The organism is Acidithrix ferrooxidans, from assembly GCF_000949295.1.
Classification (GTDB): Bacteria; Actinomycetota; Acidimicrobiia; order Acidimicrobiales; family Acidimicrobiaceae; genus Acidithrix; species Acidithrix ferrooxidans.
Genome location: NZ_JXYS01000018.1, coordinates 1 through 57,671, shown reverse-complemented (window position 1 = coordinate 57,671; position 57,671 = coordinate 1). Strand labels below are relative to the sequence as shown.

Annotated in this window: 53 protein-coding genes and 1 pseudogene (1 of these 54 running past the window's edge); 24 read left to right on the top strand and 30 right to left on the bottom strand. The window is 47.8% G+C overall.

What is annotated here, in order from left to right; genetic code table 11:
- Window positions 1-521, top strand: the final stretch of a protein-coding gene (locus AXFE_RS03550; protein WP_052604512.1) for a dihydrolipoyl dehydrogenase family protein. 835 nt of this gene lie to the left of the window's left edge; 521 of the gene's 1,356 nt are visible here — the last part of the coding sequence; its start codon lies beyond the left edge, outside the window; its stop codon occupies window positions 519-521.
- Between the two features lie 1,012 nt (window positions 522-1,533).
- Here AXFE_RS03550 and AXFE_RS03545 read toward each other — a convergent pair.
- The gene (locus tag AXFE_RS03545; RefSeq protein WP_082058452.1) at window positions 1,534-2,724 is read right to left on the bottom strand and encodes an amidohydrolase; all 1,191 of its coding nucleotides are present in this window, start codon (window positions 2,722-2,724) and stop codon (window positions 1,534-1,536) included.
- A gap of 225 nt (window positions 2,725-2,949) precedes the next feature.
- Window positions 2,950-4,719, bottom strand: coding sequence for an acetyl/propionyl/methylcrotonyl-CoA carboxylase subunit alpha (locus tag AXFE_RS03540; RefSeq protein WP_052604511.1), 1,770 nt, complete (start codon window positions 4,717-4,719; stop codon window positions 2,950-2,952).
- Between the two features lie 52 nt (window positions 4,720-4,771).
- Here AXFE_RS03540 and AXFE_RS03535 point away from each other — a divergent pair, with 52 nt between their 5' ends.
- The 9 genes from AXFE_RS03535 to AXFE_RS03495 all read left to right on the top strand — a co-directional run bounded on the left by AXFE_RS03535 (window position 4,772) and on the right by AXFE_RS03495 (window position 14,105).
- Entirely contained in the window at window positions 4,772-5,563 is a 792-nt protein-coding gene (locus AXFE_RS03535; RefSeq protein WP_052604510.1) for a biotin--[acetyl-CoA-carboxylase] ligase, read from the top strand.
- 170 nt (window positions 5,564-5,733) lie between these two features.
- Window positions 5,734-6,879 carry an acyl-CoA dehydrogenase family protein gene (locus AXFE_RS03530; protein ID WP_052604572.1) on the top strand — a complete coding sequence of 382 codons (1,146 nt, stop codon included), beginning with the start codon at window positions 5,734-5,736 and terminating at the stop codon, window positions 6,877-6,879.
- Between the two features lie 17 nt (window positions 6,880-6,896).
- On the top strand, window positions 6,897-7,976 hold the full coding sequence (locus AXFE_RS03525; protein ID WP_052604509.1) for a glucose-1-phosphate thymidylyltransferase: 1,080 nt from the start codon (window positions 6,897-6,899) through the stop codon (window positions 7,974-7,976).
- Window positions 7,977-8,077: 101 nt separating this feature from the next.
- Window positions 8,078-9,091, top strand: coding sequence for a dTDP-glucose 4,6-dehydratase (rfbB, locus tag AXFE_RS03520; RefSeq protein ID WP_052604508.1), 1,014 nt, complete (start codon window positions 8,078-8,080; stop codon window positions 9,089-9,091).
- 86 nt (window positions 9,092-9,177) lie between these two features.
- The gene (gene rfbD, locus AXFE_RS03515; protein WP_052604507.1) at window positions 9,178-10,062 is read left to right on the top strand and encodes a dTDP-4-dehydrorhamnose reductase; all 885 of its coding nucleotides are present in this window, start codon (window positions 9,178-9,180) and stop codon (window positions 10,060-10,062) included.
- Between the two features lie 48 nt (window positions 10,063-10,110).
- On the top strand, window positions 10,111-10,992 hold the full coding sequence (locus AXFE_RS03510; RefSeq protein ID WP_052604506.1) for a glycosyltransferase: 882 nt from the start codon (window positions 10,111-10,113) through the stop codon (window positions 10,990-10,992).
- A 134-nt stretch (window positions 10,993-11,126) separates the two neighbouring features.
- Window positions 11,127-11,888 carry a hypothetical protein gene (locus tag AXFE_RS03505; protein ID WP_052604505.1) on the top strand — a complete coding sequence of 254 codons (762 nt, stop codon included), beginning with the start codon at window positions 11,127-11,129 and terminating at the stop codon, window positions 11,886-11,888.
- A gap of 153 nt (window positions 11,889-12,041) precedes the next feature.
- Entirely contained in the window at window positions 12,042-13,112 is a 1,071-nt protein-coding gene (locus AXFE_RS03500) for a nucleotidyltransferase family protein (RefSeq protein ID WP_052604504.1), read from the top strand.
- Window positions 13,113-13,124: 12 nt separating this feature from the next.
- Window positions 13,125-14,105 (top strand): NAD-dependent epimerase/dehydratase family protein, encoded by a 981-nt coding sequence (locus AXFE_RS03495; protein WP_160291720.1) that lies wholly within the window; start codon window positions 13,125-13,127, stop codon window positions 14,103-14,105.
- Between the two features lie 77 nt (window positions 14,106-14,182).
- On the opposite strand, the gene cofE is transcribed toward AXFE_RS03495, so the two are convergent.
- From cofE to AXFE_RS03480, 3 genes are all read right to left on the bottom strand, one after another.
- The gene (cofE, locus tag AXFE_RS03490; protein ID WP_160291719.1) at window positions 14,183-14,902 is read right to left on the bottom strand and encodes a coenzyme F420-0:L-glutamate ligase; all 720 of its coding nucleotides are present in this window, start codon (window positions 14,900-14,902) and stop codon (window positions 14,183-14,185) included.
- A 4-nt stretch (window positions 14,903-14,906) separates the two neighbouring features.
- Complete coding sequence (cofD, locus tag AXFE_RS03485) at window positions 14,907-15,848, bottom strand: 2-phospho-L-lactate transferase (RefSeq protein WP_052604501.1); 942 nt, start codon at window positions 15,846-15,848, stop codon at window positions 14,907-14,909.
- Window positions 15,849-15,977: 129 nt separating this feature from the next.
- Entirely contained in the window at window positions 15,978-16,952 is a 975-nt protein-coding gene (locus AXFE_RS03480) for an NAD(P)H-dependent flavin oxidoreductase (protein WP_052604500.1), read from the bottom strand.
- 584 nt (window positions 16,953-17,536) lie between these two features.
- Here AXFE_RS03480 and AXFE_RS03475 point away from each other — a divergent pair.
- From AXFE_RS03475 to AXFE_RS03445, 7 genes are all read left to right on the top strand, one after another.
- A complete protein-coding gene (locus tag AXFE_RS03475) occupies window positions 17,537-18,691 on the top strand; it encodes a glycosyltransferase family 4 protein (protein ID WP_052604499.1) in 1,155 nt (384 codons plus the stop codon).
- Between the two features lie 4 nt (window positions 18,692-18,695).
- Window positions 18,696-19,826 (top strand): glycosyltransferase family 4 protein, encoded by a 1,131-nt coding sequence (locus tag AXFE_RS03470; protein WP_052604498.1) that lies wholly within the window; start codon window positions 18,696-18,698, stop codon window positions 19,824-19,826.
- A 54-nt stretch (window positions 19,827-19,880) separates the two neighbouring features.
- Window positions 19,881-21,017, top strand: coding sequence for a glycosyltransferase family 4 protein (locus AXFE_RS03465; RefSeq protein WP_052604497.1), 1,137 nt, complete (start codon window positions 19,881-19,883; stop codon window positions 21,015-21,017).
- Between the two features lies 1 nt (window position 21,018).
- The gene (locus AXFE_RS03460) at window positions 21,019-21,936 is read left to right on the top strand and encodes a GDP-mannose 4,6-dehydratase (protein WP_052604496.1); all 918 of its coding nucleotides are present in this window, start codon (window positions 21,019-21,021) and stop codon (window positions 21,934-21,936) included.
- Window positions 21,937-22,209: 273 nt separating this feature from the next.
- Window positions 22,210-25,203, top strand: a complete 2,994-nt coding sequence (locus tag AXFE_RS03455) for a glycosyltransferase family 2 protein (protein ID WP_052604495.1) — start codon at window positions 22,210-22,212, stop codon at window positions 25,201-25,203.
- Window positions 25,204-25,261: 58 nt separating this feature from the next.
- Window positions 25,262-26,773, top strand: coding sequence for a hypothetical protein (locus tag AXFE_RS03450; protein WP_152625839.1), 1,512 nt, complete (start codon window positions 25,262-25,264; stop codon window positions 26,771-26,773).
- Between the two features lie 362 nt (window positions 26,774-27,135).
- The gene (locus AXFE_RS03445; RefSeq protein ID WP_052604493.1) at window positions 27,136-28,095 is read left to right on the top strand and encodes an LLM class F420-dependent oxidoreductase; all 960 of its coding nucleotides are present in this window, start codon (window positions 27,136-27,138) and stop codon (window positions 28,093-28,095) included.
- A gap of 164 nt (window positions 28,096-28,259) precedes the next feature.
- Here the strand turns inward: AXFE_RS03445 and AXFE_RS03440 are convergent, their stop codons facing one another.
- The 4 genes from AXFE_RS03440 to AXFE_RS03420 form a co-directional block, all read right to left on the bottom strand.
- Window positions 28,260-28,856, bottom strand: a complete 597-nt coding sequence (locus AXFE_RS03440; RefSeq protein ID WP_052604492.1) for a hypothetical protein — start codon at window positions 28,854-28,856, stop codon at window positions 28,260-28,262.
- 28 nt (window positions 28,857-28,884) lie between these two features.
- The gene (locus tag AXFE_RS03435; RefSeq protein WP_052604491.1) at window positions 28,885-29,646 is read right to left on the bottom strand and encodes a dihydrofolate reductase family protein; all 762 of its coding nucleotides are present in this window, start codon (window positions 29,644-29,646) and stop codon (window positions 28,885-28,887) included.
- 162 nt (window positions 29,647-29,808) lie between these two features.
- On the bottom strand, window positions 29,809-30,843 hold the full coding sequence (gene zapE / locus AXFE_RS03430; protein ID WP_052604490.1) for a cell division protein ZapE: 1,035 nt from the start codon (window positions 30,841-30,843) through the stop codon (window positions 29,809-29,811).
- An 820-nt stretch (window positions 30,844-31,663) separates the two neighbouring features.
- Window positions 31,664-32,824: a GAF domain-containing sensor histidine kinase gene (locus AXFE_RS03420; protein ID WP_052604488.1), complete on the bottom strand. Its 1,161-nt coding sequence runs from the start codon at window positions 32,822-32,824 to the stop codon at window positions 31,664-31,666.
- Window positions 32,825-33,177: 353 nt separating this feature from the next.
- On the opposite strand from AXFE_RS03420, the gene AXFE_RS03410 reads away from it, so the two are divergent.
- On the top strand, window positions 33,178-34,230 hold the full coding sequence (locus AXFE_RS03410) for a hypothetical protein (protein ID WP_052604486.1): 1,053 nt from the start codon (window positions 33,178-33,180) through the stop codon (window positions 34,228-34,230).
- Window positions 34,231-34,372: 142 nt separating this feature from the next.
- Here the strand turns inward: AXFE_RS03410 and AXFE_RS03405 are convergent, their stop codons facing one another.
- The 4 genes from AXFE_RS03405 to AXFE_RS03390 form a co-directional block, all read right to left on the bottom strand.
- Complete coding sequence (locus AXFE_RS03405; protein ID WP_052604485.1) at window positions 34,373-35,080, bottom strand: hypothetical protein; 708 nt, start codon at window positions 35,078-35,080, stop codon at window positions 34,373-34,375.
- Window positions 35,081-35,166: 86 nt separating this feature from the next.
- Window positions 35,167-36,225: an FAD:protein FMN transferase gene (locus AXFE_RS03400; protein WP_052604484.1), complete on the bottom strand. Its 1,059-nt coding sequence runs from the start codon at window positions 36,223-36,225 to the stop codon at window positions 35,167-35,169.
- On the bottom strand, window positions 36,222-36,740 hold the full coding sequence (locus tag AXFE_RS03395; protein WP_052604483.1) for a hypothetical protein: 519 nt from the start codon (window positions 36,738-36,740) through the stop codon (window positions 36,222-36,224). Before AXFE_RS03395 ends, AXFE_RS03400 begins: the two co-directional genes overlap by 4 nt.
- A gap of 3 nt (window positions 36,741-36,743) precedes the next feature.
- A complete protein-coding gene (locus AXFE_RS03390; protein WP_052604482.1) occupies window positions 36,744-37,223 on the bottom strand; it encodes a hypothetical protein in 480 nt (159 codons plus the stop codon).
- Window positions 37,224-37,734: 511 nt separating this feature from the next.
- Here AXFE_RS03390 and AXFE_RS19860 point away from each other — a divergent pair.
- From AXFE_RS19860 to AXFE_RS19040, 3 genes are all read left to right on the top strand, one after another.
- Entirely contained in the window at window positions 37,735-37,884 is a 150-nt protein-coding gene (locus tag AXFE_RS19860; RefSeq protein ID WP_160291718.1) for a hypothetical protein, read from the top strand.
- A gap of 196 nt (window positions 37,885-38,080) precedes the next feature.
- On the top strand, window positions 38,081-38,425 hold the full coding sequence (locus tag AXFE_RS03385) for a HAMP domain-containing protein (protein ID WP_160291717.1): 345 nt from the start codon (window positions 38,081-38,083) through the stop codon (window positions 38,423-38,425).
- A 151-nt stretch (window positions 38,426-38,576) separates the two neighbouring features.
- On the top strand, window positions 38,577-38,789 hold the full coding sequence (locus AXFE_RS19040) for a hypothetical protein (protein ID WP_152625838.1): 213 nt from the start codon (window positions 38,577-38,579) through the stop codon (window positions 38,787-38,789).
- Between the two features lie 139 nt (window positions 38,790-38,928).
- Here the strand turns inward: AXFE_RS19040 and AXFE_RS03380 are convergent, their stop codons facing one another.
- The 9 genes from AXFE_RS03380 to AXFE_RS03340 all read right to left on the bottom strand — a co-directional run bounded on the left by AXFE_RS03380 (window position 38,929) and on the right by AXFE_RS03340 (window position 44,890).
- Entirely contained in the window at window positions 38,929-39,747 is an 819-nt protein-coding gene (locus AXFE_RS03380; RefSeq protein ID WP_052604480.1) for an SDR family oxidoreductase, read from the bottom strand.
- 107 nt (window positions 39,748-39,854) lie between these two features.
- Window positions 39,855-40,463: a DsbA family protein gene (locus AXFE_RS03375; RefSeq protein ID WP_052604479.1), complete on the bottom strand. Its 609-nt coding sequence runs from the start codon at window positions 40,461-40,463 to the stop codon at window positions 39,855-39,857.
- 25 nt (window positions 40,464-40,488) lie between these two features.
- Entirely contained in the window at window positions 40,489-40,893 is a 405-nt protein-coding gene (locus tag AXFE_RS03370) for an NUDIX hydrolase (protein ID WP_052604478.1), read from the bottom strand.
- A gap of 87 nt (window positions 40,894-40,980) precedes the next feature.
- Window positions 40,981-41,526, bottom strand: a complete 546-nt coding sequence (locus AXFE_RS03365) for a phosphatase PAP2 family protein (protein WP_052604477.1) — start codon at window positions 41,524-41,526, stop codon at window positions 40,981-40,983.
- Between the two features lie 27 nt (window positions 41,527-41,553).
- Window positions 41,554-42,399 carry a RecB family exonuclease gene (locus tag AXFE_RS03360; protein WP_052604476.1) on the bottom strand — a complete coding sequence of 282 codons (846 nt, stop codon included), beginning with the start codon at window positions 42,397-42,399 and terminating at the stop codon, window positions 41,554-41,556.
- A gap of 424 nt (window positions 42,400-42,823) precedes the next feature.
- A complete protein-coding gene (locus tag AXFE_RS03355; protein ID WP_052604475.1) occupies window positions 42,824-43,009 on the bottom strand; it encodes a hypothetical protein in 186 nt (61 codons plus the stop codon).
- Between the two features lie 354 nt (window positions 43,010-43,363).
- Window positions 43,364-44,233 (bottom strand): IS3 family transposase, encoded by an 870-nt coding sequence (locus AXFE_RS03350; RefSeq protein ID WP_052604474.1) that lies wholly within the window; start codon window positions 44,231-44,233, stop codon window positions 43,364-43,366.
- The gene (locus AXFE_RS03345) at window positions 44,233-44,553 is read right to left on the bottom strand and encodes a transposase (RefSeq protein WP_052604224.1); all 321 of its coding nucleotides are present in this window, start codon (window positions 44,551-44,553) and stop codon (window positions 44,233-44,235) included. The genes AXFE_RS03350 and AXFE_RS03345 overlap by 1 nt, the downstream gene beginning before the upstream one ends.
- A 103-nt stretch (window positions 44,554-44,656) precedes the next feature.
- The gene (locus AXFE_RS03340; RefSeq protein ID WP_160291716.1) at window positions 44,657-44,890 is read right to left on the bottom strand and encodes a hypothetical protein; all 234 of its coding nucleotides are present in this window, start codon (window positions 44,888-44,890) and stop codon (window positions 44,657-44,659) included.
- 196 nt (window positions 44,891-45,086) lie between these two features.
- Here AXFE_RS03340 and AXFE_RS03335 point away from each other — a divergent pair, with 196 nt between their 5' ends.
- Window positions 45,087-46,862 carry a class I adenylate-forming enzyme family protein gene (locus AXFE_RS03335; RefSeq protein ID WP_052604472.1) on the top strand — a complete coding sequence of 592 codons (1,776 nt, stop codon included), beginning with the start codon at window positions 45,087-45,089 and terminating at the stop codon, window positions 46,860-46,862.
- A gap of 235 nt (window positions 46,863-47,097) precedes the next feature.
- On the opposite strand, the gene AXFE_RS03330 is transcribed toward AXFE_RS03335, so the two are convergent.
- The 7 genes from AXFE_RS03330 to AXFE_RS03300 form a co-directional block, all read right to left on the bottom strand.
- A complete protein-coding gene (locus AXFE_RS03330; protein WP_052604471.1) occupies window positions 47,098-47,400 on the bottom strand; it encodes a hypothetical protein in 303 nt (100 codons plus the stop codon).
- Window positions 47,401-48,301: 901 nt separating this feature from the next.
- A complete protein-coding gene (locus AXFE_RS03325) occupies window positions 48,302-49,693 on the bottom strand; it encodes a HAMP domain-containing sensor histidine kinase (RefSeq protein WP_052604470.1) in 1,392 nt (463 codons plus the stop codon).
- The gene (locus AXFE_RS03320; protein ID WP_160291715.1) at window positions 49,674-50,429 is read right to left on the bottom strand and encodes a response regulator transcription factor; all 756 of its coding nucleotides are present in this window, start codon (window positions 50,427-50,429) and stop codon (window positions 49,674-49,676) included. Before AXFE_RS03320 ends, AXFE_RS03325 begins: the two co-directional genes overlap by 20 nt.
- A 20-nt stretch (window positions 50,430-50,449) precedes the next feature.
- The gene (locus AXFE_RS03315; RefSeq protein ID WP_052604468.1) at window positions 50,450-51,832 is read right to left on the bottom strand and encodes an extracellular solute-binding protein; all 1,383 of its coding nucleotides are present in this window, start codon (window positions 51,830-51,832) and stop codon (window positions 50,450-50,452) included.
- A gap of 173 nt (window positions 51,833-52,005) precedes the next feature.
- Window positions 52,006-52,839, bottom strand: coding sequence for a carbohydrate ABC transporter permease (locus tag AXFE_RS03310; protein WP_052604467.1), 834 nt, complete (start codon window positions 52,837-52,839; stop codon window positions 52,006-52,008).
- On the bottom strand, window positions 52,836-53,834 hold the full coding sequence (locus AXFE_RS03305; RefSeq protein WP_052604466.1) for a carbohydrate ABC transporter permease: 999 nt from the start codon (window positions 53,832-53,834) through the stop codon (window positions 52,836-52,838). The genes AXFE_RS03310 and AXFE_RS03305 overlap by 4 nt, the downstream gene beginning before the upstream one ends.
- Before the next feature lie 69 nt (window positions 53,835-53,903).
- Window positions 53,904-55,046, bottom strand: coding sequence for an ABC transporter ATP-binding protein (locus AXFE_RS03300; RefSeq protein WP_082058450.1), 1,143 nt, complete (start codon window positions 55,044-55,046; stop codon window positions 53,904-53,906).
- A 644-nt stretch (window positions 55,047-55,690) separates the two neighbouring features.
- Here AXFE_RS03300 and AXFE_RS03295 point away from each other — a divergent pair.
- On the top strand, window positions 55,691-56,818 hold the full coding sequence (locus tag AXFE_RS03295; RefSeq protein ID WP_160291714.1) for a glycosyltransferase: 1,128 nt from the start codon (window positions 55,691-55,693) through the stop codon (window positions 56,816-56,818).
- Window positions 56,819-57,010: 192 nt separating this feature from the next.
- On the opposite strand, the pseudogene tnpA reads toward AXFE_RS03295, so the two are convergent.
- A pseudogene (gene tnpA, locus AXFE_RS20675) lies at window positions 57,011-57,448 on the bottom strand (IS200/IS605 family transposase).
- Between tnpA and AXFE_RS20670 the strand changes: the two are divergent.
- The coding region (locus tag AXFE_RS20670; protein WP_235347551.1) for a hypothetical protein at window positions 57,449-57,671 on the top strand (223 nt) is incomplete at its 3' end. It abuts the pseudogene before it with no gap.

Sequence of the window (57,671 nt, the reverse complement as noted above, 5' to 3'; positions counted from 1 at the left end):
TTGATCGTTCAGGCCACATTCCTGTCGATCACCACTGTGTTACTAACCTGAGAAATATCTATGCAGCCGGTGATATCTCAGGAAAGCTTCCGCTTGCCTCTGTGGCATCGATGCAAGGGCGCAAGGTGGCAGAACATGCTCTTGGACTCGACTCGAGGACGCACCGTCATCTTGATTACGAGAAGGCTGCATCTGCAATCTTTACCGAACCAGAGATCGCCGACGTAGGCTTAGCCGAGGCGGAAGCTTTTGCGCTTGGACGAAAGATTCGAGTGACTAAAGTTCCATTTGCCGCCAATGCTCGCGCCCTTATTGACGGTGATTCTCGCGGGTTTGTAAAGATTGTCTCCGATCCAGCTACTGGTGTCGTCCTTGGGGGGTCAATAGTGGGCCATAATGCCGCCGAACTTATCTCGGTTATCGCTCTGGCGGTGACTGCACATTTGAAGGTAAATGATATCGTAGAGTCTGTTATGGTGCATCCAGCTCTGGCTGAGGCCCTAGCAGACGCTGCGGAGTAGTAGTGCCTTGGTCGGCCGGTTTACATCGCTAAAGCGATCGGCCGAGGGGCCAGTTGCGCTTGAATTCAATCTTTATTGTATATTTACAAGGGCTAATTTATCACGGGCATATTTTTAAGAGTTGTCCTGGTTTGATTACGATATGGTTTATATTATTCAATTAAATATTCGTAAAATTGGTCTGGTTTTAAACGGCATAGTAAGGCATTTTGCTAAATATGATGTGGCTCAAAGCTGAAATATATTTAAATTAGAATATTCAGGTAACTATCATTCGAGCCGAATAATGAACTGTGTTTTGTTTGATATGGTTTCGCAAGTGATCCTTATAATGGATTTTATTGAAAAGATGTTATTGGGCCAGACCACATCTATAATTTAGCAAGATGTCGAGCATGTGTCACTGGACTCGTGTCATAGTCATTAAAATTTTTCTGGACCGACTAAATTATGCACTATTAGAGGAGCCTTTGGAGCAAGTTCGTAAAGGCATTTCTGCTTGGCAAATCCCAAGGATATCGATTCTATAATGAAGCAATATTGGATCGAGATGTCGCTTTGGCCTATTTTTATTTGGACTGCATCTAACTACAAATCATATCAAGACTGACACTTATTGGTGGTTTGGTTATGTGATTATGGCTGTTGGTATTGCCAATATATTTTAAATTAAAGATTTATAAATATCATTAGATGGGGAATCAATAATATTGATAGGCTAAATCTGACCTAGCGGTTGGCAGAGAGTTTTAGAAGATATTGAGATCATTCAGATGATCAAAAGAGGAGTTTTTAATAGCTTCCAACGCCAAGTTGCAAATGATCAATGTGACGGTAGCCATGGGGATGATTTATACCGATTCGGCTGAGATATTTCTAATTCGAAAGTTGCACCATAGCTCTATCAGCTCTCCTTGGTCGAGGCCACCGATAACGACGAAGCACCATCGGTGGCTGTCTTTTTAAGTTGGAAGATGAAAGCTGATGAAACTTGATTTATGGCTAGCTTCGGTTAGCTGGCCATCTGCTGGCGGAGGGCAATTCGTTTTTTACCGTTTATAAATTCGGCTCTCAATGTTTGATCCGATGCGACTGCGGCGATCGTCCTTGCCATGGCTAGAGCACCTTGCACTACTGCTTTATCGGCACTTTGGGTAATGCAGGCGGCTGTGAATTCGGGTTGATGGTTGACAGCAGGAAGAGAGTCAATGCCAAGAATGGGATGAATTGACGGGATGGCCATTGAAACGTTAGCCATGTCGGTAGATGCCCTCATGGCTGGCGTTGGGGAGGTTGAAATCGTCCTTCCAGAGGCAACTGCCTCTCTTCGGTAGATTGCAGCTAATGTTTCATCAGTTATGAACTCGGAGTATGCCTCAAATTTATGAATGAATTTGAGCTCTGATCCTGTTCCGATTGCGCCAGCTTCAAAACATCTCCTTATGCGTGGAACTAAGGTTTTAAGTTGATTTAGGGTCTCTGCGCGAGCGATGTAGTCAGCTGCTGTCCTCGCTGGAATGATATTGGGAGCCTCTCCTCCATGGGTAATGAAACCGTGGATCATCTCACCCGGATAGAGCGACTGGCGCAGCAGGCCGATGGCAACTTGTGAGATCGTCATTGCATCTAAAGCATTGATGCCAAGTTGAGGAAATGCTGCTGCATGAGATTCTTTTCCCAAGAATTCAACTTCTAGGTGCTGAGCTGCTACGCATGGCATTCTATCAAATTCGCTTGGGGCTGGGTGAACCATCATTGATAGATCTATTGATTCAAAGAGGCCAGCATTTAGCATAAGAATTTTTCCGCCGCCACCTTCTTCGGCAGGCGTTCCCATTACGGATAGTTTGAGGCCAAGTTCTTCTACTAAAGGTGCGAGGATCAGTCCAGCCCCAATTGCGGCAGCTGCAATTATGTTGTGACCACAGGCGTGGCCGACGTCAGGAAGCGCGTCATATTCTGCACAGATAGCTACTTCCAAGTCTCCATTGCCGATCGTAGCAACGTAAGCGGTCTCCATCTCTGCGACTCCGAAAGCCACGTCATAGTTGGCGTTCGAAAGGATGTCAGCTGTCCAGCGAGATGCTTTAAATTCTTCGAATGCCACTTCGGGGTTGGCATGGATTTTGTGGGAGAGTTCTACTAAGAGATCACCGATCTGGGCAGCAGTGGAGTCAAGTGCTCCATTGATTTGAGTTGACACTTTTCCTCCGAGTTGTCTGTGACACTTAGAGATTATACAAGACTTAATTTGTGGTCATTCGCGCCAATTTTAGATCCTGACGTTAGTCTCTGGCTCTTTTGGGAGATCAATTCAGGTATATGAGAAGATGGCCCTGAATCTCCTTTGATGCTCTCAAAGGCCTTTGGGACCATCTTCTCTATTTATTTTTAGTTTGAATCGTAGCGATCTGCGAAGGGGTTTCAGCTAGGAGATTACAACGACAATATCTCCGGTGCCAACCGTATCTCCTGGTTTAACCTTAACCTCGGTTACCTCTCCAGCCTTATCGGCCAAGATTGCATTTTCCATCTTCATCGCCTCTAAGATGCAAACGGTGTCACCCGCATCAACCTTGTCTCCAACGTTGACTGAAACTTTTACGATCGTGCCCTGCATTGGAACGGAGATCTTCCCGGAACCACCAGTGGCGCCGTGTGCATGCGATCTCGATCTAGGCGAAGCTGCACCCTTTCTTCCAGGTGCCAGAGGGGCAGATGTTACAGAGGTTGCTATCTCAGGGAGGTAGAGGCGAACGTTGATCCTCTTACCGTTGACTTCGGCTGTTACATCTCGTGCCACGACTTCGTTGCCTTGATCGTCCGTCGAAGTAGGACGTGCTACCTTTAGGGATTTTAGTTCCTCGACACCCTCAACCCATTTGGTTGAGTGAGTCGCATTTATAAAGTCAGCTTTTTCAAGAAGAATTTGTTGTGCTGGAATTGTAGTAAGAATTCCTTCAATTTGAATTTCGTCAAGAGCTCTGACCATTCGTCGCCGTGCTGACTCTCGGTCTTTACCCCAGACTATTACCTTACCAACTAGGTTGTCGTAAAATTGAGATACCGTATCGCCTTGAATGTATCCTGCATCCAAACGGGTCGCAAAACCGTTAGGTGCGGTGAACTTGGTGATAGTTCCCGGTGAAGGTAGAAACTTTCCGCCGGATGGGTCTTCTGCGTTGATCCGGATCTCAATGGCGTGTCCGGATCTCTTTATTTGGTCCTGAGTGATACCAAGAGGTTCTCCAGCTGCGATTCGGATTTGAAGTTCTACTAGGTCAAGAGAGGTGATCGCTTCGGTAACTGGATGTTCGACCTGGAGGCGCGTGTTCATCTCTAAGAAGTAAAATTCTCCGTCTTGAAAGAGAAATTCTACGGTACCAGCGTTTCTGTAACCACAGGCTCGTGCGACTTTGATCGCCGCCTCTCCCATTCTTTGGCGTACAGAGTCATCAAAGTTAGGTGCAGGAGATTCTTCAATAAGTTTTTGGTGGCGACGTTGGCATGAGCAATCTCGTTCTCCGAGCCAGATCGCATTACCAAAGTTGTCGCAAAAGATCTGCATTTCTATGTGACGTGGCCAAGTTAAATATCGTTCGATGTAGCTCTCAGAGCGTCCAAACGCTTTTTCTGCCTCTCTTTGGGCAGATTCTAGTGCTTGAGCTGCCTCTTGTGGCGAGTTGACTACGCGCATTCCGCGTCCGCCCCCACCGTAGGCTGCCTTGATTGCCACGGGCCAACCGAACTCTTCTCCAAAGGCGATGACTTCGTCTGGTGATTTGATGACTTCTACCGTGCCAGGAACTCCCTCGACGCCTGCTTTTGTAGCAGCGATCCGTGAGGAGATCTTGTCGCCCATCACCTCGATAGCCTCGGGAGGTGGCCCTATAAATGTCACTCCGATCTCGCCAATGGCTCGTGCGAAGTCAGTGTTTTCTGAGTAGAAGCCATATCCAGGGTGTAATGCGTCGGCGCCGCTAAGCGTTAGCGCATTGAGGATTGCATCCGTGTTGAGGTAGCTCTCGGCCGCTGTTTGTCCGCCTAAGGCGTAGGCCTCATCGGCCAAGCGTACATGTAAGGCTTCTCGATCTAGCTCGGAGTAGACAGCCACAGTGGCAATGCCCATCTCCTTTGCCGTGCGAATCACCCTTACCGCGATCTCGCCCCGGTTTGCGACAAGAATTTTTTTGAACACCGGTATCCTTTCATTGCGCTGACCAATCATTTTATGGTCTAGTTTCGCATGTATGGATTATACGATACAACTTGACCTCAACAATGGTTGGAAATTAAGACACATAGAAAGTATTGACTCCACAAATACCGAGTTGAGTCGTCTTTGTGCCATCGAAGATATTCCAGAGGGAATGGTTCTAAGCACTAATCATCAAGAAAGTGGTAAAGGCCGTCTTGGGCGGAGCTGGATCGACGAACCCGGCGACTCTCTGCTCTTTTCGATTCTGTGTCGTCCCGGAGTTCCTCTAGATGATTATTTTTATGCCACCATGGCTATGTCGATCTCTGCTTGTGAGGTATTGCAGGACTATGGGGTAGTCGCCGAGATCAAATGGCCCAACGATATTTTAGTGGGAGGTGCCAAACTCTCTGGGATGTTATCAGAGGTGGGTGAGAGTAAATCCGGAAGATTCATGATCATTGGAATGGGCATAAATGTTAATCAGGACCATAGCCGGCTTGAGGTTCTCAAGCGTAACGCGACTTCGATGGCGATTTTGACGGGGAATCAACTGGATCTGTCAATGAGACTCTTGCTTGCCAGCCGCATTGTCGAGGCCTTTGCTGGACGATATCTACCTATGAGCCAAGGAGACCCTGCGCCGAAGGTTCAGATATTGCGACAATATCGCTCTAGATGCGTGACCATTGGTTCGTTCGTAAGGGTGGAATTGAACGATGGTGAATCGATAAGTGGCAACGTATTGGATATATCGAATCAAGGCCATCTGTTAGTCGAATTGGACTCCTGCATTAGGACAGTCCAAGCAGGTGATGTACACCACGTCTTTCGCTCTAGCTGAAGTCGCTCCAGATGAACTAAAGCTTGCTTTCATTTGTAAATCCACTTTTTTGACTGGGGCGGATTTGAACTGACTTAGTTGGAACAAACTCAAAGATGAGGCCATGGTGGTGAATGTGGTTTTGGAAGTTAAATTGTTTGGTCGATTCTAAAGCGATAGGCTTTAGGACTATGGACTTTGAGTTAATGCACCACCAAGAAGAGTTTAGAGAGCTGATCGAGAGCTTTGCGGCTAAAGAGATCGCCCCTTATGCTGATCTTTGGGACGAAAGGGGTGAATTTCCCCTTGATACAATCCTTAAGCTTGGCGAGCTGGGAGCTTTTGGGATCACTTTTCCAGAGGAGTTTGGCGGCTTAAATTTAGAGTTCTCGACCCTTTGTATCGCTATTGAAGAACTTGCTAAGGTGGACTCTTCCGTCGCTATCACCTTGTCCGCGGGCGTTGGCTTGGGCGCGAATCCGATTTTTTCATTCGGTTCACAAGAGCAAAAGATGAGATATTTGCCTTCGATGTGTGAAGGTAAGGCTCTAGGAGCTTTTGGCCTTACTGAGCCGGATGCAGGTTCAGATGCAGGAGCAACTCGAACGAAAGTTCGTTTGGACGAAAAGACCAATGAATGGGTTATTAGCGGCTCAAAGGCTTATATCACCAATAGCGGAACACCGATAACCTCTGTTATTACCGTTACGGCCCGCGACGAGGACGGGGTGAGCACGTTTTTGGTTCCTAGTGGAACTCCGGGCCTGGTCGTTGAGCCTTCGTATCGCAAATTAGGCTGGCATGCATCTGATACCCACGGCCTTTCTTTGGATGAAGTTCGCCTTCCTTATGAGAACCTTTTGGGTGCAAAAGGCAGAGGTTTTGCGCAATTTCTTTCGATATTGGATGATGGAAGAATCGCAATAGCTGCTTTGGCGCTTGGACTGATAGAGGGATGTCTGGCCGAATCCATAGAGTATGCCAAGACTAGAAATGCATTTGGCGGACCAATAGGACGTTATCAAGCGGTTGCTTTCATGTGCTCAGATATGGCCACTAAGGCGAGCGCAGCGCGTCATCTGGTCTATCATGCTGCTTGGCTCAAAGATAATTCCAAGCCATACAAGCAGGCCGCGGCGATGGCAAAACTTTTTGCGACCGAGGCCGCCGTCGAAGTTTCGCGAAGTGCAACCCAAATCTTTGGGGGAGCAGGTTTCATTGAAGGCAATGCTGTTGCGCGCCATTACCGTGATGCCAAGATCTTAGAAATAGGGGAAGGTACCTCGGAAATTCAAAGGCTCGTGATAGCCCGTAGCCTTGGCTTGCCCCAAAAGTGATTATTATCTAAAGCGCTATGACGACACTCAAGGGACTCGTGCTTGCGGGCGGTACTGGAACACGCTTGCGGCCAATAACCCATACTTCTGCCAAACAATTAGTTCCCTTAGCAAATAAACCGATCTTGTTCTATGCTCTTGAATCTCTGGCCGAGGCCGGAGTGGTTGAGGTAGGAATGATAGTTGGCGAAACCCGCAAAGAGGTCATGGCTGCAGTTGGCGATGGCAGCGACTTTGGATTGAAGGTAACTTATATCCCCCAGGAGCAACCACTTGGCCTTGCACACTGTGTCATGATCGCCAAGGAGTTTCTAGGTGACTCTCCTTTTGTCATGTTCTTAGGGGACAACCTCATAAAAGACGGAATTGTAGAATTTGCCAACAGCTTTCGTGAGCGCGAGCCAGGAGTTTGTGCGGAGATTTTACTTGCAAGGGTCCCTGATCCTCATAGATTTGGCGTGGCCATTTTGGATGATGATGGCCACGTAAAGGGACTGGTGGAAAAGCCAAAGGTGCCGCCGTCGGACTTGGCGCTAGTCGGGGTCTACTTCTTTGACACCTCGGTTCACAAGGCTGTCGAATCAATAATGCCATCTGCACGTGGGGAACTTGAGATTACTGATGCAATTCAATACCTTATAGATTCAGGGGCCAGGGTCTCCAGTAAGCAGATTTCAGGATATTGGAAGGACCTCGGACAGCCCGAAGCTCTATTAGAGGGTAACCGCCTTGTTCTTGAAGACATTGAAGCAAATACCATGGGAGTGGTAGATGAACTTTCTGTCGTTGAGGGGCGGGTAATCATCGAAAAAGGAGCGACAATTCTGCGATCGCGTCTTCGAGGGCCGGCAATTATAGGACGTGGAAGCGTCTTGAAAGATTGCTTCATAGGGCCATTTACCTCCATCGGGGAGGATTGCCTGATTGAGGCAACGGAGATTGAAAATTCGATCCTTTTAGCCGGGACTACTGTGGATGGTATCCAGTCGCTCGAGGGGTCAGTGTTGGGCAAGCAAGTAACGGTGCGCCGGCGCCAAGCTCGCCCGATAGCTAATCGGCTCGTGGTTGGGGATCATTCGATCGTTGAAATCGCTTAGCTTTGCTTTAAATGGAGCTTTGATAGCGGATTTCTGCGCTTAGTTAAGCTACCATAGGCCAGAATTATTTTGGAAACAATACCATTTAGGATGGAAATTTAATGAATATTTTAGTGACTGGCGGGGCTGGATTTATTGGATCCAACTTCGTTCGATACTGGATGAAGGCACATCCCGCCGATACCATCGTTGTCTATGATTCATTGACTTATGCGGGCAATATTCACTCGCTCGACGACGTCGCTACTTCTTTTCATTTCGTCAAAGGCGATATTGCCAATAGCGATCTAGTCTTTGAGAGCCTCAAGCGTTTTGAGATCAACGTCGTGGTCAACTTCGCTGCTGAGTCTCATAATTCTTTGGCTATTTTGGATCCAGGTCGCTTCTTTCAAACGAATGTTATGGGTACTCAAGGACTTATGGAGGGTGTGAGGCGTGCTAAGGTGGATCGCTTTCACCACGTCTCCACCTGTGAGGTCTATGGAGACATGGATCTAGATGAAGAAGGAGGATTCAAGGAAGACTCTCCTTACTTGCCTAGGACGCCTTATAACGCCTCTAAGGCTGGCGGAGATCATGTTGTTCGCTCCTATGCGTTGACCTATGGGGTCCCGATTTCAATAACGAACTGCGCTAACAACTACGGCCGATATCAATTTCCTGAAAAGGTGGTTCCGCTTTTTGTTACCAATGCAATTGATGACCTTCCGCTTCCGCTATATGCCTCGACCTCCAATAGGCGAGAGTGGATACATGCCCTAGACCACTCCAAGGCGATAGATCTCGTCATCAACAAGGGGCGCGAGTTCGAGACCTATCATGTAGGTACTGGCGTTGAAAAGAGCATTCTAGACATTGCGGACTTAGTCGTCAAGCACCTTAATAAGGACGAGTCAATTAAGACCATTGTTCCTGATCGTCCCAGTCACGATCGACGTTATCTGTTGGATTCGTCAAAGATTCGCCAAGAGCTTGGGTGGGAGCCTGAGATTGAATTTGACGATGGAATTGCCGACGTAATTGATTGGTATGTTGCAAATAGAAGCTGGTGGGAGCCACTGAAACTTCGAGCTCCTGTCGTAGAGGGCCCTGGCAGCAGCTGGATATCGAAGTAGTATTTCACTTCCTAATCGGAACTTATTTTCTCTGGCACCCATTGCTACACATTGTCAGTGGCTAAAGTGCCAAATGATGTCGTCTTTTGACGAATTGGATTGAGGTCATATTGAGACTTTTAGTGACAGGCGCAAAGGGTCAGGTTGGCTCGGAGTTCGTTGAAACCGTTGCTCAAAAGGAAAGTTCATGGGAGGTTTTGGCGACCGACAAGGATGAACTTGACTTTACCAACAGAGTTGAGGTATTTGGAGCGATCGACTCCTTCTTGCCAGATATCATCGTTCACTGTGGTGCGCTGACGGCAGTGGATCTTTGCGAGGATGAAGTCGAATTGGCCTATTCCATCAATGCAATGGGGACACGTTTTCTAAAGCAAGGCGCACGAAGAGTAGGAGCGAGTGTCTTCTATCTCTCCACTGACTACGTCTTTAATGGTCTAGGAACGACACCCTATAGGGAGTGGGATGCGCCAGATCCCTTGTCGATCTATGGAAAGTCTAAGTTGGCTGGGGAGTTGGAACTTGACTCTAGCGACCTGATAGTTCGCACAGCCTGGGTCATGGGCAAATACGGCAATAACATCCTAAAGACGATGATTCGCCTCTCTAAGGGCCAAGGAGATGTTACCTTTGTCGATGATCAGTTTGGGATACCCACGGTTGTCACAGATTTGGTCGATGTCATGATTAAACTGATTTCGGATCGACAAAGTGGGATCTATCACGTCACAAATTGCGAAGTGACCTCGTGGTATGACTTGACTAAGTTTGTCTTTGAAACCTTAGGGGCCGATCCATCGCGAGTTCTACCAATTGCCACAAGTCAGTTGGATTCTTCGCGCAAAGCTCCTCGACCGGCCTATTCGGTATTGGATCACAGCGCCCTTCGTCTAGGAGGCTATGGAGAGACTCCAATCTGGCAGGAGTCTGTATCTTGTCTGATAGCTCAGTTGCGGGATAGCTATCTCTAGCCCGCTGAATCTTTATGAGATGGAATTTTAATTTAAGGCCCAAGTGATATGTCATCTCCAAAGATAGCGTCGATTGTCGTCAACTACAATACCGGCTCGTTGCTGTGTGATTGTATAGGCGCCCTGTTGATGGGGCCTAGCGAATTGATAGTCGTAGCTGATAATTCAAGTAGTGACGGATCGATGGAATTGATAAAAGAGAAGTTTCATAATGAGATCGATACTTCTAGGTTGGTCCTAAGATCCATGGTCGGGAACTTGGGTTACGGGAGAGCAATAAACGAGGTATCAAAGGACCTTTTGGGTTTTGACCTCTTTATCTGCAATCCGGACTGTGTTATAAGCGGTGATGCGCTTTTAGAGCTCTCCTCGTTCAAAGAGCGAACCAATGTCGCCATAGCGGGACCACTTATAAAAAATAGCGATGGAGAAATCTATCCATCGGTACGTCGCTTCCCGTCTCTGGCAGTTTCGGCTTTTCATGCCGTCCTTGGACAACTGTGGCGTAATAATCCATTTTCAAGGCGTTATCACTCTATCGAGAACGAGAGCGTTGGAGATGATCGCTGGATTTCGGGTGCTGCGATGTTGATCTCAAGCGACCTTTTTAGAGAGGTTGGTGGCTTCGACGAACGTTATTTTATGTTCATGGAAGATGTAGATCTCTGTCGACGGATAATAGCAAAGGGATATGATATTGGCTACGACAGGGAGGCGGTAGCTATTCATTATCAAGGAAGATCGTCTAGTTCTCGACCATATTTTGTGGCCTACATGCACCACCGTTCGCTTTTGATCTATTCGAGTTCCACGCTTTTGGGGTACAAGGCTTTGGCTCTACCTTTGGTGGGAGTCGGTGTCGTCCTGCGATTTTTGATTACGATTGCAGTGACGAGATACAGACGTTTTTTAGAAGGTAGGACCCTTTAGTCGACTAAAAGACTTGAAATTTATGCTATTCGCCGATGATAGTCAAGGGATTTATTGTGGCTAAGCGTCATTTTCCCCTCAACGGCTAGAGTGGTAAGGGCTAAAAATCTATTCGGAGTGAGTCAAGAAATCATATGTCAAAGCAATCCGTAGGTAAAAGAGTGGCGAGAGCGGCCGCAACTGGTGGCAGTAGGTCTAGGCGCGGCGCTGTACCTATTGGTTTCTATACATCCATAGCATTAGTTGTGGTGGTGGGATTCTTCGTGATCGGATATTCGCGGTATCAACGACTCAATCCAACAGGAGCAAAGGCTGCGCCTCCCCTTGTGGGTACAACGTGGCACGTTGCACTTGGCGTCTATGACTGTGGAACTTTTTTACCTAATCTCCCAGCCCAAAAGAATACAACGAAGCTCTCATTTTATACAACGGGCAATGGCTTGATAACTGTATCGCCTAAAACCAAGTTGGATGAGGGCTCTAATGCCACTTTTGGCAAGTTTGTTCTGAATTATTCAGGTCTTTATGTCTCCTCGTCAAAGGTGACCTATCCAGGACATGCCTCCTTGGCAACAGGTCAAACATGCAATGGTAAGCCTGCTTCGATAAAGGTAGAGACTTGGTCTTCACTTTTGGGTAAAGGACAGATCGTCACCGGAAATCCTGCAAATATTGTATTTGGAAATCAGCAGCTCATAACTGTTGGTTTGGTGGCAAATGGTAAGTCTCTTCCAAAGCCAAATTCTACTAAGGCGCTCGTAAACCTGCCTGTAACACAAGCACTTGCTACAACCACAACTACTGCGGCTCCAGCGACAACTGCGGCTCCAGCGACAACTGCGGCTCCAGCGACAACTGCGGCTCCAGCGACTTCTACGACAAAGGCACAGGGTTAGCAAAGAGTTTTCCAAAATACAATTTCCACACCTTTGTCTTGTGAGAATGTGAAGTTCAAGAGGCGTTTCGATATTGTTTTTAAAATTTCTAAGGGTATGATGGTTCTACAAGGTCCGCACCCGACGCTTCGGCCTTAGGTGGCGCAAGGAGGCATGTTGCAAGCAGTTGTTCTAGTCGGAGGTATGGGTACGCGCTTGCGTCCACTTACTCACGAGATTCCAAAGCAGATGCTCAAAGTGGCCGGTATAACCATGCTCGAGCGAGTTGTAACGAGGCTTGGACAAATTGGAGTTGACAGGGTCGTACTTTCGCTTGGCTATAAGCCTGACGTCTTTATCAAGGCCTTTCCAAGCGGTAAGGTTGGCGGGGTGCCAATTTGTTATGCGGTAGAAGAGACTCCACTTGATACTGCAGGAGCTATTAAATTTGCAGCCGAATACGCAGGGATTGACAGCACATTTCTAGTTGTAAATGGCGATGTTCTCTGTGATTTTGACTTGGAGACCTTGGTTAGCGCCCACTTGAACAATCGTGGTTTGGCAACTATTGCCTTAGTTCCAGTTGAAGATCCTTCGGCATTTGGCGTGGTGCCAACAGATTCGGCGGGTCGAGTACTGGCCTTTATAGAAAAGCCAGCGCGCGAATTAGCCCCATCAAACTTTATAAATGCAGGCATTTACGTGCTTGAGCCCCAAGCTCTGTCGTCGGTGGAAAGTGGGGAGCGCGTTTCCATAGAGCGAATGGTCTTTCCTCAACTTGTCTCAGATGGCCACCTATTCGCTGAGCCCTTTGAAGGGTATTGGGTAGATGCCGGCACGGTGAGTAACTTCTATTCAACTTCCATGCACTTTCGAAGGATACTTGTGGGGGCGAGTGGAGGCTCCATCTCCTCCAAGGAGTCTTTGTTGGTTGGCAAACTTCCAAAGGGATACACGGTAAGTGAAGACTCTTTGATCGCTCGAAATGCCAGAATAGCTGAGTCCGCAGTGATTCTTCGCTCCATAATCGGTGACGGGGTGGTTATTGAGGCAGGGGCAGTAATAGAGGATTCTATTGTGATGGATCGAGCAATCGTGGCTTCATATTCGCGAATAACCGATTCAATAATTGGCGATGAAGTAGAGGTTCCACCCGAGACGATCGTGGAGGAGCTCTCAGTCCTTGCACTTGGCTGCGACATTGGTGCGGGCGAACGTCTAAGCGGTCAAAAGATTCCGAGCTAGATGGATCGGGTCATGGTTACGGGTGGTGCGGGATTTATTGGCTCGCACCTAGTCGAGCGGCTATTATCCCAGGGATTATTTGTCGACATCGTGGACGATCTCAGCACGGGTCGCCTAGCAAATTTGGCATATGCCCGAGCTAAATGGCTAGGCTCGCTGGCCTTTCATCAAATGGATGTGCGTTCTGCGTCGATGATTGAGTTGACTAAACGTAAACGTCCCTCGGTCATCTTCCACTTGGCGGCTCAGACTGATGTAACTTTCTCCATGGATAACCCCTTAGAAGATGTGGCGGTGAATCTAGGTGGTTCGCTCAGGATCCTTGAGGCAGCACTTGGCGCTAGTTGTTCTAAAGTTATCTTTGCCGCATCTGCAGCGATCTATGGGGATCCTCCAGCTGATCTTCTTCCGCTGGATGAGTCTGTCTCGCTCGATCCAATCTCGCCCTATGGTGCTTCAAAGCGGGCAGTCTTAGACTATCTGGATATATATCGGCGCAACCACGACCTTGAATATACAGCTTTGGTTTTTGCCAACGTCTATGGTCCCCGCCAAGGGTGTTCCAGAGAGAGTGGGGTAATCTCAACCTTCATGGAGCGAGCTTTGGCCGGCCGACCCTGTACTATCTATGGCGATGGCAGCCAGAGTCGAGACTTTGTTCACGTCGATGATGTGGTAGATGCGCTAGTCCGCTCGATTGACAATGGTGGTGGCCTCGTCTTGAATATTGGGACATCCATAGAGACGACGATCGCTAGGTTGCATGAAGAGATCGTCCATGTGACAGGAAGTACACTTCGTCCAAGGCTCCTGCCCAAGCGCGAGGGTGAGATCCAAAGGAGTGCCTTAAGTGCAGTCAAGGCCGAGACTCAACTTGGTTGGCATCACTTTACCTCGTTAAGTGATGGATTGATGGATTTAGTCGATTGGTATCGATCTAACCCTGATGAATTTGTTCATCGGCGAATCAATAAGGCTTCAAAGGAGAAGTAATCGACAGGGAGGCTTGGTCAAATTGTGGCAAGCGAACCTCGACTATTCTCTAAGTCTATTACTACCTAAGCTGACTATTACCTAAAGAGATCTTCTCCGTAGGGTCTAATTATCTCGTCCTTAACTGAGCCTTCACGGAAATGGCTCGGATCTATTCCTCGCACTATAACAACGGGAATAGCCCCTGACTTTGGCTTTGTGAGTTCGGCGGTTGCGGCAATTTCATCCACGATAGCTATTTCCGTAGCCACAAGGGGGCGACCGTTGCTATCTAGAGTACCCCTCAAGTCAGAGATTGGACCTATTCCAGCTGATCCTAGGGCTATATCTGTAACGCCGCGCCTCCAAGCTCGGCCAAAGGTGTCACTTATAATTACTGCGACATCTATTCCGATAAGTGCTTTGATTCGATCTCTTATTCTTCGAGCTGAGCGATCTGGGTCGGCAGGTAGGAGACAGATCGCACCATCTGGCATATTGGATTGATCTATTCCAGCATTTGCACAGACGAAGCCGCCTTGGGTCTCTGTGATCACAAGCTGACCCCTTTGGCGTAGGACGCGTCTTGATTCACCGATGATGATTGCATGGATCTCTTCGGGCGTGAAGCCGTCATTAGGCGCCTGAATGATGCGTCCCTCAACTTTTGAAACGATCTTCGAGGTAACGACGATAACGTCATGGTGGTTCAAAGTGGTATTTTGAATGACGATATCGGCTATGGGATCGCCCTTTTTGAATTCGGGTAATCCGTGGATGGCTATGGCGGTAACGACTCCACTTTGATTTGGATCCATAGTCCTATCTCTCATATGATGTTAGGGCCAAAGCCGCTAATGATATCTTTGAATCAATAGTGGTCATTATGGTATTAGTGGCGACCACTCTTACCCCTAGGGACTCGATCTGATCGATGGAATTTGAATCGATCTGATCGATTATCAACCTTGAGATGTAATCGCGATAGTATTGGGCAACCCCAAGGGCGCTAGCTGGATACCCAAAGGCTTCAAGAACTTTATCTGCCGGTCCCTTTAACGCCTTACCGTCCACTATGGGCGAAATCGCCACCACGTCGCTTCGACGTCTGGCAATTGTCTCGGCGATCTTGGGAATTGCAAGAATTGGTCCAATTGAAAGTATTGGGTTAGATGGTGCGATTATGATACGTTCTGACTCTTCAAGTGCCTCTATGACACTTGGGCTCAGGCTCGCACTCTTAGAGCCCACATAGAAAACGTCTTTTACTATTGGCTTATGTTGGTACTTTACGAAGTACTCTTGGAATGAGGTGCTCTCGGTCTCTCCGGATGGGTGAACCAACTCGAGCTTTGTTCGTATCTTGTCGTTAGTGGCAGGAAGTAGCTTCAATTTCAGTCCGGCATTGTCTGAGATCTCTTTGGTAACTTGTTCGAGCGTGGCACCCTCTCTGAGGCGTTCGCTTCTAAAGAGATGAGTCGCGAGATCTAAATCTCCCAATTGGAACCAAACCTTGCCACCTAGGCCCTTTAGGCGTTCCATGGTACGCCAACTTTCGTTGGCGAGGCCCCACCCGGTTTGGTGATTTACCGCGCCTGAAAGGGTGTAGGTGATGGTATCCAAATCAGGGCAGATGTATAGGCCGTGCATGACATCGTCATCTCCGACGTTGGTGATCGCGACTATCTCTTGGCTTTGATCCAGTGCGATAAGGCCCTCTAAGAATTTGGCGGCGCCGACTCCGCCGCAAAGAACTGTAATCATTTGTACGATCCTATTTGAACTAACGCAAGTGTAATCCCCTTTCCCAAGGGAGGGGTGGTTCACGAAATTGTTGATCTGATAGTGACATTTTGAGCTCTATTGACCCACGAACTACATAAAACTTGGTGGCTAGAGCGCTAATCTTTCGGCCAACGAGATCTTTGCTGCCATGAATTCTTCCTCGATTCTAGTGACGAGCTCGGCTGTGGTTAGGGCGGCTTTGACCGAGCCTATTCCGTGACCGGCGCCCCATATATCTTTCCACGCCTTTACATTTGTACCTGAACTTGAAAAATTCATCGTCGTTGCGGACTTAGCTTCCAGGGTATCTGGGTCTAGCCCAGATGCCAATATCGACGGCTTGAGATAGTTGCCATGAACTCCAGTGAAATGGGAGGTGTAGACGATATCTGAGGAGTCTGAGGCTGCCACCATCTCTTTGTGTGGCGCCGATGCATTAGCTTCTGTGGTGGCGATGAAGATTGAGCCCGCATATCCAAAGTCTGCACCCATAGCGATTGCCCCGAGAAGTGAAGCTCCGTTTCCGATAGCGCCTGATAGCAGTAGAGGTCCGTCAAAGATTTCACGTATTTCAGAGATTAGAGCCAACGGTGAGGTCGATCCGGCGTGACCTCCGGCTCCAGATGCTACCGCGATTAGGCCATCTGCCCCTTTTTCCAAGGCTTTTTCGGCAAATTTTTTATTTATGACATCATGAAAAACGATTCCCCCATATTCATGGACTGCGTCAAAGACGTCGCTTCTAGCACCTAAGGAAGTGATGACGATGGGTACCTTGTGCGCGATTGTAACTTCCAAATCTGCATCTAGGCGATCGTTTGATCGATGAACTATCTGATTGACAGCAAATGGGGCAATTTTGGTGTCTTGATCGCTCTCTTCCCCTACTGCGAGTGCCTCTTCGATCTCAAAGAGCCATTCGTCAAATTGTGAGGTTGGTCTTGCGTTTAAGGCTGGAAATGACCCAACGACGCCACTTTGACATTGAGCGACCACGAGTTTTGGATTTGATATTATAAAAAGTGGCGCGCCGATAAGTGGAATTCGTAGAGATTGAGTAAGTCTTTTGGCTATAGGGTGCATTTCTTTGCTGGCTCCTTTTGGTTGCTTGAAAGTATCTTCTGGCGCGATCTTACGTTGGCGGAATATTGTTTGATTCCAAACTACTCTATCTGACACACCCCAACATGTGGTTCGTAAGTGGCTAGGTGATTTAATTAGGTCGGACTTGATTGTTTGCTAATTCAATTTAATTTTTCAGTTGTAACCTGCAGCTAAATAATTACTTAGAGAGATTAGATAAGGAGTTACCCGGATAGCTCCTATGGCTCAGGCCTTCACCAAATTTGAAGCAGCGAATTGATGCAGAACTTTTATCTGATGAATTCCACGGCTCTTTGGTGAACTGTGATTCGAATTGGTTTTAGAAGTCAATAGATTCGCTATTGCGGTAACTTCTCACCCAGACTCATTTTTTTGCATTTATTTGAGCGCTTGTGAAATTAGCTCCTCATCTCTTGGCAATCGGTCTGTTTGAGCTGTCAATTGGTAAAGTTAGTGGCGTTATGTCGGCCTCTTAGAACAGGCGAGGTTCAATTTGTCTTTTTTGACTAGGTGGGCGATTATCTTTACGTTACTAAGGTTTTGCGAACGAGATTGTAAAAGTCATGATAAAAGTGGGATTTGATGCCACGCCATTGTTGGGGCCTAGAACCGGAGTCGGGGAGTTTTGCTCTGGAGCAATTCGCAGTCTCGATTCCCTTGAAGGGGTTGATCTAAGGACATTTGCGGTTACGTGGAGGAATAGAGGTCGGTTGCCAGCCGCTCTAGGCGGAGTTGCTCCGTCAAAACAACTACCAATGCCCGCCCGACCGCTTCAGAAGCTCTGGTCGAAGGTTAACTTCCCTCCAATTGAACTCTTCGTTGGGAGCCTAGATGTAGTTCATGGATCGAACTTCGTGGTACCTCCTAGCGCGAGGGCCGCCAGAGTTGTTACGGTTCACGACCTTACGCCACTTTTGTATCCTTCTTTGGCCGAACCTGCCACGCTAGCCTTCCCCCGATTGGTGGGGCGGGCGATAGAAAATGGCGCTTTGGTCCACACCCACAGCGAATTTATCGCTGAGCAAGTTGTTGAGAATTTTAGAGTTGATCGTGAACGAGTTATAGCAGTGGCACCTGGTGTTGCTCAGCTTCACGAGCTGGCGGCGGGGTCAGCTAGTGTGAGTGACGATCATTTTGATCCAGCCCTAGAAGGGGTCGCATTGAATGGGCGCCCGTTTGTTTTGGGTTTAGGCACGATTGAACCGCGGAAAGACTTTCTAACTCTGATTGGAGGATTTGAGGTTGCCGCACGGGCAAATGAGGATTTGATGCTCGTGATCGCCGGTGGTCCGGGATGGGGATCCGACGAAGTTGAAGAGAGGATTTCCAGGTCTCCATTTGCGGATCGAATAGTTCTACCGGGTTATGTAACTTCTGCGATGCGCAGATGGCTCCTCTCAAAAGCGTCGGTCTTTGTCTATTCGTCAATCTATGAGGGTTTTGGACTTCCGCCCATTGAGGCGATGACCATGGGGGTTCCTGTGATCTCCTCTAGGGCGGGATCTCTCCCAGAGGTACTTGGTGACGCGGTCGATTATTTCGATGTGGGTGATGCGAATGGTCTTGGTGAGAGGATTGAAGTAATGACGAACGACGATCGATTAGTTGCGCAGCTTCGAATTCGTGGAACTGAGCGCGTTGGTAGATATACCTGGGCAAAGTGCGCTCTAGGGCTTAGAGATATCTATTTGAAAGCTATTGAGGTCCAAAAGAGTTGAGGCTTTGGAGATTGAGACACAAGAGAGGGGCAATGTGGCGAATCTGACTCAAAATGGGCGACTCCTTATTATCCCAGAGCAGCTACACGCCATAGTGCCGGGTGGAATTGGGGCCTTTACTCATAATATTTTGGCTGAGTTGGCCCCACTTCTGATTAGATCAGGGGTGGATTGTGAGATCTTTGGATCCAAATGGCAGGGATCGTCACCGGATCCATTTGGGGAATACGGAGTCAAGTACTCCAATGCCATTGTCCACAACCGCATTCTCAATCGACTATGGGACTATAGCAACTTTTCGACACCAAAGGGTTTTGATAGGTTGTTGAGCCTTTCCATTGCAGGACCCCTGCGAGGTGGCCCAAGTTCCAAGGTTTATACCATCTATGACCTAGCTCATAGAATCGTGCCTGAGACGTTGACTCCTCGTGGAGTTGTTTGGCACGAAGCTCGACTTCAGAAGATTTTGAATTCAACTTCTTCTGTTATTACAATCTCTAATCGATCTTTGGACGACCTTGTCGATGCAGGCTTTGACCGAGATCGAATTACTCTTGTTCCGCCTGGTTCGGACCATCTGCCCATCGCCGACCTACTCGGAGCCGATGACCTGTTGCGCAGGGTCGGAGTATCCTCCCCGTTTATTTTGTCTGTGGGCACGATGGAGCCTAGGAAAAATCTTCACCGGGTTATAAAGGCTCTTCAAATGGCTCGGCCGCTTCTCGGGGGTGAGTTTCCTCTGGTGGTAGTTGGTCCTAGTGGTTGGGGAGAGGCCATAGCGCCCACCAAGGGTGTCCACCTCGTTGGTAGGGTGGACGCTTCGATACTGGCCGGCCTTTACCAACGGGCGAGCGCCCTTGTCTATGTTCCATTTTTCGAGGGGTTTGGCCTTCCACCGATTGAGGCGATGGCATCTGCTACCCCGGTGGTCGCATCCTTGTTGCCCTCAACCTCATCTGAGAATTCTGTAATAGTTGACCCATATTCGATTGAGGATATCTCAAGAGGAATCGTTGAGGTAGTGACCGATTCGAAGGTTTCTTCTAGGGTCGTTCGTGAAGGTTTGATCACAATTTCTGCCATGAAATGGTCGCAATCGGCCTTGACTATAGGTAGGCAGTTCTATGGCATATAGAGAGATCGCAGGAGACCGAATGATTTATGAGATAGAGCCAAAGGAATATATTCAATGGAGGGGCTGATCTCGATCGACCTGAGTGCAATTCCTAATCGCCTAACTGGCGCTGGCCGGTATGGCATCGAGATGCTAAAGGCAGTATTGGATCAAAATGACCAAGAGACACTTTCGTTTCTGGGGATTACTAGAAGCGGTGATGGCGATCGTATGACGGCTCTGATTCCGACTTTAAGGTTTGCTGAGTTGGTGCCAAATGGTCGCGTTAGTCGCTTAGCCTACGAACGCCTATTCATGGCTTCGCAACTTCGGCGAAGAAATGTTAAATTGCACCACGGAATTCACTATACTTCGCCAGAGCCATTTGGTGGAAGAGTGGTTGTAACGGTTCACGACACAACCTTTATCGATCATCCAGAGTGGCACGAGCGCACTAAAGTGGGCTTTTTTCGTCATGCAATCGCTAAGGCGGCCAAGCGGGCAGATGCATTGATCTTCCCATCTCAATTCGCCAGAGACCGCTTTGAACTTTTCTATCCTAACAGTGGGGAGCGAGTGGTCATCCCTCATGGAGTGGACGTAAGTCAATTTGGGGTAGTCTCTTCTGAATCGATTGCGGTAACTAAGCTAAGCCATGGAATATCAGATGAATACCTCTTTTATTGTGGCACAATCGAGCCGCGTAAAAATTTAGGGCGCATCCTTGATGCCTTCGCATCTACAAAGATCCCCGGCCTTCAATTTGTTATTGCAGGATTGAGTGGTTGGCGAAATTCGAAATTCTTTGCCACCATGGAGCCCTTCGTGAAGAGCGGTAAAATCAGGGTTTTGGGATATGTCTCTGACGCCGATTTGGGTTCGCTCTATGCCGGCTCGGTTGCAACACTCTATCCCTCTCTCGAGGAGGGATTTGGCCTTCCGGGTTTAGAAGCGTTGGCTATGGGGTCAAAGCTGATAACGTCAGTTGATTCTGCGATGGCCGAATATGCAAATGAATCGACTTATCTTGTGAATCCCTATGATACCGATGAGATCGCTAAGGCGATAATAGGGGTCTATGACCACTTCGGTGGTGGTGAGAGGGATAGATCATTAGGCCTTAGCTCCAAGGATGAACTCCTAGCGAAGTATTCATGGACCATAAGTGGACAACGGCACTTAGAGCTCTATCGTAGTATTCTATCAATTTGAAATGTCGGGGGAGAATTTGCGCGCGCTTGTAACTGGAAGCAGAGGATTTGTCGGACCATATCTCCTGGGGGAACTTCGCCAAAGAGGAATTGAAGCCACGGAGTTGACGCCTGATAGCGATATCTGTGACTTTGAGGTCATTAGTTCTGAAATCGAAAGTTTTGTTGATCTTGGTGGCGAGATGGTGGTTTTTCACCTTGCCGCATTGAGCCATGTCGGAACCTCCTGGCGCGAGCCAGAGAGGTATCTGTCGATAAATGCTGGTGGAACGCTCAATATTCTTAGAGCTATCGCCACTAGGAATGTGAAACTTCGTTTTGTATATGTCTCTTCTTCGGAGGTGTATGGCAACCATAAAGAGCTTGACAAGGTGGACGAGAAAGTCTCGCCGATGCCGCTTAGCCCTTATGCCGCTTCGAAGCTATGCGGGGAGACCTTTGTCCTGCAATATGGTCGTGCCTATGGGCTGGATGCGATAGTTGCACGCCCGTTTAATCATATTGGCCCCAATCAATCGGATAACTTCTTAGTCGCTGCGATTGCCAGGAGACTTTGCCAGGCAAAGCGCGATGGAGGCTCATCGATTCCCGTCGGTAATCTTGATGCAGTCAGAGACTTTCTGGATGTCCGTGATGTGGTTCGAGCGTACGTCGATTTAGCCTTAAAAGGAGAGGCAAACAGCCTCTACAATATCTCGTCTGGTCGCGGAGTCATGGTCTTGGATCTTATAAATCGCATGATTGACCTTTTGGGCGTTGAGATAAAGTTGACCACCGACCCCACCTTGGTCCGACCGGTTGAGGTTGCGCGACTAGTTGGAGATAGTTCAAAGTTGATTCGGGATCTTGACTTCGAAGCGAAATTCAGTCTCGACGAAACCCTATTAGATGTTCTGTCATATTGGCAAGATCGCCTATAGCCCGATTTACGCTCTTTGATAGGTCGTTGCGTGCCACCATAAGACGCTGGAGTCCTAAAAGAGCAAAGCCTACGGTTGAATACGTCAAATCCTTTAGTTCATCGGAAGGGCTTTTGGCCATTTGAACCTCACTTTTTGTCGATCAGTAATCCAGAAATCAATTTTCCAAACAAATTTATGTCCTTGTTTGCCAGCATAACTCAAACAAAGCACTTTCGCTCCCCACTTTGTGTGGGCATTGGCGAATCGACAAGCTAGCCTATTTAGTTCGATATGGCAGTTCCGCCTTTAGTTGTAGTAGTCATGGTAGCCAATGACCCCGGTGATTGGTTCGAAGAGTCGCTTCAAGCAATTGTGGCCTCAGACTACCCGAATTTTTCAGTAATTATCGTTGACAACGGTTCAAGAGTGACTCTCGCCCAAAGGGTGGGGGCATCGCTCCCAAATGCTCTTTTTCTTCGAAACGAGACAAATCTAGGTTTTAGTGCTGCAGTGGATGCTGCGGTGAGGAATGTTACCTCAGCGACATATCTAATGATATGTCACGATGACGCGGCGGTAGCGCCAGATGCAATTTCAATTATGGTCGAAGATGCACTGCGGATGAACGCCTCGATAGTGGCTCCAAAGATCGTTAGCTGGTCTTATCCTGATCGAATTACCTCATTGGGTTTTGACGTTGACCGCACGGCAGCATTGCGATCACGAATCGACGTTGGCGATCTCGACCAGGATCAGTTTCCTATCGTTGAAGAGGTCTTTGCGGCTCCGGGTGCTGCGATGTTGGTGCGATACGATCTCTTTAATGTTCTGGGCGGCTTCGACCCTGAGATCTACCTCTTTGGCGAAGACGTGGAGCTCTCCTATCGTGCGCAATTGGCTGGGGCTCGCGTAATTGCATCTTCTTATGCCAAAGTCCGCCACATGGGGGTCTTGGTCAATGGTGTTGATGGCGCCTATGTCAATTCGAAGTTTCAACCCATAAGGCGTAAATTGCGTCGCGCCGAGCGATCCTATTACGTTCGTGCAAATCAGATGCGATGCATAGTAAACAACTCCTCTGGCTTTGCTCGTCGGTATTCAAAGATCCAACTTTGGCTGCTTGCACTCTTAGAGGCTGCATATTTCGCAGTTTCTGGCCGATGGCGTACCGCTAGGGCCATACTGAAAGGCCTCAGGGACGGAGCAAAAAAATCACCGACTCAATCGGTTCGATGGGAGGTCGGTGCTCAGTCGCGTCTTTTAGATTTTAGAGATATGACTCTAAAGTTGGCGCGAGGATCGGCTCGATTGTCGGCTTTTTTTGCGCATCAGAGGAACACGCGAGCTCAAATTAGGTATGAAGTTGAGCGGTCAAAACGCAACGATCGAGGCGCTTTTTTAGAGAAAGAGAATCTGAGCGAAGACGCCATCGATCCGACATCTTTGGCGACGCGATATGTACAACGTAGGTTTGCTCGCGTAATCCAGGGTCTGATCCTCGTCTTTATACTTGTCGCGGGGCGCCACGTCTTGTTTTCAAATCTACCTGTGTTTGGCCAGTTTGAGCCATTCCCACATGGGACAAGTCTGTTGTCTGACTTCTTTTCAGGGTCGTTGTCTTCCTCTACAATATCGCCTACCTCAGTTCCAGCTGGCTATCTATGGTTGGGCGTGATCGGAACATTCTTCTTTGGGGCAACCGGTCTCTTCTATCACCTTTTCTTGATTGGTTTGGTTGCAACAGGCCTCTTCGGCGCCTTTCGACTGGGTGCACGATATCGCAACCCGCTTTCAGCTTCGATCGCGATGCTTTCGTATTTTTCAACTGGAATATTGACTGGACTGATCTCAGTCGGCACTCTCTTTGGCCTCGTAACGTTTGCCTTTGCACCGTGGATTTTGGGTATCGTATTGGATTTCCAAGAGGAGTTAGCGCCTGGTTCGAAGATTCGTGCTCGATCGTTCTTTAGAGGCGCATTCATCGTCGCTATAGCGACCTCTATCGCGCCGGCTTTTTTTATTGTATTTTTGATCCTGACGTTGGCGGTGATAGCGTCGACTGTCTTTGAGCGCCATTCGATGGCTCAAATTCGATCGATGTTGCGTTTTCTTTTTGGTATTGCTGGGGTCGCTTTAGTCGCGAATGCGACTTGGTTTTTAGGATACATCCATTCGGGCGCAACTGTGGCGTCTCTATTTGGGGCCCAGCCCCCCTTTGATTTAGCGGTTCGGTCGATCTTTGACTTCTCAGTTTCGGGAGGAGCGATGATTAATTCGTTTGCCATCCTCTCGCTTTTGAGCGTGATACTTTCCCCCATTTTTACAAGAGGTCTAAGAACACGTCGGTCGATCCGAGCTTTGATTCTTGCGATCGTCTTTGTCGCTTTTATCATAGGATCTAATGGTGGTGGCTTTGGGTCGGATCCGATTCCCCTCGCCTTTCTTATGCCGTTCCTGGCGGCGATCGTCGCATATTCAACTGCTAATGGCGTAGATGGCCTCTATCGAGACCTCCCCAGAGAGACCTTCGGAGTTCGTCAAATTGCCGGCGCACTTTCAGTGATTGGCCTTTTGGTGGCTTCATTTGGGGTGGGAGCTCCCATATCAGGTGGTCGGTTGGGTCTGCCTGTGAGTGGCTATGGGTCTACATTGGGATGGTCTACATCATCTAAGATCGCATCTTCGCGCCTTCTGTGGATTGGAGATCCAGCTGCAATTCCAGCAGGTAGTTGGTGGTTTGACTCAGGTGTCGGCCTAGCAGTGACCAACTCTCATAGCCTGTCTTTTGAGAACGTCTACACACCGATTCAACTTGGCAAGTATGGGGGTGTTCAAGCCGGTTTAGCTCGAGCATCTTCTTTCGAGACAATTCGGCTGGGATCCTATCTTGCGAGTGAGGGCATCGGAAATCTGATCTATCCGCAGTCTGGGGTATCACCTGCTGTTGCTCGGGTGACTCTTACGCTTTCAAGACAGAAGGACTTGATCCAAGTCTTGACCGATCCAAGCGTAACAGGTTATGTCGTGCATGGTAGGAAGATAGCACACTTCCCATCTCCTCATGGCCCGTCTGCTTCATGGCCACTGTTTTTAGGATCTTTCGAGGTCCTAGTTTGGCTTGGCTTTGTTGACTTAGTCTTTGGTGGCGGTTTTATCTCGTCTCGGGTTGTTACTAGGGTAAGAGTGTCGCTAGCTACCCAAAGGGACCAAAGAAACCAAGGTGCATCTGGAATTGGTGAGAATACCATTGAGAATCCAAAATCCGATCTAGAGGTGCATAGATGATTTTTCAATTGATTCAGTGGAGACCTTCGCCTCTTTTTCACCTAGAGACGTTGTAGTCGTGGATTTCATAAGAAAGTTTTTTCGACTACATAGACGTGAGGGTATTGTCGGCATTTTCTTGGCGGTTTTGCTGATTGGCGTCGTCTTTGCTAACAGTGCATCCAGCAGGGTGCTAGTCAAACAGTCGCAGTTCGTACCTTCTTTTTCGGTCTCTCCGGTCGCGTCTGACTCCTCAACGTGGTACTGCTCGCTTCCTCAGGCTAAGTATTTTGGCAAGAGATCGCTCTCTTTGGTCTTGACCAATACTTCGAAGTTTTCTCAGACTGCTTCAATATACATCTATAGCAAAAACGCTAAGGCCAAGCATCTGAAGATGAAGATTCCTGGAGGGTCCCTTAGACGTTTTGGAATGCGTGGACTTTATAAGAGCGCAACGGGGGTTTCAGCTGATTTTACAGGTGGAGCCGATCTGGTCTCGCTAGTTGCCTCCCTGCCCAGCAGTAATGTCGAAGGATTCTGTCAGCCATCGCCTGGCCCTACCTGGATCGTTCAAGGTTTTAATACGGTCTCGGCCTCTAAGGGATTTCTGTCGATCTTCAACCCGTTCGCTACGGATGCAATTGTAGATATTAGCTTTGTGACACCGACAGGGCCAGTTGATCCAGGTCCGCTTCAGGCTGTAGTAGTCCCAGCATTTTCTTCGATCGACGTTAGATTGGCTGATTGGTTTCAAAATACCCCTGCAATTACAGCCTCAATTCAAACTCGAATCGGAAGAATTGTAGCCGGTGGCTTCGAGGTGCGCTCAGACTCAAAGGCCAATGGGATGGTTTTTGCGAGTACTACCCCTGAGATCTTTGCAAACACTGACTTTCCACTTCTGGTTCAGACCGCCAACCAGAGCGTCGACTTGAATTTGGAAAACCTCTCTTCAAGTCAAAAGAATGTGTTGATCTCAATCAAGACTTTAAGTGCTCAAACTACTGTTAAGGCCCCGGCGATAGGCCATGGGGCGAAGGTATCAACTATTTCCGAGACAGTTCCGCCTCAGAGCTCTCTTGTCGTCCCATTGAAGGCGGTGGCGAGTGTACCAGTGGGCTCTTTTTTCTTCGTTCGAGTTCATTCGAATTATACGGTGGCTGCGCTGGCAACTTTGGCCGGTTCGGATTTAGGTCCCCTGAATGGGTATTTCATTGAGAGTGGCTATGGTAGTTATTGGCCCTCGTGGCTCTCGATGCTTGACATAAGCCCCTTTGGCGCCAAGTATAACCAACTCGCGCTCTATTATGGAGGAGGTCAGGTTGTCTCTGCAAGGGGTTCACAGACAGCGCTATTTTCTAAGGCCTTCGTCGATGGTCAGGCTCCCTCCTCAAAACAGAGTGGAATTGACGCCAATGCCGGCATTGGCGTTGTCCCGTCTCCATCGAGCGTGCAGCTATTTCCAACCACTAACTCTGTTGGCTTTCCCGATCTGTTTACCCTTCGATCTTCGGCACCGACCGAGATGGCTCTTGCCTATGTCACCCCCGAGGGCTCTATAATTCCAATTCCATCTATTCCTTTGGACTGAATTAGGTTCGGACCCCTGGTGACCATGATGAGCTATCTCTTTAGGATTATTCAAGGTTCATATCTTTTCGCGACTTGGATAAGAAGCTGATCAGAATGCACGAGTTGGCTAATTTAATCGTTTTGCCTTGTGGGATATGGCAAGGCGGCCGTAATGTCTCATTTTAGACTTATTGGTTTTTCAAATCTATATGGCAAGATCTTTGAAAAACGAGTGTTTCTTGTGGATGGCAATTGGAGTCGGCGAGGGTCAATTTGACTTTTGGTCGCAATAATCTGGGATCTCTTTGATAGGTGGGTCAGTTCGGTCCAAAACTTTTATTTCGGCCCATTTGAATCTTCGATCTAACCTAGCATGGATCTATGGCTAGATATGGACTTACAATTCCCTTGGATCGAATTCCACTCGGGGAGCAACGTGAAGCAATTAGGCGACTTCGTGAAGTAGGCTACGAAGATCTATGGAGTGCTGAAGTCGGCCAGTATGATGCATTCACGCCGTTGATTCTTGCAAATGAATGGGAGCCAACTTTCAACTTGGGCACCGCTATAGTTCCAGCCTTTACCAGAGGGCCAGCGACTATGGCAATGTCCGCAGCAGCTTTGGCCGAACTAGCACCGGGACGCTTTTACTTGGGAATTGGATCTTCATCAGATGTAATCGTCTCCAAGTGGAATGCATCGGAGTTTGTGCGACCCTATTATAAAACGAGAGATATCGCCCGCTTTTTGCGAGAAGCTTTTGAAGGTGGGAAGGTGGACCGGAAGTTTGACACCTTTGAGATCTCGGGTTTTCGCCTTGCTCAACCGCCTACCGTGCCACCCAAGATATTGATAGCTGCCCTGCGGCCTCAGATGTTAGCTATGGCGGGTCGCGAGTCAGATGGTGCAATAATTAATTGGCTATCGCCCGCGGACGTTGCCAAGGTCGTTCCGTTCGTAGGCGAGAATAAGGAGATTGTGGCTCGCATCTTTGTCGCTCCGGGAGTTGAACGGAATCTACTGTTAGACGCGGGGCGAAGAGCTATAGCTGCCTACCTTAACGTGGGTGTTTACGCAGATTTTCATCGATGGCTAGGCCGTGGGGAAGCTCTGGAACAGATGTGGAGACTATGGGATAGTGGCGATCGAAAGGGTGCCTTGGCTGCAATTCCCGAAGAGATAGTTGACCAGTTAATAGTGAGTGGGACGCCGAGTCAATGTAAAGCTCGCATAGCGGAATATTTTGGCGCCGGGGTTGATGTAGCTGCACTTGCCGTTCTGCCATTCGGTATTGATACCTATGAAGCGGCTCTATCTTTGGCTCCTGGCTCGAGCGAATAAGGGGTCGAGCCCCATCGAAGAGAGATCTCTTTTCGAGACTATTCTTCTTCTCTATTAAAGAGAAAGTGAAGAAATACGTTTGAGAAATAGAGATCTAGGGTTTATTGGGAGCCAACCTAGATTATTGCCATGACAAAGCGGTTTCACTGTGGCTGGGACCGCTTTTAGTCGATGGTGTTGAATGCCTTCGCCCAGAGGGCCTCATAGCCAACTTCTTTTAAAGCTAGATTTGCCGCTTCGAGATACCCTTGGGTGTCACTAGGCAACTTTGTGGTTCTTTCTAAAAGGGCGTTGGTTATTGCATCAACGATCTTGAAGTGTTCTAGCGTCACATCTAGGCGCAGTATTCCGTAGATATAGTCCATGTCCGAGGTGGAATTCAAATCAGGGTATCTTGATTTAGATCCATAAAACCGTACCAATGACGAACATACCGTGCGCGGCGAGAAGGAGCGATCTATAAACAATGTAGATGGCGGGACATTTTCACCTTGTTTTGAATCGGATGGAACCCCTACAATTGCTTTCCATCCGTTTGGATTTTGAAGTCGTTCCCAGGTGGTCTCTACAGACGGTCCATCAGTCCACGCGAGGGTCATTGTTGCTTGATCAAAGCTATATTCGTTATTTGAGTTCTTAGTCAGATCGATAACCGCGCTAAGAAATTCCTCTTTTGACATTGGCTTTCTGCGTTTAGGGAGCATATTGATAAGCATGGCTAAGTTCGCGCCTTTGGCTAGAGTGGAAACGATATCTACCAATGATGATCATAGCCGAAGTTTACTTTAGTTAACTGGCAATGACCCTGTACCTCATGAGTAGAGTTCCGTGGTCTTCTAGGATTGACAGAAGTTCTAATTCGGATCCCGGGATCTGCTCTCCAAGTCCCAAGAATCCACCATGGGAAGATATCTCTAATTTGGGAACGATTGTTAGGGCGATTTCATCTATAAGTTTGTGTGAAAAGGCCAGCTTCAAGAAAGATGGACCACCTTCGAGCGTTATGCGGATGAGATTGTTTTGTCTCAGCCATTTCCGTAGTAGGTTTAGGTCTGGTTCTTTTTCTCCAAGAAGAAGGAGTTGTGGTTCGACGAGGAAGGTGCGTAAAAGCCCAGCGCATTGTGATTTTTGAGAATTAGATGTCACTAGAGTTATTTGATCTTTTGACTCAATGAGCTTGGAGTCACGAATCTTATTTAGATCTCTACCTACCACGACGAGTTGTGGGGATGTGTTGATTCGCCGTAGGTGCATGAGCGCATCGGGTGTCTGTGGTAGGGATGTATACTCTTCGATGATTGCGGTATTCGCACCAATTACAACCGCGTCGGAGAAGGCGCGAATGATAGAGAAGACTTTTCGGTCTGCATGTGTGGAGAGGCCTGCTGATCGGCCGTTTTTTTCAATTGACCCGTTTAAGGAAGAGACCATATTGGCTCTCCAGTGGTCACCATCGATGCAAGTGATCGGTGCATAGATCTTCTCAAGTGATCCTATGGAAGCTTCATCACTTCCGATTATTGGTGAGGCTTCGGGGAATATGAGATTCATGTTGAAGGCGCCTCTTTCTTCTATTTTGATAGTCCTAGACGATTTGTTATGAATGAGGAGGACTCTCTATCGTATACCAATAGAGCGGGGTTTAGTTACCCTTTTGGATTGGCTCAATATTTATCTTTCAATGAGTTATTGCGAGGTCATTTTTTGAAGGTTTTAGATCGGTGCGACGACGCGCTCTCCTTCGTCGCGAAGTTGTGAGAGGCGAGATAGTGCTCGGCCGAATTTCTTGCGATAGCCACTCGATAGAATTGAAGCTGAGAAGAGGCCATTTAGGGATGTGTCTCCGATCATAATTGGTATTCCATGCTCGTAGGCACGATCGGTGAATGTTACAAATCGCAGGCCGGCAGCTAATGAATCAATTGTCTTAGCCTCAGTTACGATTACGAGAGCTAAGCCCTCTAAAAGGCGGGAATACATAATTGGGTGTAGCCTTGTTAGGGCTTCCAGTAGACCAAAAAGGCTGTCGGATGAGACTGCGCTTTGGTTGGGCATTGAAGCCGCCATCGTTACCAGGTCGTCACTAGAGCGCGGTTCATCTTCGATATGAAACTCGGTTGCTCGATAATCGGGGCCGTCAATGGTTAATACCTCAAAGTGGGCGGCTAGCCCTTGAATCTCTCGAAGGAAGTCGTCGGCCGCAAAGCGTCCTTGTCCCAATTTGTCCGGTAGCGTATTGGAAGTCGTGGCGATGTCGACCCCTCGGCGAATTATTCGATTGAGGAGATTAGAGATAAGGACGGTGTCGCCTGGATCGTCAAGTTCGAATTCGTCTATTGCCAGGAACGATAGTTCGGATAGCTTTTCGACGGAAGCCTCAAAGCCGAAGGCTCCAACTACGTTCACTAAGTCAACAAAACTTATAAATGCTTTTGGTACAGTGCAAGCTTGCCACATCGATCCTAAAAGGTGTGTCTTGCCAACACCGAACCCTCCATCTAGATAGAGGCCTTTCCCCGGTTTGGGCTGGGCTTTTAGGCCCAAGGAGCCAATTACTGTTCGCCTTGGCCTTTTTGTCTTTGTCAATATGAACTCGCTAGTGACCTTTTTTGCCAAGCTCTGACTCTCGTAGTTGGGGTTCGGGAAATAGTTATCAAATCGGGTGTTGTTAAAGCGCGATGGTGGAATTAGAAGGTCGAAGGCGGCCGTTACGTCGAAAGGAACATCTCGTTTGGCAATTGAAAGCAAAGTACTCCATTTTGAAAAATATCAAGGACCTAGATCTGTGTCACTTTTTGAAATTCGATACTAATCCCAGTCTAATTTTAGAGATCGACAATACTTCTAGGCAAAGCAAAGTAGCACAATGATCCGACCAGTGTGGATATGGCAGCTTTGTTCTGATGCGACTAGGTGGAAGTTCTGGCTCAAAACTAGCAATATTACTCACGATCGCCAGCTTTTTTCAATATGCGCTTCACTAAATAAGCTGGTATCTTGCTTGAGTGGCCCAACTGATGTGCTGACCAATATTTCAATACCTAAACCAGGCGAACACTTTTGGCTTTCTCGTCAAAACCCCATATGTTTTAGTGATCAAGAAGGGAACGCGATGGTATCACAAGCTTACTCTTGGCCCCATGGGCTCGATGATGCAAGGCGAAACTGCCAGGGGTCACTCTCTTTGATCGTCCAAACTTCAAGACCTTAGATTCCAATGTCTCACATGTCAACGTTGAGCCACTTGGAGTTGGCTAAATCTCACAGAGCTATTGTGGTCAAAGAAGGCAGGTAACTTGGTGAGATTCTAAAGAAGCGGAGTTTTCCGATCACATTTGGACTACTATCTGCCATCGTTTGCCAAGATAATGATATTCCAATTTAGAAACGAAAGATGATCACCTCTACCTGTACCAATCGTGGGGTAAGAACAAAACGCAAGGCGCTTAGAGGGTTTGTGGCCAATTAGAAAAGTGCCAATACGAATGTAGGGCCGATCTAGCTTTGAGATCGGCAAAACTCCAAAAGAGATGGTCGGCAAATAGGACAAAGAAATGCGCCTTGGTGATTATTGGGTTGCAAGATCATCTACTTGTAAGAAGGGAACTCTCCATTCAAGACAGGCACCTTTGAGTGTCTGAGAGGGACGGAGTTCTAGTGTGCCACCAAGTTCGAAGGCGCGTGCCGCCATATTTTTTAGACCTTTGGAGGCCGCCGAACCGGATGGATCAAGTCCCACGCCGTTGTCTTCAACCACAATGACTAGCTGGTTTGAGGCTGAAATACTGATCTGTACTTGGGATGCTCTTGAATGCTTGGCGATATTAGAGATAGCCTCTCTAAGGACCGAGAGGCCATTGGTCGCTAACTTATTGGTTACCATTGTGTCAATAGGTCCGGTGAAAGAGACGCTCGCTTCAAAGCCTAAAACTGGATGCAGCTCTTTAGTAAGTGCTAGAACCTGTGCGCGGAATGAGTATTGTTGGCGAGTCCTTGTCGTTTCGAGCGCAAAGATGGTGGCTCTTATCTTTTTAATCGCCTCGTCTAGGTCATCGATTGCACCTTGGATGCGCTCGTTTGCATCCTCCTCGGCGACTAGTCGTATCGTGGCTTGGAGGGAGAGTCCTATTGCAAAGAGTCTTTGGATTATTTCGTCGTGGAGTTCCCGGGCAATGCGTTCTCTATCTGCTCTGAGTGCGAAGTCGGCGACTGCTGAATGAAGACGAGCGTTCTCGATTGCAATTCCAGCTGCTCTCGCTAGATATCCAGCAAGTATTTCGTCTTCTTGGTCGAACTCTGAATTGTCGATCTTGTTAGTTAGATAGAGGTTGCCGAAGTTGCGCTCCCCGACCATGATGGGAAGTCCGAGAAAACTCGTCATCCTAGGGTGCAACGGAGGAAAACCGAAGCTATCGGGGTGTTTTTGGAGTTCGTCAATTCTCAGTGGTTGCGACTGCGAAATCAATAGGCCAAGGACTCCGTGGCCCTTGGGACGGTCTCCAATCTTGGATTCGTCAGTTTCGTCCATACCAAATGTAATAAATTCAACCAATGATGTACCTGAAGGATCGAGAACGCCTAATGCGCCATAGCGCGCATTGACTAATGTCGCACTTTCGCGCACGAGTGTTTTTAGAACTACCGTAAGCGATAGATCCCTTTCGACAACTAGAACTGCGTCCAAAAGATGCCTTAGCTTTGAAACATCTTTGATCTTGGATAATGACATATCTACAATTTATCTTAATATTAATCTATGTAAGTTACTAATACATTCGGCCCCCCCCTCATGTGCCTAGTGGAATAGGTGGATTAAGTCGTTTTATAGCAAACTAATTGACCAAATTGTAACCCGAGAGCCTTATGCAGGGTGTCTTTGCGGGCCAAAACCACCTTTTTTGGGCGAGCAACGAGACCTCAACTGCTGTAGGTAAAGACCCCAATTATCGTGGCAGTGCAATCGGGGTTTTGGGTAATTCAAGTCTGTTTATAAATTATTTACTAACTTTGGCTATAGTATTGCCACTTTCTCTTTTGAATTTTATGGCAAAGGGGGAGTGGTACAAAGCGTTGGGGAGATAGATGCAGAGAGTCGTTAAAACGGTAAATAATATTGAGTTCTCACAGATAGATACCGTTGGTAAGGTCCCAGATTTGACCAACGGGGGTAGATTTACGGAGATTCCTCTTATTCAGCGAATCGACCCCATCTTCAAAGGTCGCGCACGTTTTGTAGTTGGAGCTAAGTTGCAGCCTGAGGTTAAGGTTGATGTGAGTGAGCTGACTAAGGTCGCGGGATTTTGTCCATTCTGTCCTGGTGCATATGAGAAGTACACCTTTCCGTTCCCAAGTGAGATGGTTGCCGAAGGAAGGATACGCGTAGGAAATGCACTAGTAGTCCCCAATATTCTTGCTTACTCGACCTACTCTTCAGTTGGGATATATGATACATCTAGGCACTTTGTGCCTATCGACGAGTTTGACCATAGTGTCGTTGGCAACGCCTTTTCGGCGATGGTTCGACATGCTAGGGCTATTAGGGATTATGACCACAAAGCGGTCTATAGCTCAATCAATGCGAACTATCTGCCTTCTTCGGGAAGTTCGCTCATCCATCCCCATCTGCAATCTTCCCATGACTACATGCCACTTAGCCATCAGGGCCATTTGATACAGGAGATGGCGTTGCACAAGGAGCGATTCGGAAGAAGTCTGATGGAGGATCTGGTCGAGGCCGAGATCCATCTTGGAGAGCGCTACGTCGGTTCAATTGGAAATGTTGCGTTTTTTGCCCCTTTTGCTCCATCAGGCTTTCGTGAGGTTTGGGGCGTTATTCTTCGACAAGGTGATATACCTCAGATAGATCCGATCGATCTATCTGATCTTGCTCTTGGAATTTCTAAGATCATCTCGGCATATGCAAATTGGAACTTATCGAGTTTTAATTTCGCGTTGACTGGGGGCGGCCCTGATGCTAGAGAGATTTCGGCGAATCCACTCTTTAGAATCGTGGCTCGATCGAACCCAGAGAGTTATTATCGATCCGATGTGACCTATTTTGAAAAGCTCTATAGCGAACTTATGGTCGATGTCACACCTGAGGAGACCGCTAGCGCCCTGCGGGCCTTTTTTTGAACCATGCTATTTGTTTTGAACCATGCTATTTGGCGAAAGATGGGTTAGCGCGTGGCAAATAGATCTGGCACAGGAGGGTCGTCCTTAGTTATTTCCCTGGGTGCCGAGCAAGATTACTCTTTAGCGGATGCGCTTTTAGTTATCAGTTTTTGGCGGTGGCCGCTTGCTTTTGATGTTCCTTATGGTCAAAGAGGTACCTAGTGGTTGCCAATATGGTGATGACAATGGCACTTGCAACATATATGCCAGAAACTAATACGGTGTCACTGCCGGCAGTGATTCCATGTACAAGGATTAAGCAATAGGCAGCGATTGCGAAACGATGAACCATCTTCCAGTTGAAGAGCTTGGTTCTTACCTTTAGCCATGCGGTGAAACCTACTGCTAAGCACAGGTAAAGAGCGACAGTCCCAAGAGCTACGGGAATTGGCCGATAGGCTGACTTGAGGGGTACGAACGCGCCCAGCAGGCCGACCTTGGCGAAACTGTCAGCGATTATCGAGCTAACGTGCAAAAAGAGGAGCACCGATCCAACCCCGGCAAGACTTTTGTGAGCTGAATTCAATGTAATTATATGTGGGAAACTCTTTCGTTTGTTGCGTTTGGGGTGGACCATCCATAGCCCGACTGCAACCAAAAGACTCGTTATTATTACTAGCGCTAACCCTGTGCCTCTAGCTATTAACCATGGCGCAAGTGTCGGCTTTGCTTTGGCGCCTAGCCAGTGTACTAGCTCAAAGCCTCCTACAACTGAGACTGAGCCGACCATTACCGCGAAAAGTATAGATGGAGAATCTTCTTCTATCTCTTCAAGACTATTTTTTTGATCATCGTTGGTCGAAGTGGCCATATTTTCCTACTTGTATCGTGGGTATTATCGACTTGAGGGATTAGCGAGATAAGTTCTTATCGACAAGAAGCTAATGCATAGCAGTTTTATTTCGCAAGTCCGACGCTATATGCAAAATAGGGGAGCGATATATCATGGACTGCCGCGATAGGAACTGATGATTGATCTTTGCTTCGAACTTCCATTGACCCAGCAAACTTTTTTGAGTAGAGAATTTGTTTTTTCGAGGTGATCATGAATGCGCTAATCTTCCGAAAAGCTGCTTGCTCGAGGGCTTTCTTGGAACCTAGGAGAAAAAGGCTCTTGGACCAAACCTCAGCATGTGCTGGGTCTTTTCCAATGACACTTACCGAGACTAAGTCCGAATCCGAGGAGTCCATGGTAGCTGGATCGATTAAGTGGTGTTTTTGTGTGCCGTTTAGGCGCCATGATCGTATCTTCGTGGATGAGGTAGCGACAGAGTTGTTCCCTAGACGAACCATTAGTGGGAGGTTTTCAACAGAGAATGGATTTTCGATATCAACAAACCAAGGTTCCTCGGGGTAGTTCCCGACAAAGGTTACGATATCTCCTCCGGCCTCAATCAAGTGGGGTGAAGATCCAGAGAAATCCTTAAGGAGCCGACTTAGATTCCTAAGTGCAAGCCCTTTGCCAATTCCGCCAAAATCTAGAGGAGGTCCATCTTTTAGGAGCAGATCATGATCTAGGTCATAAAAGATCTCTTTCTCCAAGGCATTCAATCTTCGGGAAGTTGTCTTTGAGGAGGTGTCTTTCATGCTTGATGGGTCATTTATCTCGAGGTCCATCAATTCGAAGCTAACCAAATACCCGGTTTTTTTGAGCGCTCCTAGGATTCTTGGCTCAAAGAGTCCGCTTGTGACTTTATTCGAGCTAATTGCCTCGAAGATCGCCGTCTTGAAGTATTTCGATGGATTTTCAAGAAGGGAGTATTCATTCAAAATCGACAATTCTGAACTATCTCGAAAGCGGCTCCAGGATTGTTCCATCTCTTCTAATGCAATTGATGTCGATTTAGATAGAGAATCCTTTTGTGTTTCGGTAATCTTTGCTTGAAAATTAAAAATTGATCCCATGGCACGAATCGTCCACTTTTGAATTGGCCCTGCGACTGGTTTATCAGTCATCCCAGGAGGCTTGCCCTAGTGGTTGCAGCAGGAATTTGAGCAGTCGGGATTCTAATCACCGGCGCTGGTGAGTTCGCTGATGGCGTTGACGCGCCGCCGGCAGCTCTGGGAGCAGATGTGGCTTGTGAATTTTGAGCAGGAGATGCGAGAGGGCCGAGAGTCGGTACGGGTGTATTTTGAATTTGAGTGATTCCATTTTGGATTGCACCTATAGCACTTTGGTTTCCCGCGCTTTGATTAGCCACCCCAGCAAGTGCATTTGCGGTCTTGTTGACCTCTTGGGCTACTTGATTGATGGACGCGGTAGCTTTTTGGGCGGCCGCTGCTGCGGCTTTAGCGCTAGCGCTAAGGTTGAGCGGATATAGGTGTGTAGGCGTTGATACGAAGTCAACGCCTACATGAGCTCCGATCACCGAGGCTGGTGCGATTATCATGAAGGGAACAACACGTCTCGCCGTATTTTTTATCTTGGTATTTCTCTTTTTGCGAGCCTTTTCGTCCAGTACCTTCCTCACAGATTAATTGTCTCCACCTGAATCGCCGCCCCCATCATCTGACTTGTGCGAGGAAGCCTTGGTGGTAGCAGCCGGTGCGCCTCCCGAAGCCGTCGGCGATGAAGCGACAAATTGTGTTATGGGTTGAGCGGCCACCGAGGCGGATGCCGCTGCTCTCGCGGCTGCAGCTTGAGCTTGAGCTTGAGCTTGGTTTTGGGCGGCAATGGCTGCCTGACTGGCAGCAGCTACAGCTGCTTGCTTGGCGGCAAGTTGACTTTTGGTCTGGGTTAATTGCGCTTGTACGGCTTGTTCTTGCTGACTTAGGGTGCTTATTGCTTTTTGAATGGAAGCTACCTGGGCTTGTTGTGCTGCAACGGGGTCGACTGGTTTCGTTGATGCGGTATTGGTGCTTGAAAACGAGACCTGCGCTTGATGCAGCGCTAATATTGCACCTAGTCCACCTCCAGCTGAAACTAAAACTTTAATCGGGTTAGAGACTTTCAAATTGCCCTCCGGGTCTTACCTAGTCGATTGTTTCGACCATTTCTGGTCACATATTGATTGTCGTCGACTAAGAGCCTTTAACCATGAGCGTTAAGTGAGAATTTTCTAATGTTTTTGAGAAGAATAAAGAAGAATAAAGAAGAATAAAGAAGAATAAAGAAGAATAAAGAAGAATAAAGAAGAATAAAGAAGAATAAAGAAGAATAAATGATTCTCTTTCATGATTTATTTCTTGTACAGAATTAGATAATTCAGGCTAAATGCATAAAGTTCTAATCAGGAGAGTCCGAAAGGTAGTAAGTGATTGATTTGATCAGGATTTTAACTATGGAAATTGGTGAAAGCAACTATTTGCGTTCGGAGGAATATTGACTACAAAGTACGGGCGGGGTTGGGTGTTGCAGCACTATTGGCACTGGTGGGTTCGCTCTCGGTTTTTCTAGACTCTTTGTAGTTAGCGTCATCGGTTGCCTACTACTGCACCAAATCAGAAGGTCTTTCATCGCAGGTCTTGAAGATGGAGCGCGGCTTTTACAACGACGACGATCAGATGAATAAGGCTGTATTGGTAGCGGCAACCTCATCCAGCCAAGCTCACCCGAACTCAGCTGATCTCCAAGACTGTATCTCACTCTCAAGAGGCGAGGACTCTAATTCTTAATGAGTTAATGGCTTCGCTTAATCTGGCTCCTAGTCATTCACTTTGGTTACTCTTGGACCGTGTAAAGCGCGATATTAACTCTTATAATCGATATAGCGAGCAGTTCATCGCTGATTTGGGCGCTGACGAAATTCAACAAGCTTCAGACACCCAAACGCTGGGTAATCTTTAGCCGTTAAATGACATCATGCCAGCAATGGCTACGGTAGAGAAGGAGTCAATTGCTAAATCTAATAGAGCCTTAGCGTCGATGGTCACAAGTCAAACTGTCGACATCGCAATGGTAGCGATAGATGCGGTCCTATTGCTTTTCTTGCTCGGATTTATTAATGTTGGATATCGAAGGGTTATTCATGTCCCGCTGAATGATCTATCTAATTTTCTGGGGGAACTTGCCAATGGTAACGGTGACCTTGGGGTCAACTTGGACAACTCTAGATGTGATGAGATCGGGGAGATTGGCTCTACGTTCAATCGTTTCAAGGATAAGATAGCGGTGACAATCGATAGTGTTGTTGACTCGATCTTTTCGATAATGTAAGAATCTCGAGCAATCAAGGAGACCTCGAGCACTATCGGTGCTAGTTCGACTCAGACCGCGGCGCAATCAGAGGTCGTCTTAGCTTTGAGCGAAGGTGCATTGAATTGAGTTGGTTCGGTTTCGATAGCAACCAAGGGGATGAGGGCTTTAATTGGAGAGATCATTCCCGGGGTGGCACGTTCAGCAGGTGAGACTTCTCGGTGTGGCTTGGAATGCCGCTTTAGCATCTGCAAATCTTGAAAAGGTCCATGATGTTCTCGCTCAGCCAGCAGGTCACTTCAAGACCTCGAAGAGTCTCTCTGTGGAAACAAATGATAATTCACACCAAGAGGCAGCTCTTCGATTTAGGTTGGCGAACTCTTAGGCGTTGAATGCAGAGATCGCTAGCGTCGGGTTAGGCTGATCCATAAAGAAGCATCGGCAGAATCATTTAGCGCGGCTTTGTGGGCGTATGGGCCTTTATTGTTGTTCTAAATGATTCTGACGAACGGGGCAGATTAGACCTATTTTGAGATCTGTTCCTGGTATTTGGCCATGGAGGTAATCCATTTCTGAGTGTTGTTAGCACGGAAGCTGTAAAATCCAAGAACATCTTTATGCGGCAAGATTAGGAATTCTTCTGCCTTTACTGCGGCTATTACAACCTCGGCTACTTGTGAGGGGTCGAGGATATCGCCGGCATCTAAAACTGCTCGCTGTGCAAGCGACTCGGCCTTTGAAGACGCTGTCCTGTCGTCATCTGGAAAGAGCATGTTGGTACGGACTCCCATGGGGCATAAAACGCTAACTCGGATATTGTCTGGCCGATGGTTGATCGCTATCCATTCTGACAGAGCAACAGATGCATGTTTGGTTACTGCATAAGAGAGGGCACCAAGGTTGGTGAGTAAACCAGCGGCGGACGCTGTATTGACTATGTACCCTCCTCCGTTAGAGATCATTGCTGGCAAGAGTGCCTTTGCCGTACGGACTTGAGCCATAAGGTTTACATTCCACGAAGTCTCCCAATCCTCCTCTGAAGTTTCGAGATCACCTGCAAACGAGACGCCAGCATTGGAAAAGAGTATGTCGACGACGCCATGGCGCTTGAGAACTTTTTCACCAAGGTCAGCTATCGCCGAAAGATCTGTCAGGTCGATCGTCTCTGCATATGCTGTGGTTTTGGTTTCTCGTAGTTGACTGACTGTCTTTTCGACATTTGCGGTGTTTTTATCGACACAGATAACAGCACTGGGGTTTTCCATGCCGCATGCTAATGCAATAGCACGGCCAATACCTGATCCAGCTCCAGTTACAAGGACTACTTTATTCTCAATTTCCATGAGCGAATGTTATCGCGCACAACTCAATCGCGCTTGATAAATGACAAATCGCCCACGTTGATTTATAAGGTGGTGCGATTTGTCATAAAAATGGGGTTTAAGCAATCCTATCGAGCAACGGTTGTATGTTTCACTTCATTTAGCTCTGGATGGTTGAAGATCTGATCTAGAACTCTTTCGATGATGGTTGTGGATGATTCCGAGGAGCTGAGCGGCCTTGTCATAATCCTTACAAATGCAGCTTGATCGTCAGAGAAAATTGTGGGTACGCCGAATATTTCGAGCTCTTTGGCTTGGGTTTCATGGAGTTTCTGCACCTCTCTCGAGTAGGTGTGGTTGTCGAGCTCGCTTTGGATTCGTGCGGGGTTAACCCCATGTTCTTCAAGGAGATTTGCGATTTCGCCGAAGTTTTTTAAGCTCTTGGCCTGTTCGTGCCGAAGGGCGAATAGTGCTAGGTGAACACTTGGGAACTCTGTGGGATAGAGTTTTGAGACAATGTAGCCAACCTCGTTTGCCAAAAGGTCATCTGTTTTGTCAGGGTCTTCCCAAATAGATGGCTCGCCTTCTTCAACGTGAACCTGTGACAGATTGAACGGTATGAAACTGACGTCAAAGTCGGCCCCCTCTTTGAGGGCGGTTACAACGTGCTCGTTCATGTTGCGAGCGAAAGGGCATCGATAGTCGAAGTTGACCGAAAATTTGGTTATTTTTGTCATATGTTTCTAATCCCTAATTGTCCCTCTAATATTCCCCAAGGAGTAGGTCGAAGCCTGTAATCACTCCGAAATCTCGGCTGAATGTCAATTTAGATTCCACGAGATTAACGTCTACCCAAAGGCATTCGTCAGACTCTTCATTTTTTGTGAAATTTTGCACGAGTGATTTCATCAAGAAATAGTGCACTTCTTTTTCTAGGTCGGTTTCTAAGGGGTATTTGACTACTTGAGTTTGGTCTTGGACGATCTCTGCTTTAATCCCGGTCTCTTCTTCAACTTCGCGTAACGCAGCTTGTGCTAGCGTTTCGCCAACTTCAACTTTGCCCTTTGGTAGCGTCCAGTCATCATAACGAGGACGGTGAATTAGGCAGATCTCGAGCGACCCGTTAATTCCTTCTCGGAAAACCACACCTCCGGCAGCTGTAATCATTGAACATCTTTCTGTTTGGTAATTGTTTAGATATTGTTTTGTCTCTGAGGGCTTAATAATGAATACCCAACCTTGTGTTGATTGGATTCAATCTATTTTTATACTTTTTGAGATCGGAAATACCTTTTTGATCAGCATTCCATAGCCTATGCCGACCATGGCGCCAGCAAGAACATCAGAGGCATGGTGCATACGAACGTGAATTCGTGAGGGCGCAATTAGAAGTGCGAGACCTAGATAGATTGGCCATAGACGATCGTTGTCACCCAGAATAATAAGACTAGTGAACGCGGCGCTCGCATGGCCCGATGGAAATGAACTCGTCAGTGGTTGGCGTATTTCGTGAGGGCGTTCTCCCTCCCATTCTGGACGCTTGCGGCGAAATATTGTTTTAATCCCCATATTCACAAGTACTGATTCAGCCAAAAGCGCAAAAGCTGCCCTGGTGGCATAGCTGGCGCCACCTTTGCGTACACCTCGTGCTGCCGCTAAGGTAAACCAAATCAATGAGTGGTCCGCGACGTTGGATGCTGCGAATAGGATTTGATTCGCAGCGGGAATATCCCGCAAGGGAAGAAAGAACTTGTCTATTCGTTCGTCGAACGGTGTAAAAAATTCTTGGATATCAATCAATTCGATTCCTCAATCAATTATTTTGATTTAGTTATTTTCGCAGCGCTTTTTATTGGCTACGTGTGTTGCCTTGAAATCACTAATTAGCGCTAGGCTTCCACCCTGGGCCGGACACAGTTCTTGATAGTGGCAGAAACGACACATTCTAGATGGCCGTGGTCGGAAATCTTCCTTCTCGCAGGCGTGGCAGACGGCTTTCCATATTGCCTCTGTCTTGGATTCAAGTCCTCGTAAAACTTGATCTGTAGGGGTGGCGACGATCCGCGTAGCATCCTTGAGATAGATAAGTTGGACGCTTTTGGGTCTGGTGCCTAATACTCTTTCGCACAAAAGCGCGTAGAAATATACCCCCGTCAGACGTTCGTTTTCTTGGATTTGCCCAGGCAATTTACCTGTTTTGTAGTCTGTAACAGTTAGTGACCCATCGTCATTGAGGTCTAGACGGTCTATAACTCCCCTAAGTATCGTGTCGCCGAGCGTAGTTTCTAGACGCAATTCGGTTGCGATTGCATTTACATGTGATGGGTCTTCGGCCTCAAAGTCTTTGAGGACTAATGCTATAGTCTCCTGAAACAGAGCGTCGCGACCGGCTTGACTATGGCCGGGTCCAAGAATGACCTCAAGACTATTGTCAACAAGGGACTCATTCCAGACTTGCCGGACGATTTCAATTGCTGTCTTTTTAGTCCGGTCTTTGGGCTCTATCTGAAAGTACATTCGCTCAAGAACGGCGTGGGTCAATGTACCGCGAATTGTCCAGAGGGTAGTGGGCTGAGGTAGTTTCTCAATGACGGACAAACGAAATGCTAAGCCGCACTCCTTGAAGGAGCTGACCTTCGACGCGGTAATCGAACCTGGTACCTGTAAACCCATTTTTAGAACTTTTCAACTGACTTGCTATGGACTTTAACGCTACCAGAACAGCGACCTTTAATAGTCGTCAATACGAAAGTTGGAAGTTTTGGAATGGTACTATCCAAAACTGTTGAAACCACCCCACGGATATACGGGTGATTCCTGGCTCAGGCTGCTTGAATGCCCAGCGGACACTCAGCTCTTATGCCATCAATACCAGCCGCATTCAAACCAGCCCAGACGACTATCATGGCCGCAGAATTCTTGTCCCTTGAATTTCCTAACCCACAAACATAACAGGAATAGGTTCGTTGGGACAATGCTAAGCGAGTGCTTGGTTCTCGCAGTGCAGCTGAAGTAACCGATAGTCGTCTACCTTGGATGGAGGGGTTGTGGGCCTGAAGCGTGCTTCTAATTCATATAAACACCAGTCTGCTCTTGGCTACGCTATGACAGCATCATCTTTCTTCTTAGCCATGGTTGTCTTAGTGAGAGATTTTGGTTCTAACTCTTCCATGGCGGCCTGGTCGTGGTTCATCACAAATAACTTGGCGTAGTTACATGATTCAACTTGTCGTTTTTGTGCGACGCTGCGATAAGCCTTGGCGGCATATTTTTCTTGGCGCATCGGTAGCCCTTAGAAGTTGATCGTCCACTCTGGGTTTACGTCGAGCCATCTTGCGTTGATAGCGAGAAAGAGGGATCTGGGAGGTTTTTGGTCTTTCAGGATGAGGAAAGTCGTAGGTGTCATCTGTTATGGTAGCAATCTCATTTACTACCCAATCAATCCCTATGATCGCTCCGTTCTTGGGGAGTGGCTCGTGTTTCACTTAGATGACGAAGCTCACTCACCAATCACCAACTCCGTCTTGAAAAGTTCCTTAGAAAAGACGGCTCAGATAAAAAAGGACGCGACCAGACCGGGTGGACGATATTGCCTCCAGCCAGATTTGAGGTTGCCCATAAATAATGGACACATTGACTACGCCGCCTTGGCGGACTCCAATAATGTTAGTTCATAACCAACTGGTGAGACGTTACCGATCTTCGAGTACCGCCTTTTATGGTTATAAAAGTCCATGTAACTCCTAATCCCAGCCCTCAATTCGGACATACCTTCAAATACGTGCCGGTAAAAGTACTCGTGTTTGAAGATCGACCAGAACGATTCAGCTGTTGCATGGTCGTAGCAAGATCCAGTTTTACCCATTGACCGGATAATGCCATTCTGTTCACGGAGTTCCACGACGCGACGATCGGTGAATTGGCTCCCGCGATCGGTATGGAAAATTGCGCCTTGGATATCGTCTCCCCTGAGGGAGATTGCCTGCTGGAGTGCTTCAATGACAAGGCTTGTCCTCATGTGGCGATCGACAGAATATCCAAGCACCCTGCCGGAGTGCTCATCACGAATAGCACAAAGGTAGGCAAATCCCTCTCCAACTCGCAAATAAGTGATATCCGAGGTAAGAACGGCATTTAGATATCCCTTGTCGAAGTCACGTTCGACGAGGTCACTGGGATAACAAGCCTTTGGATCAGCGGTAGTGGTTTTGACTTTGAATGATCTGGGGGATATACCCTCTATTCCAAGATCTCTCATCCGAGTTGCAACGCTGTTTTTACTGATTACCTCCCCGCGATCGTGAAGCTCAGCGGTGATTCTTGGAGCGCCATAAGTTCCATTAGATTCCCTGTGAATGGAGAGTATCTTTGCCTCAAGGTCATTTCTAGCCACCTTGGCATCGGCTGGGTTCTCTAACCGATGTAGCCAGGCATAGTAGCCAGATCGAGACACTTCAAGTAGTCGCGCCATTCGTGCTATCTCAAAGTTAGCGCACTCCGCTTCCATCAGGGCAAATCTTTCTTGTTTGCTTGCTTGGCTGCGAAGTACGCGGCTGCTTTTCCCAGGAACTCATTATCTTTTTTGAGCTCTGCCATCTCACGACGAAGCTTTATGAGTTCTCTTCTTTCATCAGCGCTCAGTGGTCCTTCATTGACACTAGAAGCTGCCTCTAGACGTATTCGTTCATCTTTTACCCACCTATATAGAGCCTCTTGGGAAATAGATAGCTCACTAGCTACCTCTGGAATGAACGTGGCGGAATCTATAACTCGATGAGCAGCTTCAGTCTTGAACTCAAGGGTGAATTTACGCCTTGTTGCTCCCATGATGACATCCTTTCTACCAACAATCTATGTTGGCTTAACAGGTGTCCACTAAATCTGGGGAACCTCAGACACCAACAACTACTATTGAACTCAATTGGCTGGGTCAATTTTTATCGCTGATGGTGGGTAAAAAAACGTCGCAGTTTACAAAGACGAGCTTGGTAAGCGTTACCACCTTCTCCGAGAGTGCACCAATCTGGCCTTCGAGTTCACTAACCCGTGCTCGAAGCTCGGCGTTCTCCGCTTGAAGACGGGCATTATCGTGGGCCAAGTGCGCGTTGTCATCAGCCAGACGTTCTATCTCTGCCCGCAAGTACGCTGTCTCAGTTGTATTCAAACTGTCCATGACTACCAGTTAACACTATCTAGCGCTTCGTGTTCAGTCCCTGTTTTCGTCAGGGGTGGTACGGGTTCACCGAACGTTTACCTTTCTTTTCGTTGGTTGTAGCGTTTAGGAAAGCCTTCTCCAGCTATCTGATTCGATTAAATCATTTTGGGTCGCCTGAAAACGCTAATCTAGCTATGGTTTTAATATGAAAGCTAAACTTGACGAAATTCGCCAGATATTGACGGAGCCAGGGCAAAGATTTGAAATTACCGATACGCACATTCGAGGGACGACCTATCGGACTTGGAGTCAAACCCCAAATTCTCTCAGAGATATTTTGGAACGATCGACAAAGCACGCAAGCGCGACCTACCTGGTCTATGAAGACGAACGAATAACCTACCAGGAACATCTAGCTCTTGTAGCTAAGACCGCCCACGGGCTGATAGCTCTCGGCGTCAAAAAAGGCGATCGGGTTGTGATTTCTATGAGAAATTACCCGGAATGGATCATTTCGTTTTGGGCGATATCGTCAATTGGTGCCATCGCTGTTCCGCTAAACGCCTGGTGGACACAGCAAGAGCTGGAATATGGCATCGCCGATTCAATGGCCAAAGTGGTAATTGTCGACGCCCAACGTTATAGCCGGATTGTGCCCTCGATAAAAGGACTTGTTGAAACACTCCAAGAGATAACTATTTTGGTCGTTAGGTGCAACGAGGCAACCTTTGCCGATCTAGAGATTCCCGATCTTGGCGATTCAGACAGTTCCCTTAAAATCTTGGACTTTGGCAAGGTGATTGATGGTTATTGCGACCTCCTTCCTCAAGTTGAAATCCTTCCCGACGACCCCGTAACGATCTTCTATACATCTGGCACCACAGGCGCTCCGAAAGGAGCCCTTGGAACTCACCGCAACATTTGCACCAACCTAATAAGCGTTCTTTACATATCGGCTCGAAACCAAATGGCATATCCGTCAAGCCAAAGGACTGCCCTTGATTCAAATGGAGACAAACAACAAAATGCATACCTCTTATCGGTTCCACTCTTTCATGCCACAGGCTGCCACGGTGTATTGATACCAAATACCTTTGCTGGATCGAAGATAATCATGATGTATCGCTGGAACCCAGAGCGAGCACTGGAATTGATCGAACGAGAAAAAGTCACCGCATTTGGGGGTGTGCCGACGATGGTTTGGCAGGTCCTAAATTCGCGCGACTTTCCTATGAGAGATACCTCAAGCGTCAAACTGATTACCTATGGAGGATCGCCTTGCCCACCTGAGTTAGTGCGAAAGATAAAAGAAAACTTTCCCATGGGTAGTCCTTCGAATGGATACGGTCTGACCGAAACCTCCTCGGTTGCAACCATGAACTCCGGCGATGACTATTTAGAAAAACCAGATTCTGTTGGTTTGCCATTGCCCGTCGTAGAGTTAGCAGTTGTGAACGATAGCGGCGACCAGCTAGGCCCTAATCAAGTAGGTGAACTCATTATCAAGGGTCCCAATATCGTTGACGGCTATTGGAATAAACCTCAAGCAACAAAAGACTCATTCAGGGATGGATGGTTCTATAGCGGCGACTTAGCCTACGTGGATGAAGAAGACTTTGTCTATATTGTCGATCGAGCAAAGGACATGGTTATCAGAGGAGGCGAGAACATCTATTCCATCGAAGTTGAGTCCGTATTGTATGACTTTCCCGGAGTGGTCGACGCAGCCATCATTGGAATACCGGACTTAGTTATGGGGGAGGAGGTCGCAGCCATCGTAACTTGCAATCCGGGGATCTCAATCAGCGAACAGGACTTAAGATCCTACGTAGCCCAACATCTAGCCGCTTTTAAGGTTCCCAAATACATCTTCTTTTACGACCAGCTGCTCCCGCGTAACCCGACTGGCAAGATCCTAAAGAGGCAACTTCGGGAAGAAGTTAGCCGAACGATCCTAGATCAACCTTCTTCACTCGGCTAAAACATCACTTTGGAAGAGGGATATGCAACTATCTCCCAGTTCTCCCCTTTCTCCATTTCTATTAACTGTTCGGCTAAAGGTCAACTTGGAGTTAGGGCTCTCGGCCCGGGAGTTCTAACGACGAGAGATCACGTCAATTGCATAAGGGGCCACAATTTGACAACAGGAGCTAATAAACCAAGAAGATTAAAGGCTTGGATCAAAGACGATAATTGAAATTTTAATGTTGAAACCCCTAATCAAACAACGAAAAGAGATCGGGTAATCGAGGGATTGCTGAAAGCACCAAGATGGCTACCGTTGAAACTGAGTGATAAGTAGTGAGCTCACTCATTGCGATTTCACCTTTTTCAAGGTTCTCGTCTCGAACTTCATTCTCACTTGTCCGAGAGTTGTTCTCGTCTCTTTGAGCATGGCCAGTATTGCTACTGGTCTTATGCGCTCTCTTGCGATGATGAGTCGTCCCATCATCGCTACTACCGATAAACAGATAATAAAAAGAAGGGTAACCGATTCCAATACTACGTATTGGAATCAAACCTCTTTAGTTCGAATTCAATGGAGCTAAGAACACAACTTTCAGATCCAATTACGGGACTGCTTATTTCTTTGGATCCAAAGAAACGCTCAAGGGGAGCTCTTGAATTCTAAGCAACCATTTTGAGTAAATGCGTTGCTGTCGAATACGCCAAAACGGTCATTTCACAATGGCCCCTATGGTAGGTTAAAAGCACTGGTAAAGAGTTACTGGAATGATTGGTAAAGAGTTTTGGAATACTCACCAAGACCCCAGACGGAGCACAACAAGAACTTTGGGCGCTATTGTGCGCCTAACCTGCGATCCGTGAGCTAATCGTCGCAGCTGGCGAGATGACAAAGTAAGACCCGCTACTAATCTCATTTATCACTGGTCTTGATGCAGTGCGCGGCCCGGTTGGAGACCCGGCCGCTTCCCCCCCCCCTTCTCTCACAAACGATTGACCAATGCATAGGCGCCACACTTAGAGTTATCGCTTCGGTCAAAAATAGGCAATGTCATGGCGGGTCAAATCCTCGCCACGCCAAGCGGACTCTTCGTTATTCGAGCCGGCCCGCTGACCCAACTAAACGACCTATCCCAAGAGGATCCCTAACACTGGTGATGCTACCTCTGAGTGTAATGTCTCAACCTTAAGTTGAGGGTATCGGGTTCCCCAGTAGGAACAACCGAAGCAGAACTTATCTTGGTCTTTGCCATGGATACCCTCTTAATGCGTCTCAACCCGCCGCTTCGATTGCGTTCCAACCCTCGATTAGTCAAGCGCAAGGTCCTGAAGTGGGCGATCAAACGCTTTTATCACCACAGTTGGCCTAAACTTGAGCATCCGCCTCAGATCTGTGTGCCGGTGTTCAACTGAGCGGTATTGAACTAAGTCCAAGCAGAGATTGGATTTGGATTTTTACGACCCCGCCACGGGGTTCGCTTTTGGAAGTCGCACAGTTACTACGGCTCCGCCTTGATCGTGGTTTCTTGCCTCCACTTCGCCTCCGTGAGCCACCACCAGATGTTTAACCAAACTTAAACCTAGGCCAAAGTTATTTGAGCCAGGACTAGTGCTGACAAAAGGCTCGAAGACGTGGTCGAGAATCTCCCGATCGAAGCCGTCACCATGATCACGAATGGCAATTATGGCCTGTGTGGAACTTTGATCGATAGTTATCTCAACGATACCTCCAGGTCTGCTATGTCGAATCGCATTTAACGTCAGATTCTCCCATATTTCGCAGATTCTCACTGGGTCAACGTAGGCATGGACATCTTGGGTGACATCTAGAACGAGTCGGACCTGGGCGGCACTTGCCTGTGGTGAGAGATTTGTGAGAGTTGCGGAGATGACTGATTCCAAATCACTATCGGTCAATTTAAGGGGAATGGTTTTGCTTTGGCCTTGTGCCACCTTGAGGAGGCCATCGGTCAGATAGATGAGATTGTCGACTCTTTTTTCAATTCGATCCATCAAAATCGCCGGGTCGCTCCCGAACGAGCTAGACCATCGGGAGTCGAGTTCCGCTTTCATCCCAGCTAAGGGCGTTCGCAATTCGTGGCTAGCGGAAGCGATAAATCGACGCTGCAGTTGGGTGGAGTCGTGGATTTTAGTTAAAAATTCATTTAGGGTGTCGGCCAAAGCAGCCAGCTCATCGCCGGTTCCGGGGTTGCTGAGTCGATCCATCGAGTGGCCCTTTGAGAGATCCTGTGCCTGCTTTCGCATTCGTTCTACAGGTTTTAGCACGATCGAGGCGAGTAATCCTGCACCAAGGCTTGCAAATATTATTGCGCTGATGCCTCCGATAGCCAGGAGTTCCTCAGCGATATTGAGCGAATCGTCAACTTTGTCAGTAGAGCTCCCAACGATAGCTAGCTCACCGTGAGTCGATGGGATCTTCTCAATTAGAAGAATATAGGGGCTCGATGAACCTTGGTGGGGGAGGGTAATGTAGTACGGTTTGCCAAGGTGTCCATTCATTTGGCTCCAGGTCAACAGTGCTTTAGCGCCTGCTACCTTGGTTGTATATAAGATCCTTAGATTCTTTGACAATACCTGAGATACCGATTGATCCGGAACCAGAATTATCTTTTTGCCGCTGGTGTTTAGTTGGATTAAGTGGCGTTGTGTGGCAATCTGAAGGCGATCCATCCGCCCCCTCAGAGAGCGCTCCAGGGTAGCTCTAGTAGCGGAGCCGACATATGCGTCAAATCCAATGCTCGCTACGACAGTGATAAATAAGGTGAGCGCGGCCACGGATAAGACTATCCGCATTCTCATCGACAATTCAGTCGTTCCAATTTTCATCTAGACACCAGCCAACACAGTAGATCGTTTTTATGAACGGCCTACCGGTTTCGGCCTGAAGTTTTCTTCGAAGCTGGTGAATGTGCCAGTCCAGTGTGGCGTTGGAGAGCGTAGTTCCCTTGTTTTGTAGTATCAGCTCCACGGATCTACGTGTAAGGACGACCCCAGGCCGCCTTAGAAATAGGTCTAGTATCTCGAACTCTCGTGGTCGTAGGATTATGGTATTATCGCGATAAGTAACGCTTCGGTCGATGGGACTTAGAGCAAGGTCGCCGAATTTGTCGACTTCGTTTCCGCCAGACGATCGCGCCAACGATTTGTTTTCGTTAGCGCGATCGCCCCTTCGAAGGATCGCATGCAATCTTGCTTTGAGTTCCGCGAAACCAAATGGCTTTACCAGATAATCATCGGCGCCGAGTTCTAACCCGTTGACTACGTCTTCGACGCCGCCGAGGGAGGTGATCATCAAGATCGCTAGTTCGGGCCAGCCCTGAACTGCAATCTTGCAGACCTCCAGCCCTGACATTCCTGGTAGGAGTATGTCTAGGATCAAGATGTCAAAGTAATTTTTGCTTAGTTCTTGTATCGCTAACTCGCCACTATTTGAGATCGTGACGCGATAGTATTCCTGTTCCATTCGACGCGCAAGCGCACTGGCGAGTTCAAGGTCGTCCTCAACCAGGAGGACTCTACCAATCCACTCGTCGCCCTTTGGTGAACTAACTGCCTTTTGCATATGATCCAAAGACTCCATGGCTAAATTGCGCTTGCTCCACTCATATAGGAGTTGCCTTGACTTTGAAGTTGAGAAATCGCAGTACTTATAGTCATACCACCAGTTACAGCTTGTTGAAACGCTGAGTCAAGTTCTGCCTGGACCTGTGCGTAACGGTCGCTTACTGGGCGTCCATAGGTATATGGCGACTGCATCGCTTTAACCGATGCAGCTAGTCCAGAGTGGGTCGAGAGAAACGAGGCCGGAAGGGCACTAGCGCCGGTTTGGGTTTCGGGAGCAAAGCCAGTATTTTCATCCCAATATACTTGCTGTGCTGGTTGAAGCCACCACGATACAAAGGTCCATGCTGCTTGGTCTTGTGCTGGACTGTGTCCCTTTGGGAGTACAAAGCCGAGCCCTTGGACCAGATTGGCCGCATGACCAGTTGAGCCAGCGGGTTCAACGAATGCTCCTACCTTGAACTTTCCACCGACCGCATCTAGCAGCTTTTGCTCACCAGCTGATGTGCCATCGATCATTGCCATATGGCCCGATGCCAGATCTTGTCGCAGCGTTGTACCATGGTCAAGGACTAGATCCCCTGAGGAGTATAGATTTTTGAAGTAAGTAAATGTTGAGGTTGTGGCGGCGTTATTGAAATTTACCGACGTTCCAACGGCGTTTCCGCCGGCGAGCATACTTCCACCGTTGCTTAGAATCGCTGGAAGTATATGGGCCGAGGAGTCCTTCCAACCGATTGGAATAACAGTTGAACTCTTTAGTTTGGCAGCGTCGGTTGCAAGTTGAGCCCACGTGGTTGGCGCTGTCGTGATGCCGGCGGCTTGGAAGAGAGTTTCATTGTAGAAGACCTCTGAGACCTTCGCGCTAGCCAAGATTCGATAGTGCTGTCCTTGGACTAAACCATTAGTCCAAACCGATGGGAAGACATTGGATTGGGTTAGCTCACTGGATCCCTTTAGGTAGGAGTTCCATGAAACTAAGGCACCTCCCTTTACGAGTGTCCCATCGTAGTGGCTAATTTCAGCTAGCGTTGGCGGATTTCCAGCGGCAATTGCAGCTGGAAGTTTTGATGACGCCTTCGTCACAACTACCTTGACCGTGATATTTGGATGGCTCGCATTGAACTTGTCGACGAGAGCCGTGACTGCAGCGCCAACTGGGCCGCCATTATGTGATTCCCAGAGAGAAAATGAAACGGGTGCTGCCGTGGTTGCGGCCTTGGTAGTAGCTGTTGACGCGGATGCGCTTGAGTTTCCACATGCGCTAAGGATTATTGCTGCCGCAGCTGCAGAGCCGAGTAGATTCCTCCTTGTCTTGGACTTCGCGAAATTCCAGGTAGCCATGGAAGATTGGATGGAATTTGGATCAACTTTAGATTTTTTGGCTCTTTGCGAAGCTTGCATTGTTAGAATTAACCTTTCGACTATGTCTTAGTAGTTGTTTTGTAGATGGTCGTCGACGTTCGGAGTCGATGGCCATCTTTTTTTGGGTGGTAAATTCGCACTGCCGCCAGCTCCTTGGATCTCTTGATTACACAAGGGGTATGGTCGGAGCTAGAGGTGTATTCGAATAGGGGTCAGATATTGACCCCGCTATCTCTTCCAGCAACCCCCGCCACGATGTGGCGTTGCAGAAGGAAGAAGAGGATTACGATCGGCGTAAGTGCCAAGATCGCCGCTGAGGTCAATTTTCTCCAGTTTGCCTCGAACGTTTGCATGTAATGGCTCAATGCCACTTCGATAGGTTGAACAGAATGTGAAGTGGTCATAATTAGGGGCCATTGAAATTGGTTCCATGAGGAGATGAAGGTTAGAAGGGCCACGGTTAGTACCGCTGGTTTGGCCAAGGGCACTGCCACCTTGATAATGTACCTTAGATGTCCAACGCCTTCCAATCGGGCTGCTTCCCAATACTCCCTGGGAAGGCTCTTGAAAAATTGCCTAAACAGAAAGACTCCAAAGGTGGATGCCGCAAATGGTATGATCTGAATTATGTAGGTGTTGAGGAGGTGTAGATGGAGCGCTATTGAATATTGTGGAATCAAAAGGGCTTGGGTTGGGAGCATCATTACGCCTACGATCATTATGAAAAAGACCGATGATCCTCGAAATTTGATTTCAGAGAGTGCGTAACCAGCCATTGCCGAGGTGATCAGGACTAACAGGACGGTCGATCCGGCGATTAAGACGGTATTGGCAATGTAGTGAAGCCAATTCGTATGGGTGACGACGTAGCTAAATGCGCCGGTGTGCATCGCTGGCGTTAGCCGAGGTGGTATCGAAAATACTCCCCCATGGGTATTGAATGCTGTTACCACCATCCAATAAAGTGGAAATGCAAATATACAACTTACAAGAACCACGAAGATTCGATTGACAATGCGTCCAGGGGTCATAGCGGTAGCTTTCATCGGTAGAAGACGATTCGATCTGAGATCCACTTCTGGACCATTGTAAGTGTGAGGATTATGAAGAACAAGATGAAGCTCATCGCCGCCGCCAGACTGAAGTGGAGATAGGTAAAGGCCGTTTGAAAGATCAATACTGCATCAGTCGTAGTTGAGAATGCTGGACCACCAGCTCCTCCGTGTGCACCGCCGGTCATCGTGTAGATCTGGGAGAATGCTTGCCAAGTATTTACAGTTGAAAGAATGACCACAAAGAAGGTAGTAGGTGAGATCAGTGGCCATATGACTCGCCGAAAGATCCTATATTTCTTCGCTCCGTCTAGAGTTGCGACCTCTATAAGTTCACGGGGAACCCTAGATAGCCCAGCCAGAAAGATGATTACGTATAGTCCAAGAGAGTGCCACAGGGAATCTATCATGACGGCTGGTAGTGCCCAAGTGGTACTTTCGAGCCATCCGAGTGCCGGAAGATGAAGTAGGCTTAGTACGTAGTTTGCCAGGCCAAAGTGTGGATTAAAGACCCAAACCCATATGATCGAAGTGGCTACTACAGGGGTAACGTGAGGCAGAAAGACGGCAGCTCGCCAGATGCCACCTCGCTTGGATTGCATACCATCTCTAAGCAACATTGCGACCGCTAGTGACAATAGGGTCGTGGCAGGAATCATTACCAGTGTGTAATAGGCAGAATTGACAAGAGATCGCCAAAATAACGGCTGGTGAAATAGGATTCTAAAGTTTTTGAGGCCGACGAAATTTGCCGTAGGTGAAAGTATGCCCCAGTGGAAGAAGCTTATGACCAACAGATAGGCTGCAGGTATATAGAAAAAGACCAGAAAGACTGCACCAGCAGGAAGGATCAAGCCATAGCCAACGAGCTTCTCCTTAACCATCAGTGCCATATCTCGCTGACGTTCGAATCTACGAGGTTTAGTAGCTTCTAGCTTTAGGTCTACCCCTGGAAGGGTAGTTGGTCTGTTGGAGATCTTTAGAGCCATTTCGATTTAGACACGCTTTCTGGAATTGATTTCATCTCGATTGGATTTGCACTTTTTGTGGTCATTGTTCTATCCAACTAGTGACTCTGCCTTGACTTCATCTATATCAAGCAATCGATCTAAAGCGTTTCCACTAAGGGCGTCGAAGAAGCGTAGGTCGCTAGGGCGCGCGAAGAGGGCTATCTTTTCACCGATTCGTGGGGTGGAATCTGGGGGAAGCTTAGCAATAAAGTTTTGGCTACTGCTGGGACCCTCTATTTTGAAATAGGTTTGCAGTTGGCTTCCCATTTGTTCTACCAATTGGATTTCGCCTACGATTTTTGCGTCGTTTTCGTCGCCGACTAGAGAGAGTAGCTCTGGTCGTATCCCGAGTAGGACCTTTTTATTTAGGTGTGAGCCTACTACTCGGGCTGCCTCTCTGGGAAGCGATATAGCCTCTCCGCCCCTAATGCGATCGCCATCGGTACGCAGTTCAACCTCAGTCAAGTTCATTCCTGGGGAGCCAATAAATTTTGCCACGAACGAGTCGGCCGGGGAGTTGTAGATCTCTCTTGGTTTTGCAACTTGCTTTATGGTTCCATTGTGCATGACGACGATGCGGTCAGCCAGGGTCAGGGCTTCGCCTTGATCATGGGTTACATATATTGTTGTGATGCCAAGTGAGTGATGGAGTTTGCCTATCTCGATTCGCATCTGCTCTCTGAGATTTGCATCTAAATTAGAGAGAGGTTCGTCCATCAAAAAGACCGAAGGTCTACCCACCAGGGCCCTACCAAGAGCGACCCGTTGGCGTTGACCACCCGATAGCTCCCTGGGCTTGCGTCGTTTCATCGCGCTTAGTTCGAGCATCTCAAGAACTTCATCCACGCGAATTGCAGCCTCGACCTTTGTGGTTCCTCGAGATCTTAGGCCAAATGCAAGGTTCTCAAAGACCGACATATGTGGATAGAGGGCGTAGTTCTGAAAGACCATGCCAACGTTGCGTCGATCACCAGGGATATCATTCATCACTTTGTCGCCAAATTTGATGCTCCCTGAGGTTATCTTCTCGAGACCTGCGATCATTCGGAGAGTTGTGGTTTTGCCACAGCCAGATGGCCCTAGGAGGACGACGAATTCACCGTTTTCAATTTCAAGGTTGATCCCATCTACGACAGCCGTTCCGGCCTTTCCGTAGGATTTAGTCAGTGATTCCAGCATTATGGATGTCAAGGTATGATCACCTTTCGATTTCTGTAAAACTACTTCTCTAGGTAGACGACATAATTGCCGATTCCTCTTCTGTACCTATTTTCTATTTGGTGTGAATTAATTGGGGTTATATCCAAAGGTACCCAGGGCTGAATATTTCGTGAATTAGTCCTTTGCTAAATTGTTAACCTTTGGCATTTTAGCTTCATATGGTAAGTAAGACCTTGATGGGGGCCATTCGAAAGATTTTGGCCCATCAAAGGATCGATCCCTTGGGTCGGTGAATTCGGTAGGTGATTTGTAGCTTTCACATCTATGGCTTGGATGAGCTTTCTTTGGCCTTGGTTGCAACCCTACTGGGCTAGATTCTTAGATTTCCCTAAGGTTTTATGTGATCACCTTGAAGGTGTAGATATGATAGTTCTGAATTTTTTAAATTTGAGCTCTCGATCTAAATTTTCGAGCCACGTCTTCCTTACAATCTGCTCAGGAAGTATTTTGCTTTCGAAGCCTTGTCTCCTTGAGGTTAAAGTCTCCATTTTGGCGGTTCGCCATTCGACGTGGTTTCGGTAGAAGTTTTAGATGGATCTCTTCAATTGTGTTCTCAACCGTGCTTTTCAATTGCGGATGGCTACTTGAACTGAATAGTAGCTAAGGTTTTGATGGTGGCCTTTCACCTGTCTCTAATTTACCCTCTGGGCCTATTGGCGCTTTTTTTCTTAGGGGGTAGGTCTCTATTCGCTGGAAAGGGCCAGAGTGATGATTTGGATTCCGGATCACTTTTTGCCCTAGGTGAGTTGGGTATCTCTATAATCATTCCTGCTCGTAATGAAGAAAAAAGTATTGGCGACTGTCTTGATGCGATTCGCAGCGCTGATCTTGCAAGACATTTTTCATCCTTTGAGGTCTTGGTGGTCGATGATGATTCGTCGGATGGTACGGCGACTATCGCAAGCGCAAAGGGGGCGAAGGTAATTTCATCGACAGAACTTCCACCGAGTTGGATCGGTAAAAACTTCGCTTGCCACCTCGGCTCTGAGGCGACGAGCAATCCGATAATGGTATTTTTAGATGCCGATGTTAGGATTCAAAGCGGAGTCCTTAGGTTAATTAGCGATGTTGTTGAGGCGAAGGTCGACCTTTATTCGGTCCAACCGTTTCATTTCTGTTTCACCTTGGGTGAATCCTTTGCTCTCTTTTTCAATTTGGTCGCCCTTTTATCCTCCGGGGCGATCTCATTTTTCAAATCAAAGCGGCCCAAGGCGATCTTTGGTCCAGTACTTATTACCACTCGAGAGAGCTATAGCAAAAGTGGTGGACATGCCGAGGTCCATGACCAAATAGTTGAAGATGTAGCCCTAGCGCAACTTTATCAAGAGGCTGGTTTGGCCATCGGGGTTACATCCTCTAGAAAAGTGGCTTGGTTTAGGATGTATCCAGATGGTTTTAGCTCTATGGTGGCGGGGTTCACAAAGAACTTCGCCAAAGGAGCAAGGAGTGTCGCCGGACTATCATTTTTAGCAACTTTTGTTGTTATTACGATGTGGCTCTATCCGATTCCACAATTGTTTTTCTCCTCTGGTCGCCAGGGCTTTTTTATCGCAATCGGGGGATACCTCTTTGGGGCCGTAACGGTTTGGATTGCAAGTCGTGAAATAGGTAGGTATTCATCGGTGCTCTTTTTCCTTTATCCGATTGCTCTTTTCGTCTTTCTCTGGGTATTGGTGCGCTCGGGTTTCAAGGTGATCTTTGGGGGCGAGGTTTCATGGAAGGGGAGGTCGCTTCAAAGATAGGCTACCGATTTAGAAGTTGTGCCCGACCTAACGGAGAAGTCTGAACCAACGGGAGCGCAATCGGTTTCCGTGAGGGAGGGGTCAAGCGACCTAATTCTTTCTCGGTCTACCTGATTTACCTCTTGGGAGTTTCTGGTTTTCTATGTACTTCTTCACTTCCTCTAATGGGGCTCCACCACAAGACACTATCGACTAGGAGGGCGACCAAAAGTGCTCCCCCCACAAAGCCTCTCGGACTTCCGGCCAGTTCTTTGCCCTTACTCTCATGGCGATAAGTGTCTTCATGGACATCACCAGTCTCGACAGGGCAACTTTAGCTGCGTTGGTGATCAGTAGGTGGGTAGGTGATCAGTAGGTGGGTAGGTGATCAGTAGCTGCGTTGGTGATCAGTAGGTGGGCATGATCGCCGTCTGTCTCAAAAGCATCAAGGGTGGAATCGAAACGAGTACACACCTCAAGAATCGCAGATCTGATCTCGTCACTAACTCTCTCGGTCATGACATTACGTCGATATTTAGGTACCAAGACGATGTGTGCATGTAATTGATATACCACATGCCTTCCATTGCGCCAATCATCGTCATGTAGTGAAATATAGTCCTTAGTAGATAATGCTATATTAGTTATCAAATGGCTAGTAAAAGCGCAGAGTATACAACAGCTATCGTGTCCGTCACTCTGACAGGGGCCTCTTATCGTCTAGCCCATGACTCGTGCCATAGGGCAGCATTGTTATGGAACCAAGCGGTCAATTGGGTCCATGGCGAATGGAAAGCCAAGCGCTCTCCTAATAAGTACGACATTCAAGGGTTTCTCAACTCGATACCTCGCCAAGACCGTCCATTACACGCCC

Coding starts and splice junctions, on each gene's coding strand:
- AXFE_RS03535 (WP_052604510.1), top strand. CDS start 4,772: ATGGATTATACGATACAACTTGACCTCAACAATGGTTGGAAATTAAGA.
- AXFE_RS03530 (WP_052604572.1), top strand. CDS start 5,734: ATGGACTTTGAGTTAATGCACCACCAAGAAGAGTTTAGAGAGCTGATC.
- AXFE_RS03525 (WP_052604509.1), top strand. CDS start 6,897: ATGACGACACTCAAGGGACTCGTGCTTGCGGGCGGTACTGGAACACGC.
- rfbB (WP_052604508.1), top strand. CDS start 8,078: ATGAATATTTTAGTGACTGGCGGGGCTGGATTTATTGGATCCAACTTC.
- AXFE_RS03510 (WP_052604506.1), top strand. CDS start 10,111: ATGTCATCTCCAAAGATAGCGTCGATTGTCGTCAACTACAATACCGGC.
- AXFE_RS03505 (WP_052604505.1), top strand. CDS start 11,127: ATGTCAAAGCAATCCGTAGGTAAAAGAGTGGCGAGAGCGGCCGCAACT.
- AXFE_RS03500 (WP_052604504.1), top strand. CDS start 12,042: ATGTTGCAAGCAGTTGTTCTAGTCGGAGGTATGGGTACGCGCTTGCGT.
- AXFE_RS03495 (WP_160291720.1), top strand. CDS start 13,125: ATGGTTACGGGTGGTGCGGGATTTATTGGCTCGCACCTAGTCGAGCGG.
- cofE (WP_160291719.1), bottom strand. CDS start 14,902: ATGGATCCAAATCAAAGTGGAGTCGTTACCGCCATAGCCATCCACGGA.
- cofD (WP_052604501.1), bottom strand. CDS start 15,848: ATGATTACAGTTCTTTGCGGCGGAGTCGGCGCCGCCAAATTCTTAGAG.
- AXFE_RS03480 (WP_052604500.1), bottom strand. CDS start 16,952: ATGCACCCTATAGCCAAAAGACTTACTCAATCTCTACGAATTCCACTT.
- AXFE_RS03475 (WP_052604499.1), top strand. CDS start 17,537: ATGATAAAAGTGGGATTTGATGCCACGCCATTGTTGGGGCCTAGAACC.
- AXFE_RS03465 (WP_052604497.1), top strand. CDS start 19,881: ATGGAGGGGCTGATCTCGATCGACCTGAGTGCAATTCCTAATCGCCTA.
- AXFE_RS03460 (WP_052604496.1), top strand. CDS start 21,019: ATGTCGGGGGAGAATTTGCGCGCGCTTGTAACTGGAAGCAGAGGATTT.
- AXFE_RS03455 (WP_052604495.1), top strand. CDS start 22,210: ATGGCAGTTCCGCCTTTAGTTGTAGTAGTCATGGTAGCCAATGACCCC.
- AXFE_RS03445 (WP_052604493.1), top strand. CDS start 27,136: ATGGCTAGATATGGACTTACAATTCCCTTGGATCGAATTCCACTCGGG.
- AXFE_RS03435 (WP_052604491.1), bottom strand. CDS start 29,646: ATGAATCTCATATTCCCCGAAGCCTCACCAATAATCGGAAGTGATGAA.
- AXFE_RS03420 (WP_052604488.1), bottom strand. CDS start 32,824: ATGTCATTATCCAAGATCAAAGATGTTTCAAAGCTAAGGCATCTTTTG.
- AXFE_RS03410 (WP_052604486.1), top strand. CDS start 33,178: ATGCAGAGAGTCGTTAAAACGGTAAATAATATTGAGTTCTCACAGATA.
- AXFE_RS03405 (WP_052604485.1), bottom strand. CDS start 35,080: ATGGCCACTTCGACCAACGATGATCAAAAAAATAGTCTTGAAGAGATA.
- AXFE_RS03400 (WP_052604484.1), bottom strand. CDS start 36,225: ATGACTGATAAACCAGTCGCAGGGCCAATTCAAAAGTGGACGATTCGT.
- AXFE_RS03385 (WP_160291717.1), top strand. CDS start 38,081: ATGGCTACGGTAGAGAAGGAGTCAATTGCTAAATCTAATAGAGCCTTA.
- AXFE_RS03380 (WP_052604480.1), bottom strand. CDS start 39,747: ATGGAAATTGAGAATAAAGTAGTCCTTGTAACTGGAGCTGGATCAGGT.
- AXFE_RS03375 (WP_052604479.1), bottom strand. CDS start 40,463: ATGACAAAAATAACCAAATTTTCGGTCAACTTCGACTATCGATGCCCT.
- AXFE_RS03370 (WP_052604478.1), bottom strand. CDS start 40,893: ATGATTACAGCTGCCGGAGGTGTGGTTTTCCGAGAAGGAATTAACGGG.
- AXFE_RS03360 (WP_052604476.1), bottom strand. CDS start 42,399: ATGGGTTTACAGGTACCAGGTTCGATTACCGCGTCGAAGGTCAGCTCC.
- AXFE_RS03355 (WP_052604475.1), bottom strand. CDS start 43,009: ATGCGCCAAGAAAAATATGCCGCCAAGGCTTATCGCAGCGTCGCACAA.
- AXFE_RS03350 (WP_052604474.1), bottom strand. CDS start 44,233: ATGGAAGCGGAGTGCGCTAACTTTGAGATAGCACGAATGGCGCGACTA.
- AXFE_RS03345 (WP_052604224.1), bottom strand. CDS start 44,553: ATGGGAGCAACAAGGCGTAAATTCACCCTTGAGTTCAAGACTGAAGCT.
- AXFE_RS03335 (WP_052604472.1), top strand. CDS start 45,087: ATGAAAGCTAAACTTGACGAAATTCGCCAGATATTGACGGAGCCAGGG.
- AXFE_RS03325 (WP_052604470.1), bottom strand. CDS start 49,693: ATGAAAATTGGAACGACTGAATTGTCGATGAGAATGCGGATAGTCTTA.
- AXFE_RS03320 (WP_160291715.1), bottom strand. CDS start 50,429: ATGCAAAAGGCAGTTAGTTCACCAAAGGGCGACGAGTGGATTGGTAGA.
- AXFE_RS03315 (WP_052604468.1), bottom strand. CDS start 51,832: ATGCAAGCTTCGCAAAGAGCCAAAAAATCTAAAGTTGATCCAAATTCC.
- AXFE_RS03310 (WP_052604467.1), bottom strand. CDS start 52,839: ATGAAAGCTACCGCTATGACCCCTGGACGCATTGTCAATCGAATCTTC.
- AXFE_RS03305 (WP_052604466.1), bottom strand. CDS start 53,834: ATGGCTCTAAAGATCTCCAACAGACCAACTACCCTTCCAGGGGTAGAC.